Origin of the sequence: Acinetobacter sp. YH12227, assembly GCF_013417785.1 — a bacterium.
In the GTDB taxonomy this organism is placed as follows: Bacteria; Pseudomonadota; Gammaproteobacteria; order Pseudomonadales; family Moraxellaceae; genus Acinetobacter; species Acinetobacter gandensis.
This window is the reverse complement of sequence record NZ_VPDH01000015.1, coordinates 1-54088: the sequence shown is the minus strand read 5'-3', so window position 1 is coordinate 54088 and position 54088 is coordinate 1. Positions and strand designations below refer to the sequence as shown.

General features: G+C 39.1%; 55 protein-coding genes and 2 pseudogenes. 44 read left to right on the top strand and 13 right to left on the bottom strand.

All coding sequences use genetic code 11. The features are described 5' to 3' along the window. Nucleotides 1-712, bottom strand: a 712-nt coding sequence (locus FTV09_RS05165) for a thioredoxin family protein (RefSeq protein WP_180057086.1), incomplete at its 3' end; no start/stop codon positions are given. A gap of 284 nt (nt 713-996) precedes the next feature. Here FTV09_RS05165 and FTV09_RS05160 point away from each other — a divergent pair. Beyond that, on the top strand, nt 997-1215 hold the full coding sequence (locus FTV09_RS05160; protein WP_180057084.1) for a DUF1653 domain-containing protein: 219 nt from the start codon (nt 997-999) through the stop codon (nt 1213-1215). Between the two features lie 63 nt (nt 1216-1278). After that, nucleotides 1279-1872 (top strand): O-methyltransferase, encoded by a 594-nt coding sequence (locus tag FTV09_RS05155; RefSeq protein WP_180057081.1) that lies wholly within the window; start codon nt 1279-1281, stop codon nt 1870-1872. A 77-nt stretch (nt 1873-1949) separates the two neighbouring features. Here the strand turns inward: FTV09_RS05155 and FTV09_RS05150 are convergent, their stop codons facing one another. The 3 genes from FTV09_RS05150 to ahpC all read right to left on the bottom strand — a co-directional run bounded on the left by FTV09_RS05150 (nt 1950) and on the right by ahpC (nt 3702). Continuing rightward, a complete protein-coding gene (locus FTV09_RS05150) occupies nt 1950-2156 on the bottom strand; it encodes a KTSC domain-containing protein (RefSeq protein WP_081410344.1) in 207 nt (68 codons plus the stop codon). 223 nt (nt 2157-2379) lie between these two features. Next, entirely contained in the window at nt 2380-2856 is a 477-nt protein-coding gene (locus FTV09_RS05145) for a hypothetical protein (RefSeq protein ID WP_180057079.1), read from the bottom strand. A 282-nt stretch (nt 2857-3138) separates the two neighbouring features. After that, complete coding sequence (gene ahpC / locus FTV09_RS05140; RefSeq protein WP_067767636.1) at nt 3139-3702, bottom strand: alkyl hydroperoxide reductase subunit C; 564 nt, start codon at nt 3700-3702, stop codon at nt 3139-3141. A gap of 544 nt (nt 3703-4246) precedes the next feature. Between ahpC and hrpA the strand changes: the two genes are divergently transcribed. From hrpA to FTV09_RS05095, 9 genes are all read left to right on the top strand, one after another. Next, nucleotides 4247-8167, top strand: a complete 3921-nt coding sequence (gene hrpA / locus FTV09_RS05135; RefSeq protein WP_180057077.1) for an ATP-dependent RNA helicase HrpA — start codon at nt 4247-4249, stop codon at nt 8165-8167. Between the two features lie 30 nt (nt 8168-8197). Next, nucleotides 8198-9313, top strand: a complete 1116-nt coding sequence (locus FTV09_RS05130; RefSeq protein WP_067767582.1) for a beta-ketoacyl-ACP synthase III — start codon at nt 8198-8200, stop codon at nt 9311-9313. Between the two features lie 9 nt (nt 9314-9322). After that, nucleotides 9323-10087 (top strand): 1-acyl-sn-glycerol-3-phosphate acyltransferase, encoded by a 765-nt coding sequence (locus tag FTV09_RS05125; RefSeq protein WP_180057075.1) that lies wholly within the window; start codon nt 9323-9325, stop codon nt 10085-10087. Between the two features lie 134 nt (nt 10088-10221). Further along, the gene (locus tag FTV09_RS05120; RefSeq protein WP_180057073.1) at nt 10222-12252 is read left to right on the top strand and encodes a hypothetical protein; all 2031 of its coding nucleotides are present in this window, start codon (nt 10222-10224) and stop codon (nt 12250-12252) included. A gap of 90 nt (nt 12253-12342) precedes the next feature. After that, complete coding sequence (locus tag FTV09_RS05115; RefSeq protein ID WP_180057071.1) at nt 12343-14058, top strand: AAA family ATPase; 1716 nt, start codon at nt 12343-12345, stop codon at nt 14056-14058. A 231-nt stretch (nt 14059-14289) separates the two neighbouring features. Then, nucleotides 14290-15210, top strand: coding sequence for a LysR family transcriptional regulator (locus FTV09_RS05110; RefSeq protein WP_067767570.1), 921 nt, complete (start codon nt 14290-14292; stop codon nt 15208-15210). Between the two features lie 15 nt (nt 15211-15225). After that, nucleotides 15226-15549, top strand: a complete 324-nt coding sequence (locus FTV09_RS05105; RefSeq protein ID WP_373687693.1) for a gamma-glutamylcyclotransferase — start codon at nt 15226-15228, stop codon at nt 15547-15549. Nucleotides 15550-15785: 236 nt separating this feature from the next. After that, the gene (locus FTV09_RS05100; protein ID WP_180057069.1) at nt 15786-16805 is read left to right on the top strand and encodes a sensor domain-containing diguanylate cyclase; all 1020 of its coding nucleotides are present in this window, start codon (nt 15786-15788) and stop codon (nt 16803-16805) included. 90 nt (nt 16806-16895) lie between these two features. Further along, on the top strand, nt 16896-18059 hold the full coding sequence (locus tag FTV09_RS05095) for a CynX/NimT family MFS transporter (protein WP_180057067.1): 1164 nt from the start codon (nt 16896-16898) through the stop codon (nt 18057-18059). A 58-nt stretch (nt 18060-18117) separates the two neighbouring features. Here FTV09_RS05095 and FTV09_RS05090 read toward each other — a convergent pair whose 3' ends face one another. After that, entirely contained in the window at nt 18118-18573 is a 456-nt protein-coding gene (locus tag FTV09_RS05090) for a DUF441 domain-containing protein (protein ID WP_067767565.1), read from the bottom strand. Nucleotides 18574-18724: 151 nt separating this feature from the next. On the opposite strand from FTV09_RS05090, the gene FTV09_RS05085 reads away from it, so the two are divergent. Next, nucleotides 18725-19432, top strand: a complete 708-nt coding sequence (locus FTV09_RS05085; RefSeq protein WP_180057065.1) for a pseudouridine synthase — start codon at nt 18725-18727, stop codon at nt 19430-19432. 168 nt (nt 19433-19600) lie between these two features. Here FTV09_RS05085 and FTV09_RS05080 read toward each other — a convergent pair whose 3' ends face one another. The 3 genes from FTV09_RS05080 to FTV09_RS05070 form a co-directional block, all read right to left on the bottom strand. Further along, on the bottom strand, nt 19601-20044 hold the full coding sequence (locus FTV09_RS05080) for a GNAT family N-acetyltransferase (RefSeq protein WP_067767559.1): 444 nt from the start codon (nt 20042-20044) through the stop codon (nt 19601-19603). 96 nt (nt 20045-20140) lie between these two features. Continuing rightward, nucleotides 20141-20488, bottom strand: a complete 348-nt coding sequence (locus FTV09_RS05075; protein ID WP_067767557.1) for a type II toxin-antitoxin system RelB/DinJ family antitoxin — start codon at nt 20486-20488, stop codon at nt 20141-20143. Between the two features lie 112 nt (nt 20489-20600). After that, nucleotides 20601-21509 carry an RluA family pseudouridine synthase gene (locus tag FTV09_RS05070; protein WP_373687692.1) on the bottom strand — a complete coding sequence of 303 codons (909 nt, stop codon included), beginning with the start codon at nt 21507-21509 and terminating at the stop codon, nt 20601-20603. Between the two features lie 129 nt (nt 21510-21638). Between FTV09_RS05070 and tsaE the strand changes: the two genes are divergently transcribed. The 4 genes from tsaE to hfq all read left to right on the top strand — a co-directional run bounded on the left by tsaE (nt 21639) and on the right by hfq (nt 25673). After that, nucleotides 21639-22118 carry a tRNA (adenosine(37)-N6)-threonylcarbamoyltransferase complex ATPase subunit type 1 TsaE gene (gene tsaE, locus FTV09_RS05065; RefSeq protein ID WP_067767630.1) on the top strand — a complete coding sequence of 160 codons (480 nt, stop codon included), beginning with the start codon at nt 21639-21641 and terminating at the stop codon, nt 22116-22118. Then, complete coding sequence (gene mutL, locus FTV09_RS05060) at nt 22108-24129, top strand: DNA mismatch repair endonuclease MutL (RefSeq protein ID WP_180057088.1); 2022 nt, start codon at nt 22108-22110, stop codon at nt 24127-24129. The genes tsaE and mutL overlap by 11 nt, the downstream gene beginning before the upstream one ends. A 6-nt stretch (nt 24130-24135) precedes the next feature. Beyond that, the gene (miaA, locus tag FTV09_RS05055) at nt 24136-25080 is read left to right on the top strand and encodes a tRNA (adenosine(37)-N6)-dimethylallyltransferase MiaA (protein WP_067767548.1); all 945 of its coding nucleotides are present in this window, start codon (nt 24136-24138) and stop codon (nt 25078-25080) included. Nucleotides 25081-25172: 92 nt separating this feature from the next. Beyond that, nucleotides 25173-25673 carry an RNA chaperone Hfq gene (hfq, locus tag FTV09_RS05050; protein WP_180057061.1) on the top strand — a complete coding sequence of 167 codons (501 nt, stop codon included), beginning with the start codon at nt 25173-25175 and terminating at the stop codon, nt 25671-25673. Nucleotides 25674-25800: 127 nt separating this feature from the next. Here the strand turns inward: hfq and FTV09_RS05045 are convergent, their stop codons facing one another. Together FTV09_RS05045 and FTV09_RS05040 are read right to left on the bottom strand one after the other, a co-directional pair. Next, nucleotides 25801-27108 (bottom strand): peptidylprolyl isomerase, encoded by a 1308-nt coding sequence (locus tag FTV09_RS05045; protein ID WP_067767542.1) that lies wholly within the window; start codon nt 27106-27108, stop codon nt 25801-25803. Continuing rightward, entirely contained in the window at nt 27108-29588 is a 2481-nt protein-coding gene (locus FTV09_RS05040; RefSeq protein WP_180057058.1) for an LPS-assembly protein LptD, read from the bottom strand. Before FTV09_RS05040 ends, FTV09_RS05045 begins: the two co-directional genes overlap by 1 nt. A gap of 120 nt (nt 29589-29708) precedes the next feature. On the opposite strand from FTV09_RS05040, the gene FTV09_RS05035 reads away from it, so the two are divergent. The 28 genes and pseudogenes from FTV09_RS05035 to pyrF all read left to right on the top strand — a co-directional run bounded on the left by FTV09_RS05035 (nt 29709) and on the right by pyrF (nt 51734). After that, nucleotides 29709-30722, top strand: coding sequence for an aminoglycoside phosphotransferase family protein (locus tag FTV09_RS05035; protein ID WP_180057056.1), 1014 nt, complete (start codon nt 29709-29711; stop codon nt 30720-30722). Continuing rightward, nucleotides 30722-31411: an N-acetylmuramate alpha-1-phosphate uridylyltransferase MurU gene (gene murU / locus FTV09_RS05030; RefSeq protein ID WP_067767536.1), complete on the top strand. Its 690-nt coding sequence runs from the start codon at nt 30722-30724 to the stop codon at nt 31409-31411. Before FTV09_RS05035 ends, murU begins: the two co-directional genes overlap by 1 nt. 84 nt (nt 31412-31495) lie before the next feature. Next, nucleotides 31496-32128, top strand: coding sequence for a 16S rRNA (guanine(527)-N(7))-methyltransferase RsmG (gene rsmG, locus FTV09_RS05025; protein ID WP_180057054.1), 633 nt, complete (start codon nt 31496-31498; stop codon nt 32126-32128). 24 nt (nt 32129-32152) lie between these two features. Next, nucleotides 32153-32935: a ParA family protein gene (locus tag FTV09_RS05020; RefSeq protein WP_180057052.1), complete on the top strand. Its 783-nt coding sequence runs from the start codon at nt 32153-32155 to the stop codon at nt 32933-32935. After that, nucleotides 32932-33819 (top strand): ParB/RepB/Spo0J family partition protein, encoded by an 888-nt coding sequence (locus FTV09_RS05015; protein WP_067767528.1) that lies wholly within the window; start codon nt 32932-32934, stop codon nt 33817-33819. Before FTV09_RS05020 ends, FTV09_RS05015 begins: the two co-directional genes overlap by 4 nt. A 31-nt stretch (nt 33820-33850) precedes the next feature. Beyond that, a pseudogene (locus FTV09_RS05010) lies at nt 33851-34491 on the top strand (MotA/TolQ/ExbB proton channel family protein). 14 nt (nt 34492-34505) lie between these two features. After that, on the top strand, nt 34506-34928 hold the full coding sequence (locus FTV09_RS05005) for a biopolymer transporter ExbD (RefSeq protein WP_067767521.1): 423 nt from the start codon (nt 34506-34508) through the stop codon (nt 34926-34928). After that, nucleotides 34928-36655: a lipid A export permease/ATP-binding protein MsbA gene (msbA, locus tag FTV09_RS05000; protein ID WP_180057049.1), complete on the top strand. Its 1728-nt coding sequence runs from the start codon at nt 34928-34930 to the stop codon at nt 36653-36655. Before FTV09_RS05005 ends, msbA begins: the two co-directional genes overlap by 1 nt. 3 nt (nt 36656-36658) lie before the next feature. After that, nucleotides 36659-37672 carry a tetraacyldisaccharide 4'-kinase gene (gene lpxK, locus FTV09_RS04995; protein ID WP_180057047.1) on the top strand — a complete coding sequence of 338 codons (1014 nt, stop codon included), beginning with the start codon at nt 36659-36661 and terminating at the stop codon, nt 37670-37672. A gap of 3 nt (nt 37673-37675) precedes the next feature. After that, nucleotides 37676-38437, top strand: a complete 762-nt coding sequence (kdsB, locus tag FTV09_RS04990; protein WP_067767511.1) for a 3-deoxy-manno-octulosonate cytidylyltransferase — start codon at nt 37676-37678, stop codon at nt 38435-38437. Between the two features lie 12 nt (nt 38438-38449). Beyond that, nucleotides 38450-39433, top strand: a complete 984-nt coding sequence (locus tag FTV09_RS04985) for a DNA polymerase III subunit delta' (protein ID WP_067767508.1) — start codon at nt 38450-38452, stop codon at nt 39431-39433. Between the two features lie 15 nt (nt 39434-39448). Then, nucleotides 39449-39790, top strand: a complete 342-nt coding sequence (locus FTV09_RS04980; protein WP_067767505.1) for a PilZ domain-containing protein — start codon at nt 39449-39451, stop codon at nt 39788-39790. Nucleotides 39791-39821: 31 nt separating this feature from the next. Then, nucleotides 39822-40595 carry a TatD family hydrolase gene (locus FTV09_RS04975; RefSeq protein WP_067767502.1) on the top strand — a complete coding sequence of 258 codons (774 nt, stop codon included), beginning with the start codon at nt 39822-39824 and terminating at the stop codon, nt 40593-40595. 44 nt (nt 40596-40639) lie between these two features. After that, nucleotides 40640-41254: a TetR/AcrR family transcriptional regulator gene (locus tag FTV09_RS04970; RefSeq protein WP_067767499.1), complete on the top strand. Its 615-nt coding sequence runs from the start codon at nt 40640-40642 to the stop codon at nt 41252-41254. Nucleotides 41255-41263: 9 nt separating this feature from the next. Beyond that, on the top strand, nt 41264-41821 hold the full coding sequence (locus FTV09_RS04965) for a type II secretion system protein (protein ID WP_180057045.1): 558 nt from the start codon (nt 41264-41266) through the stop codon (nt 41819-41821). Continuing rightward, the gene (gene gspI / locus FTV09_RS04960) at nt 41811-42191 is read left to right on the top strand and encodes a type II secretion system minor pseudopilin GspI (RefSeq protein ID WP_180057043.1); all 381 of its coding nucleotides are present in this window, start codon (nt 41811-41813) and stop codon (nt 42189-42191) included. The genes FTV09_RS04965 and gspI overlap by 11 nt, the downstream gene beginning before the upstream one ends. Next, complete coding sequence (gene gspJ / locus FTV09_RS04955; protein WP_180057041.1) at nt 42188-42817, top strand: type II secretion system minor pseudopilin GspJ; 630 nt, start codon at nt 42188-42190, stop codon at nt 42815-42817. Before gspI ends, gspJ begins: the two co-directional genes overlap by 4 nt. Before the next feature lie 36 nt (nt 42818-42853). Beyond that, nucleotides 42854-43801: a type II secretion system minor pseudopilin GspK gene (gene gspK / locus FTV09_RS04950; protein ID WP_180057039.1), complete on the top strand. Its 948-nt coding sequence runs from the start codon at nt 42854-42856 to the stop codon at nt 43799-43801. A 173-nt stretch (nt 43802-43974) separates the two neighbouring features. After that, nucleotides 43975-44571, top strand: coding sequence for a 6-carboxytetrahydropterin synthase (locus FTV09_RS04945; protein ID WP_180057037.1), 597 nt, complete (start codon nt 43975-43977; stop codon nt 44569-44571). Nucleotides 44572-44609: 38 nt separating this feature from the next. Next, the gene (ung, locus tag FTV09_RS04940; protein ID WP_180057035.1) at nt 44610-45323 is read left to right on the top strand and encodes a uracil-DNA glycosylase; all 714 of its coding nucleotides are present in this window, start codon (nt 44610-44612) and stop codon (nt 45321-45323) included. After that, on the top strand, nt 45320-46444 hold the full coding sequence (locus FTV09_RS04935) for an enoyl-CoA hydratase/isomerase family protein (RefSeq protein WP_180057034.1): 1125 nt from the start codon (nt 45320-45322) through the stop codon (nt 46442-46444). The genes ung and FTV09_RS04935 overlap by 4 nt, the downstream gene beginning before the upstream one ends. Before the next feature lie 3 nt (nt 46445-46447). After that, a complete protein-coding gene (gene tadA, locus FTV09_RS04930) occupies nt 46448-46999 on the top strand; it encodes a tRNA adenosine(34) deaminase TadA (protein WP_180057031.1) in 552 nt (183 codons plus the stop codon). A 27-nt stretch (nt 47000-47026) separates the two neighbouring features. Continuing rightward, nucleotides 47027-47458: an SRPBCC family protein gene (locus FTV09_RS04925; RefSeq protein WP_067767473.1), complete on the top strand. Its 432-nt coding sequence runs from the start codon at nt 47027-47029 to the stop codon at nt 47456-47458. Between the two features lie 15 nt (nt 47459-47473). After that, a complete protein-coding gene (gene cmk / locus FTV09_RS04920; RefSeq protein WP_180057029.1) occupies nt 47474-48157 on the top strand; it encodes a (d)CMP kinase in 684 nt (227 codons plus the stop codon). Nucleotides 48158-48264: 107 nt separating this feature from the next. Next, nucleotides 48265-49944, top strand: coding sequence for a 30S ribosomal protein S1 (rpsA, locus tag FTV09_RS04915; RefSeq protein ID WP_067767467.1), 1680 nt, complete (start codon nt 48265-48267; stop codon nt 49942-49944). Between the two features lie 162 nt (nt 49945-50106). Next, nucleotides 50107-50409: an integration host factor subunit beta gene (locus FTV09_RS04910; protein ID WP_067767464.1), complete on the top strand. Its 303-nt coding sequence runs from the start codon at nt 50107-50109 to the stop codon at nt 50407-50409. 26 nt (nt 50410-50435) lie between these two features. Next, nucleotides 50436-50801 carry a lipopolysaccharide assembly protein LapA domain-containing protein gene (locus FTV09_RS04905; protein ID WP_180057027.1) on the top strand — a complete coding sequence of 122 codons (366 nt, stop codon included), beginning with the start codon at nt 50436-50438 and terminating at the stop codon, nt 50799-50801. A gap of 252 nt (nt 50802-51053) precedes the next feature. Continuing rightward, entirely contained in the window at nt 51054-51734 is a 681-nt protein-coding gene (gene pyrF / locus FTV09_RS04900) for an orotidine-5'-phosphate decarboxylase (RefSeq protein ID WP_180057025.1), read from the top strand. A gap of 76 nt (nt 51735-51810) precedes the next feature. Here pyrF and FTV09_RS04895 read toward each other — a convergent pair whose 3' ends face one another. The 3 genes and pseudogenes from FTV09_RS04895 to FTV09_RS04885 form a co-directional block, all read right to left on the bottom strand. Then, the gene (locus FTV09_RS04895) at nt 51811-52719 is read right to left on the bottom strand and encodes a lysine exporter LysO family protein (protein ID WP_180057023.1); all 909 of its coding nucleotides are present in this window, start codon (nt 52717-52719) and stop codon (nt 51811-51813) included. A 50-nt stretch (nt 52720-52769) separates the two neighbouring features. Beyond that, nucleotides 52770-53894, bottom strand: a pseudogene (locus tag FTV09_RS04890) (flavin-containing monooxygenase); the annotation flags it as partial. Between the two features lie 27 nt (nt 53895-53921). Next, a partial coding sequence (locus FTV09_RS04885; RefSeq protein WP_257222822.1) for an IS1 family transposase occupies nt 53922-54088 on the bottom strand: 167 nt, incomplete at its 5' end.

The window sequence follows — 54088 nt, the reverse complement described above, 5'->3', positions numbered from 1 at the left end:
CCGTCTTGATCCCTTTACGTGCAGCATAGATTGCTGAGGTATTACCCGCAGGGCCACCACCAATCACCAACACATCAAAGGCATCTTTCGCATTGAGTTTTTCAGCATCTTTTGCAGCAGAGTTGGTATCTAATTTGGCAATGATTTCTTCCAAAGTCATACGACCTTGACCAATGTGTTCACCGTCTTGGAATACCATTGGTACAGCCATGATTTTGCGTTCTTCGACTTCGTCTTGGAAGAAAGCACCGTCAATCATGGTTGCAGTTGTGCCAGGGTTGTAAATTGCGATCAAGTTTAGTGCTTGAACTACGTCAGGACAGTTATGGCAACTGAGTGATACAAATACATCAAAATCAGCTTTAAGACCTAAGCCTTTAATAGAAGCAAGAACTTCATCAGACACTTTTGGTGCATAACCTGAAGTTTGTAGCAAAGCTAGAATCAAAGACGTGAACTCGTGGCCCATCGGTAGACCTGCGAAGAATACACGTGGTGTTTCACCTGCTTTTGCAATACCAAAACTTGGTGCACGGCTGTTGTTGCCATCGAAACGAGCAGTAACAAGGTTAGATAAAGCAGCAACTTCAGTTACCAGTTCTTTAATTTTGTCAGACTTGTCTGTACCGTTTAAAGTTGCGACGATTTCAATCGGGCCTTCAAGGCGTTCAAGTAAGGTTTTTAATTGAGCAGAAGTATTTTGATCTAACATTGCTAACGTCTCCAAAGGAGTAAATTTATTTGATAAGAGAATCATAGAACAAACCATTAAATAGATGAAACGGTTTGTTTTTATAAAAATGATCGGTTTTACTAATCAATAGCAGAAATATCTTTCTAAATCAGAAAAGTAGATTTCTAAGATGTGACTTAATATGGAGTTTTATTTAAAAACTACAAGTTAAATAAGAGAAAAAGAAACTAATTTATCGCGACAAAGGGCAGACAATGCTACAGTCGAAGCTAAATGATTTTTATCAAATTTTAGAGAAAAACATGCAAGTAAAGCAAGGCATTTATCAACACTATAAAGGCAAACTATATCAGGTGTTTCATGTGGCGACACATAGTGAAACAGAAGAAAAATTAGTGGTTTATCAGTGTTTATATGGTGATTATTCAATGTGGGTGCGACCATTAAGCATGTTTACTGAAACAGTTGAGATAGAAGGTGAAGTGATTCCTCGTTTTAAGCTGATTCAAGAAACACATTAAAGTCAAGCTAGCTTTTTTGGAATTTATGAGTAGTTGTAAGTAATAGAAAAAAAGGATATTGCTATGAGCATGGATGCTAATTTCAAAAATTATATGCAGCAGTTGTATGTTGCATTTACCGCGCATGATGCTGCACAAGATCATCGTTTATCGCGCTATCGCAATATTGAACCAGATTCAGCATTATTTTTAGCGATACAAATTCGCCTTAAGCAGGCAAAGCAGATTTTAGAAATAGGAACATCAACAGGGTATTCAACGCTATGGTTGGCTGATGCAGCGAAAGCTACACAAGGACATGTGGATACCATAGAAATAGATGATTCTCGTATTATTCAAGCCAAACAGCACGCACAGCATTTGCAATTGATTAATTATATTCATTTTTATCAAGGGGATGCACTGATCTTTTTGCAAAATTTAAAGCAAAGTTATGATTTGATTTTGTTGGACGCAGAACGTGATGCTTATGTGCAATATTGGCAATATCTATCCCAAATTATGCATAAACAAGGTGGTGTATTGATTGTGGATAATGTTCTGTCACATGCGAATGATGTGGCTGACTTTATAAAAATGGTTGAGCAAGATAATCGCTTTGTGAGTACGACTTTAAACATTGGGGCAGGGTTGTTTATGGTGACTTTCCGAGATTAATCTAGAAAGACTTAAATCATTACGTTAAGTAAAATCAGGGTATTTAGCCCTGATTTTTATTAGAAAACTGTGAAAAACTATCCTTGTAAAGAAACCCTAGAAAAATGTAGATCGTATTCTAAGTATTTGTGTACAAATGCTGTTTTGTCGCTACATCGTAGTAAATTATCATAAATAAATGGTGAAACTGGATAAAATAAATCGCCAGCACCATTGGCATAAAAAATTTTTAAGTATCGTGAAGAAGAACTATATTTCCAAGAAGTTACAGCAGTTGTAGTCATAAACATCCCCCTTAATGCATCGTTATCGTTGTGTTGCAGATGAAGGTCTTTATATTTTGAAATTAAGCTATATCGGTATGTTGAAGTATTGCAGATTTGTTAAAAATTAAAGTTTTATCTGAATAAGCATAGCTTAAAAAATAGTAAAACTTTCCATAAAAATAGCATGCTTTATTGTGGAATAAGTAAAATATTTTCGCGCATGATTCTAAAATTCGAGTCCTTAGAACGTTCGGCATTGCTCGCTTTTGTTGCCTTTGACTTGATTGTTACTGCCATTCATTGTGAAGGTGTTTTCTGCGCAAATTAAATTGCCTGCGATTTCATTATCCGTAATCGCGATAGTACCACTGTTTTTATTTAGCTTTAGGTCGCCAGAAATTTGATTATGACGTAATTGAATGTTTTTCCCTTGGATAAAATTGACATCTCCACTGATGTGATTGTGCTGAGCGATAATTTTTGAAAAGTTGTTTGCTGCTTCAATATTACCGTTCAAGTGATTATCTTTGAGTTCTAGGCTAGATCCATTTTGTAAAATCACGTCACCATGAATAATTAAACCTTCTAATAAGCAATTTTTTTTAATTTTTATATCATAACGGATCGTTTGATGTTTGATTTGACCATCACAATAGATGGCTGCAAAGCTAGGAATTGAACAACTGACTAAGCAGGCAAATAGCATGATACATTTCATTGATTAACTTCTCCCAACCTAAAGCGAAATGAATAAAATATCATGTTAAAAATACTGAAGTTTGTGGGTTGGTATAAGTAGCTAAAAAAGTAGTTTTCAAGTTTTTTATAGTGCGTGTGTAAATTTGGATTTGTCCAAATTCAATAAAATTATTAAAAGATCAGCATGCAGCAGATTTTTGGCTTATTGTGTGATGTCGCTGCATGTAAAATCACAAACGATAAGAATAAAAAAACCACGCAAAACGCGTGGTTTTTTTGAATCAGTTCAATCTAATACAGATTAGATTTTACCAACTAGGTCGATTGAAGGAGCAAGAGTTGCGTCGCCTTCTTTCCATTTAGCTGGGCAAACTTCGCCTGGGTGAGCGTGTACGTATTGAGCTGCTTTAACTTTACGAAGAAGTTCAGAAGCGTCACGGCCAATACCACCAGCGTTGATTTCAACGATTTGGATTTTACCTTCTGGATCGATAACGAAAGTACCACGATCTGCAAGACCGTCAGCTTCGATTAATACGTCAAAGTTTTTAGCAAGAGTCCAGTTCGCATCACCAACCATTACGTATTGGATTTTTTTGATTTCTTCTGAAGAATCGTGCCAAGCTTTGTGAGTGAAGTGAGTGTCAGTAGAAACTGAGTAGATTTCAACACCTAGTTTTTTAAATTCTTCGTAGTTGTCAGCAAGGTCGCCAAGTTCAGTTGGGCAAACAAAAGTGAAGTCAGCTGGGTAGAAGAATACTACAGACCATTTACCTTTAAGATCAGCTTCAGTTACTTCGATGAACTGACCGTTTTGGAAAGCTGTTGTTTTAAATGGTTTAACTTCAGTATTAATTAAGCTCATCATTGTCTCCATGATTGAGGTTTGTATTTGATTTCCAATAGGGTACAGAAATTTTTCTTATTGCTGAAATAGTATTTTTACATAACTAATATCGGAAAACCGAATTAACCTATGTTTAGCTATTTCCCAACAGACAAGTATTTCTTCTCATTTAACCGAACATATATGTGGATTAGATGACAACAAAGACTTGAATTATGCCCTGTACAGATATGGAGATGTTTAGTGCTTAATTCAAGGGGGGCTTTTTAATTTTTTTCAAAAAATGGCCTAAATTCTCCGATGAATCTTTGAATCCATTCAATATATAAAAGCTGTTTAAGGTTTACTTTTATATCGTGTGTTGATTTATATCTATATTGGTTAAAAATTTTGTGTCGCTCAGTGGTGTTGTGATTTGATTATCTAAAACGTTGAAGCTTGCAGGCCTGGGAATAGTGCAAAAAAGATTTGAATGCAAAGACTTTAATGAAAGCTACATTGGGAATCGTTATAAAACCGAGTAGAATATCGTGTTTTAAGATAGTGATAGGGCGTTCTCTTGGTGGCGAAAGATTTAAATGTAGAAAAAATGGTGATGGTTCGTGATGCACACCGTTTAAATCGATTGCGTAAGGGGAAAGACGCCAACGAAAAACAGTATGAAGAGCTGTTTGAAAAATCCAATGCCAAAGTGCGTGAGCGTATTGCACGTATTCCAAATATAAAACTCAATCAAGATCTACCCGTTACTCAATATGCTGACAAGTTAATTGAAGCGATTCAGCAGCATCAGGTGATTATTGTTGCGGGTGAAACTGGTTCGGGTAAAACAACACAATTACCGCAAATTGCCATGCTTGCTGGGCGAGGTTTAACAGGCTTAATTGGTCATACCCAACCACGTCGATTGGCTGCACGTAGTGTTTCACAGCGTATTGCTGAAGAGGTTGGTGAGAAGCTCGGTGAGTCAATATCTTTTAAAGTCCGTTTTAACGAGCAAGGTTCGCAAGATTCGATTGTTCGTTTAATGACGGATGGTATTTTGCTCGCTGAACTCTCTAATGACCGTTTTTTAAATAAATACGACACGATTATTATCGATGAAGCGCATGAACGTTCGCTGAATATCGACTTCATTATGGGGTATCTAAAGCAGCTCTTGCCACGTCGTAAAGATTTAAAAGTCATCATTACCTCGGCGACTTTAGATGTAAATCGTTTTTCAAATTACTTTAATGGTGCGCCTATCTTTGAAGTGGAAGGTCGTAGCTTTCCGGTAGAACTCCGTTATCGTCCAATTTCAGAGCTGAGCATTGTTGGCAGTGATGACGATGAGTTTGATGATTTTGAAGAAAATTTACCGCGTGCCGTGGTTTCAGCGGTAGAAGAATGTTTTCAAGATGCACAGGAAAAAGGCCATCCTGAACATGCGGATATTTTGATTTTCGCCAGTACTGAACAAGAAATTCGTGAATTACAAGAAACCCTGCAGAAATTTGGCCCACGCCATACTGAAGTATTGCCTTTGTATGCACGACTGGCTTTAGCTGAGCAACAACGAATTTTTAATCCATCTGGTGGTGGACGACGCATTATTATTGCCACGAACGTGGCGGAAACGGCATTAACCGTACCTAATATTCGCTATGTGATTGATAGCGGCTTTGCACGTATATCGCGTTATAACTATCGTTCACGTGTGCAGCGCTTACCGATTGAAGCAGTATCACAGGCGGCTGCCAATCAACGTAAAGGGCGTTGTGGTCGTATTGCACCAGGTGTGTGTATTCGTCTGTATTCAGAAGAAGACTTTATGAGTCGCCCTGAATTTACCGAACCTGAGATTAAACGCACCAACTTGGCATCGGTGATTTTACAGATGCAAAGTTTAGGTTTTGGCGAATTAGAAGATTTTGACTTCATTGAACCGCCTGATCATCGCTTAGTGAATGATGGTCGTAAACTGTTAATTGAGCTTGGCGCATTAAAAGATAAATCGGCCAAAGAGGATCAAGCGAAATTAGAAACGACAGCAAACAATACGAAGCACAAAAAACAGAACAATGAGGGTGCTTTAACTAAAATCGGTCAACAAATGGCAAAAATGCCGATTGACCCACGACTTGCCCGAATGATTTTGGGTGGTGCACATTTTGGTGTCCTAAATGAAGTTTTGATTATTGTTGCGGCTTTAGCAGTGCAAGATCCGCGTGAGCGTCCTGCCGATAAACAAATGCAAGCGGATCAAAAACATGCTTTATTCCGCGAAGCGGATTCGGACTTTTTATTTTATATCAAGCTCTGGGAAGCCTTGGTGGCTAACCGTGAGATGAGTGAGAACAAACGTCGTACCTTTGCACGCAATCATTTCCTGAGTTGGCTGCGTTTACGTGAGTGGAAAAAGACTCACGAGCAATTGGTCGATTTAGCGCAAGGCTTAAAACTTTCTTTTAATGAAAAGAAAGCCAGTTATGAAAATCTGCATCGCGCGCTGCTGACAGGTTTACTTTCGTTTATTGCTAATAAGACTGATGAACGCAACGTATTTATGGCAGTGCGTCAGCAAAAAGCACGTATTTTCCCCGCATCGACTTTGCATAAAACCAATACGCCGTGGGTGATGGCTTTTGAGATGGTGGAAACCTCTCAAGTTTATATTCGTACTTTAGCGAAAATTGAACCTGAATGGATTTTATTGGCTGCGGGGGATTTACTGAAACATCATTACTTTGAGCCGCATTGGTCGAAAAAAGCCGGTGTGGTGAATGCTTATGATCAAATTTCTTTATTTGGTTTGATCATTGAGCCGCGTTGTCCAATCAACTATGAAAAAGTTGATCAGCCTGCCGCACATGAAATTTTCTTAAGAGATGCCTTAACCACAGGTCATTTAGGTATTACACCGCCATTTTTAAAACACAATTTGCTGAAGCTTGAAGAAGTTGAACGTGTAGAAGATAAATTACGTCGTCGTGATTTGGTGGTGGATGAAGAAACCATTTACCAGTTCTATGCGTCTAAAGTGCCGGAAGATGTTGCTAGCCGCCGTTCATTTGAAGACTGGCGTGCGACTGTCGAACCACAGAATCCGCGTTATTTATTTGTAGATGATGATGCACTTTGGATGAATGACCGTCCAACGACGCAGCAATTCCCAGACTATTTGCGCAATGGTGAGCTGCGTTTAGCAGCAAGTTATCGCTTTGACCCAAGTCATGATGAAGATGGTGCAACTGTTAAAATACCTGTGCAAGCTTTACCGCAAGTGGATGAAAATATTTGGTCATGGGGCATTCCTGGTTGGCGTCAAGATTTAATCGAAGCCTTGCTCAAAGCCTTGCCAAAAGATAAACGTCGTCATTTGGTGCCCATTCCTGACACAGCGAAAAAGTTAATGAATCGTGTGGATGCGGTACATTTACGGGAGCATATTTTTAGTTTCTTGGCATTCCAATTACGTGGTGAGCAAATCACGGAAAAAGATTTTTCGTGGGAACGAGTTGAGCAATATTTATTACCGCTAATTAAAGTCATTGATGAAAAAGGTCGTGTGATTGAGCAAGGTCGTGATCTGGATGAATTAAAAGCCCGTTGTCGTACAGAAACTCATAGTCCAGTAAAACAGCTGAAAGGCGAGTTTAAAACGTTCCCAGAAAGTTTTGTGTTTGAGGCATCGCAAAAAGTCACAGGCGTTGTGGTGAAACAATACCAAGCCTTGGTGCCATCGAAAGATTTTGCTGCATTAACCGCAAAAGACGAATCAGGTGTAGTAATTCAAACCTTCAATGATCAAGCTGAAGCGGTAAAACAGCATCGTGAAGGGATCATTCATCTTGTACATATGCAACTGGGCGATTTGGTTCGACAGTTAAAAAAGCAAATTTCTAAACCATTGGCATTGGCTTATTCGCCGTTGGGGGATAAGGCAAAACTTGAACAAATGTTAGTTTATGCCACACTGCAGCTTTCAATAAATGAGCTTCCTGTCAATGTGCAGGAGTATCAAAACCTCATTTTAAATGTAAAAAAATCTTTCTTAACTCATGGGCAACAGGCATTGGCTGTTTTGAGTGAAACTTACATTCAATGGCAGGAAATTCGCCGGAAATTGTTGGTTTTAGATGATTCTGTGTTCGGAAAGAACATCGATGACATCGAAGATCAGTTGGATTTGATGCAACTTGCGGACTTTGTTTATGGCAAAACTTCCGATGTGTGGCTTGAATTTCCACGTTATTTGAAAGCATTGATCTTGCGTTTAGACCGCTTGCCAAATAATCTACAAAGGGACAATTCTGCCATTGATCAAGTTGACCCATGGATGGAAAAATTATTTAAGTTTAAAAACGACACTCGCCTTAAAGAATTGTATTTCATGGTAGAGGAGTTACGCATATCTTTATTCTCTCAACCGATGAAGACAAAGATGCCAATTTCTCCGTCTCGCTTACAAAAAGTATGGGATAAGCTTGGAATCAGTTAAGATATAGGTAATCTGAACAAGGAGTTTTACATGGGCATCCGCATTACGGGTACAGGTCTTTATCATCCAGAAGACGTAATTACTAACGAAGAGTTAGTTGAAGCTTTAAATGCTTATGTGGAACAGTATAACAGCGATAACGCTGAAAAAATTGAAGCAGGCGAGTTAGAAGCACGTCGTGGTTCAAGTGCAGAATTTATTGAAAAAGCATCTGGCGTAAAAGCACGTTATGTTGCTGAAAAAAGCGGTATTTTAGATCCAAAACGTTTACGTCCAGTATTGCATGAACGTTCAAATGATGAATTGTCTATTCAAGCGGAATGGGGCGTAGCTGCTGCAAAGCAAGCGATGGAAAATGCGGGTGTGACTGCTGAAGACATCGATGTTGTGATCTTGTCATGCTCTAACATACAACGTGCATATCCAGCCGTTTCAATCGAAATTCAAACTGCGTTGGGTATCCAAGGTTATGCTTACGATATGAACGTGGCATGTTCTGCGGCAACGTTTGGTATTAAACAAGCCTACGATGCGATCAAAGCAGGCGCACGTCGTGTTTTATTGGTGAATGTAGAGATTACTTCTGGTCATACGGATTTCCGTCTACGTGACTGCCATTTCATCTTTGGTGATGTTGCAACTGCATCAATCATTGAAGAAACTGAAACCAAAGCAGGCTTTGAAGTTTTAGATATCGATCTGTTCACTCAATTTTCAAACAACATTCGCAACAACTTCGGTTACTTAAACCTAAGCGAAGTAGATGCTGACATTGACAATAACCGTTTCCGTCAAGACGGTCGTAAAGTGTTTAAAGAAGTTTGTCCATTGGTTGCGAAAATGATCACTAAGCAACTTGAAGACAATAAGATTGCTGCGACAGATGTGAAACGCTTCTGGTTACACCAAGCCAATGCCAGCATGAATGAATTGATTCTAAAATTGGTTGTGGGCAAAGAACATGCGCAACCAGATCTAGTCCCAATCATTCTTGATGAATTTGCCAATACTTCATCTGCTGGGGTAATCATTGCATTACACCGTACAGCAAACGAAGTAAACGATGGTGAATACGGTGTTCTTTGCTCATTCGGTGCAGGCTACTCAGTCGGTTCTGTACTTGTGCAAAAGCACGACGCTGCATAAGGAATAACGTTGCAGGTTGAGCACGATGCAAAGTGGATAAAGCGTTTAAGTGCTTTATCCCGTATGTATTTCACACCGACATTTTTAGGCGCGGAATATATTGATGCATCTAAACCTGCAATGTATGTAGGAAATCACACGATTTATGGGGTTCTAGATTCACCATTAATTATTGATTATCTCTACAATGAACATAAAGTGGCTGTGGTCAGTATTGCTGATCATAGCCACTTTTATTTGCCTGGATGGCGTGGCATGGTGAAAAAGTTTGGTGCCGTGCGAGGTATTCAAGACTATGTACGATCCGTGATGCAACAAGGTTATTCAATCTTGGTTTTTCCTGGCGGTGGTCGTGAAGTATTAAAACGTAAAGGTGAAGCTTATCAATTGATTTGGAAGCAGCGTTACGGTTTTTTAAAACTGGCCCAAGAGTTTAATTATGACATCGTACCTTTTGCTGCATTAGGCGGAGATGAAGTTTTTGAATTGGGTTTTGATGCCAGTGCCATTGTTGAAAATCGTTGGTTTAAGCAACTTTTAAAAATAGAAAAACTTGATCAATTATTACGCCATGGTGATGTGATTCCATCTTTGCCAAAACGAATCATTCCGAAAAGAATTCCTTTCTATTTTCAATTTATGCCTAGACAGAGTCTGAAGCATATTCAAAGTATTGATGAATTAAAACTGTACCGTGAACAACTACAACTCGATATATATGCCGCATTAGCCAATTTGAAACAGGTTCGCGCGCAACATCATTCTTCCAAATAATATTAAAAACTTTTCTTCTGCGTCATGTTGAGTTTTCAAGCATTTTAATACCATTGATCTAAATCACTGGCTCAATCTATTTCAGCAGCATATATTATGAGCTTGAAAAATAATCAAGGTCATTGGGTGCGGAAATGAAGGGGAACAGTGCAAAGCCGCAACGAGAACAACATTTACAAGAAACTGCTCTGCAGATTATTCGTATTTCACCTGTTTTAGAACAACTTTATCAAGAGCAGTTGGCGATTGTGGGTGCCATTAATGCACAAAATCTTTTTAAAATTGATTCCACTGCACATAAAGTAAGTGTGTTAAATGGTTGTTGCGAGATTCAATTTCAAAGCACAAAATCTTTGAGTGCTCAATTTCCTCGAAGTCCAATTAAACCCATAAAAATAGCTTCTTTTTATAGTCAATATCCGCAGTTTGAAGCGCTTGAAGACTTTTTTTTACATGATATTTATTTTCTAACAGGTGATTTAAAGCCGCAGCATTCACTTTTTTTACGTAATAAAGCTCAGCAATTACGGACTTTAATTTTTGAGCATGTATATGTGTGGCTAGATGGGGCTGAGCGCATATCGAATTTCATATCGCAGATGAGTTTGGTGCAAGCAGAGATTATTGATCAATTGATGATGAGGCAGAACTGCTATCAACATGATGTGATGCGTGATTATGTTCAAACGCAACAACCTATTCCAAAACAAGTAGTGACACTATTTCAGCAGATGTTTTGCTTGAGTTATTTAGATGATCCGACATTATTAAGCATTCAATCCTTAATGGATAGTTATGATGAGTTTTGCTTTTCAGCAGCGCAATTTTTAGATGCTGATATCTATCGTATTATGACACTGGCTTATCCAGAGCGATTTAATTTAAATGAATTGAATGAACATGTAGATGACATTATTTTATTAATGGATCATGTACACGAGCGACCTAATCTATTGGGATTTATACGGTTAATGCAACGCGATGCTTGGCATAAGCAGGATTTACTTTCGCAAGCGCATTTTTTAAATCACAATTCAGTATGGCAAAAGAAAGTTGGAAAATTACCGATACTTGACAGTAAGCGGGCAGTGAAATGGTTATTCAAACAGCCTGCTTTAGTTTCTGATTGGCTCAGTCAACATTTTCAACATAGTAGTGTACGTGTTGCGATGACAGCCTTGAGTTTTGTGGATACCAGTCGCATTCATCCCACAGTTATTTTGTCGACTTTGCAATATTTTCAATTCATAGCTGTTAAGCTGTTTATCCAGCGTTGTTTTGCACAAGCTTTAGATCAAGGCTGGTTCGAAGCTAAAGAAAATACGCAATTTATTTTAAAAGATAGACAAAATAAGACAGATGATCATCGTATTGCTATTAGCCCGTCTATTTTATATCTAGATGAATGGTTGTTATTCATGCGGCAAAGTGTTGGTTTGAACGATTTAGCGATTAAAAAAGTCTATCAGCCACTTAGTCGTATGATGCAAGCGTATATGCTCTATTTAAATGAATGTATAGTTACACTTCCTACAGCACTTGTTCCTTATATACGTGTAGAATTGCAAGAAAATCGGGATTTTATAAACCAATTACATCATCATAAAATTCAATTGCATGATTTTCGACAATTGTTTTATTTAAAATCCAATCATACGCGTGTCACAGTATTTGATGCCTATGTCCGCGACTATATAAGTGCGGTCTTTACAGGGCAATATATAGCAAAAAATATTAGTTGGAAGGGATTGTTTCATCAAGCAGTACGATGGCATGACACTATTCAAAAACAAGAAATTATCAATAAATTAAAAAAAGAATATGACACAATCATTTGGCCATCTTTGAGTCCACAGTCGATTTTGGTTTTTGAAGGGTGGGCGTTTGAAGAGCTGAGCTCTATCACCCGTATTATTGAGGAGTCAAAACGCTGTCGACATTGTTTAGCTATGAGTTATAGCAACAAAATTGTAGAGGGGGAATATGTTGCTTTTCATGTAAGCCAACTTGAAACACAGCAACATATGACACTCGGATGTGCCATTCAGCAGCATGAATTGATCTTTGATCAGTTGGAATATCCTGATAACACACCAGCATCTCCTGAAGTGATTGAAGTCGCAAAGAAATTTATTCAGTGGTTCAATAGTATTAAACAAAAATAAGAAGCCTTAGCAAAGCATTTAGCCAAGTGAGCTTAACTTTTGTGGCAAAAATCGTTAGGCTATAGCCGTTCTTTTATGGTTATAGGTCTTATGAAACAGGAAACTGCACTCAAGCTACTCAAAGCAGGCGAAAATGTATTCTTAACAGGTTCGGCTGGTGCAGGTAAGACTTATACGCTTAATCAATATATTAACTATCTTAAAGCACGCAAAGTCACCGTGGCTATTACCGCTTCGACAGGCATTGCTGCGACACATATGAATGGTATGACTATTCACACATGGGCAGGGATTGGCATTAAAGATGCAATCTCTGAAGATGAACTAAAACGCCTAAAAGAACGCAAGTACTTAAAAGAACATTTAGAAAATGCGCAAGTTTTGATTATTGATGAAATTTCGATGTTGCATGCGAAGCAACTTAATTTGGTCAATAAAGTCCTAAAATTTTTTAAAGAAAGTGACGATGCCTTTGGTGGTATTCAAGTGATTGTGGCAGGGGATTTCTTTCAGTTACCGCCTGTTGGTCGCAATGGAGAGCGTAACCGCGATAAGTTTTGCTTTATGTCAGAAGCTTGGGTTGAAGCAAAATTTCGTGTTTGCTACTTAACTGAGCAGCATCGACAAGGTAATGATTATCTCAATGATATTCTAAATGCGATTCGTGCCCAGCAAATTAACGACAATCATATACAAGCCTTACAACAAACGCGCAGTCAAGATATTGGTGAAACCTTTACGCGTTTATATACCCATAACATGGACGTCGACAGTATTAACTTTAAGCATCTTAATGAAATTGACCAAGAATCAAAACAGTTTGATGCGCAGTGCGATGGGAATGATAAGCTAATAGAAACTTTAAAATCATCTGTCCGTGCACCCGAAACCTTAACGCTTAAGAAAAATGCCAAAGTCATGTTTGTTAAAAACAACTTTGATGTGGGCTATATCAACGGCAGTTTGGGGGAAGTGGTTGGCTTTGAGGAAGATGATGAATATGGCATTTTACCGAAAGTAAAACTAACGGATGGTACAACCTTAGTGGTTGAGCCTGAAATTTGGTCGGTAGATAATGATGATGGTAAAACGATTGCGAGTTTTCAGCAAATTCCACTGCGTTTGGCCTGGGCAATCACCATTCATAAATCTCAAGGTATGACATTAGAAGCAGCTGAAATTAACCTGAGTCATACTTTTGAAAATGGTCAGGGCTATGTAGCTTTATCACGTTTAAAAACACTCGAAGGCTTACGTTTACTTGGTTTTAATGAGCAGGCATTAGAGTTAGATAGTCTCGCGATTAAGGCAGATAGGCGTTTTCAGGAATTGTCAGATGAAGCTGAAAGTAATTTCATTGATACGGATTTGACTGTTCAACACAAAGCCTTTATTCGCCATTGTGGTGGTACGTTGAATGAAACGGAAATTGAGCGCAATGAAAAGAAATTAGCCAAATCTGGTACAAAGCAAAGTTTTGCTACAGCTACCCTTGATCAAACGCGAGAATTGTTTGAAGACGGTTATGAAATTCAAGATATTGCTGTGGAACGTGGCTTAACACCTGCGACGATTATTAATCATTTAGCTCGTTTGCAAAAAGAACAAGGTTTGGATATTTCAATTGCGCATCCTGGTGAGGATGTGGTTGAACAAGTTCGCAAAATTTATAAACGCTTGAATAAGCGTCAAGATCCAGCACACTACAATGATGATGGCACAATTAAATTGCGTCCAATTGTGGAATTAACCAGTCCTCGTATGGGATATGATCAGGTGCGATTGGCGCTCTTATTTGTCGAATAAATGCTTTTGTCATCAATAAACTTAAAGCTAAAAAGCCAGATGAAAGATATCTGGCTTTTTTAATTTAAAAGAAAATTTATGCAAAAGAAGTTGAAGTGATGATTTAACTCTCACTTAATTTAAATATTGAATAAAATTGATTTAAAAAATGATAAAATGAGATAAATTCATTTATGCTTTGCTGAATATATAAAATTTTAAAGCATTGCTGCTATATACGAGATTATCTTCATGTTGGAACTACGTCATCTCAAAACCATGCTTGCCCTAAGAGAACACGGCTCATTAGTGGCGGCTTCCAATGATTTGTGTTTAACACCTTCTGCTATTTCACATCAATTGAAAGAATTAGATCATTGGTATGGTGTTGAAGTGGTGAACCGTCGTACACGCCCAGTGACATTTTCAAATGTTGGGCAACGTTTGTTGCGCTTAGCAGATGATATTTTGCCGCAAGTACAAATTGCTCAATCAGACATTACACGTATTGTGCATGGTCAAACGGGGCGGATTATTTTTTCTTCGGAATGTCACAGTTGTTTTGATTGGTTAATGCCATTACTGAATGTCTATCGTCAGCAATATCCGGATGTTGATCTAGATTTTGCATCAGGTTTTGAATCTAATCCGCATGAGCTTTTACAAACAGGCGAATTTGATTTACTGATTACAGCCGATCCAATCAGTTTGAAAGGAATCGAATATTTCCCAATTTTTGAATATGAATCACGTTTGGTTCTTTCTAATACTCATCCACTGGTTCGAGTACCACATATCACGGTACAAGAGTTAGCAGAAGAAACACTGATCACTTATCCAGTCGATAAGCATCGTTTGGATATTATGGCAAAACTATTTATTCCAGCGAATATTTTACCTAAACAAGTGCGAACCACAGATTTAACACAGATGTTGATTCAATTGGTTGCGAGTGGACGTGGTATTGCGGCATTGCCAGATTGGGTAGTTAATGAATATGAACAAAAAGGTTGGGTGACTTCGCGTCGTTTAGACTGCGTATCTCCACAAGGGTTACGTCGAACGCTTTATGCTGGCTATCGCACTGAAGAAACTGAAAAAAGTTATTTTGAAGGTTTCTTAAAGCAGCTCGCGAAGTTTTCGCAAAAGCGCAATCATTACTATACGTCATAAGAGTAGAAGGTCAGTATGATGCAGCATCTCTTTGTTTATGGCACGTTACGTTTAGGGCAACCAAATGCACATGTGATGGAAGCGATTGGTGGGACATGGCAAAAAGGCTATGTGCTTGGTGAATTGATAAATGAAGGCTGGGGTGCAGCGATGGGAAGCCCAGGAATCCGCTTATCATCACAGAAAGATCAAGTACATGGATACGTATTTAGTTCCGTGCATCTAGAACAACATTGGGCTGCATTAGATGAATTTGAAGGTGCTGAATATGAGCGTGTGAATGTCATGGTGATGCTAGAAAATGGAGAGAGAGCATGCACAGCCAAATCTATGCTTTAAAATCAAACTAGGGCCAATTTATTTCTATGCCTATCGTTCATATTGATCATAGATCCACGCAGTCTCTAAAGCGCTAAATCTATATTTTATACTTATGAGTTGACGCTTTTTTATGTAACGGCTGTAAAGTAATGTGCTCTTGGCTATACAAGTGAAAGAATATGGCTATACAAGTGAAAGAATAGTTTTTAAAATTTGCTACCCCCCATTCATCTGCTGTTTGTCTGAGCAATATAATGTCTAAACCAATTGAACCCACTCCAAGTCAACTGATGTCTGTAATTCAGACGCAGACTGCCATAGCAAAGTTAGGTTTAGATTTAAATGCAGTTATGACAGTTGTTGCTGAACAAGCGCAGGCCATTACTCATGCAAAAGGGGCAGTTGTTGAGCTGGCTGAAGATGGTGATATGGTTTATCGTGCTGTATCGAATGGTGCGAGCCATTTACTGGGACTACGCTTACATATTCAGAATAGCTTGTCTGGTATGTGTATTGAGCAAAAGCAAACTTTATACTGTAAAGATTCTGAGAATGATACACGGGTTGATCGTGAAGCATGTCGCCGCGTAGGCTTGCGTTCTATGGCGGTTGTACCTTTGCTGCACTGTGATGAGGCTGTCGGTGTACTTAAAATCTATTCTGAGCAGGAAGATGCATTTAAAGAAGAAGATTTGCATATACTCAGTTTAATGTCTGAACTGATTGCTGCTGCCATGTATCATGCTACTCGTTTTGGTGCTAAAGAATTATATAAACTCGCAACCCAAGACAGTTTAACCGGTTTGGCAAATCGTGCGTTGTTTGTCGACTTTTTACGTCAAGGTGTTGTGAAAGCACGCCAAGAAAATAAAGTCCTAGGTATCTTGATGATTGACATGGATGGTCTTAAACCGATTAATGATCAATTTGGACATCGTATTGGTGATGCAGCATTAAAAGAAATTGCGCAGGGAATACTCAGTGAAACGCGCCAAGATGATTTGGTGGCACGTTTAGGTGGTGATGAGTTTGCGGTAATTTTAACCAATATTGCCAATCACGAACGTGCTCAAGCAGCGATGAATCGTATCGCAGAGCATTGTGGTTTACCTTTTATCTTTGAAAAAATCAGTTTGAAAATTGGTGCCAGTGTCGGCCTGGCTTTGTTCCCAGAAGATGCACAGTCTATAGATCAATTGGTTGAATTTGCAGATTTGAAAATGTATGCGAATAAGCGCGTGCGTAAACAAATTAACGATCATTCAAATATTTGATTTTAATATTAGCTTATTGATTTTACGACTAAAATAATTTTATTGTCTTGTTAAGCTGATTGGTAAGTTTACCGTGTTTGTTTGCTTACCATGAAATGGCTGTCTAAAGATCTCCTCATAATCATTGCTGGATTTGTTGCGGCAATGCATATTGGAAAATTACCACCTGCAATTCCAGTGCTCCAGCAACAGTTGGGGATCAGTCTGATTCAATCAGGTTTATTGCTGTCCTTGGTACAAGGCGCTGGAATGTGCTTTGCCTTGCTCATTGGCAGCTATACCCAAAGATTGGGTTTTAAGCGCTGTATTATGATGGGTTTGGCATTATTAGTAGCTGCGAGTGCAATGGGTAGTTTTACGCAAAGTGTAAGCCTGTTACTGATTTTACGGGTCATTGAAGGTTTTGGCTTTTTACTTGTGACTTTGACTGGCCCAGCATTTATTCGTCAGTTAGTTCCTTTAGAGCAAATCAGTAGCAAGATGGGGCTGTGGAGTTCTTACATGGGCGGCGGAATGGGGATTGCTTTATTGGTTGCACCATTTGTTATCGCGCAATTTGGTTGGCAAGCTGTATGGCTTAGTTTCGCAGGATTAACTTTTGTATTGATGCTGATTATTGCATGGCTCGTACCAAATCCAAGTCAGCAATTGGCCTCAGTTTCAGTCCTTACATTAATCAAGCATACACTCAAGCATCCTTCGGCCTGGTTGTTAGCACTTATTTTTGGTACTTATGCAGGGCAATGGTTTGCACTTGTTGGATTTTTACCGACAATTTATGTACAGAATAATATTTCTGCACAGTTGGCTGGAGCTTTAACAGCGAGTGTTGCTATTGCAAATGCCGTTGGCACATTTGGCTGTGGGTTGATGTTACATCGAGGTTTTCAGGCTAAAACTTTAGTCCAAGTTGGATTTGGTGTTCTCATTTTATGTTCACTAAGTTTCTATCTTTTTAAAGATCAGTTGCCATTTATTCTGCAATATTTGAGCGTGTTTAGCTTTTCTTTATTCGGTGGATTGGTTGCAGCGATTGTCTTTGCACAGGCGATCCATTTTGCACCATATCAAGCTGCAATCAGTACGACAGTTGGTTTGGTTTTACAATGTTCAGCAATTTCTCAGTTCTTGTTACCTCCCGTGATAGCATTGACTGTAGATCAAACTCAGACTTGGGTTTGGGCGGGTGTCATTATGGCAAGTTTATCTGGGGTCGGTATTTTATTAAGTCGACGTTTATTTAAATCGTTATAAGGTCATTGCGGCAGATTGTAATTCTGCTGCATATCTATTCAGTGTGCTTTATTTAAAATTAAGGTTTAATCCCGATCAATAGGGACAAAATCCCAGCTGCAATCAATGGGCCAACAGGTACGCCACGCAGCATTGCGACACCTGCTACAGTTCCGATTAAAAGGCCAGCAACGATATCAGGTGAGTTTGACATAAGTTTAACACCACGGCCACCGAGCCATGCAACAAAGACACCAATTGCAATGGCCAAAATTGATTTCCAACTGAGAAAAGATTTTAGAATTGAATCCCCTGGAATTTTTCCGCTGGCGATAGGCGTTAAAACGCCAATGGTTAAAATAATAATGCCGATGTTTAGACCGTATTGCTGTAAGTACGGGAAAAATTCACTCAACGGTGTAATACGAAATACGATAAGTACACCAGCAGCGATAGTAATGGCTGTGTTGTGACTGAAAATACCGCATGCCAATAATACGATAAGCACGATTAAGTTTAAGTCTAATTGGGACATGTTGATTGGGGAGAGAAATTAAATTTGATCATTATTTTACCCCAATTTTATCGCTAGAAAGTTAAAGCATTCAACAATCGGTTCAAACAGCAACTTATCTAAGCTGAAACAAGGTAAAATGTCAGTCTGAAATTTCAATTGAGTTCCGTTTATGTTTTTGGAAAAAATGCTGCAGTCACAAGGTTTTGGTTCTCGTAAATATTGTCAGCAAATAATTAAAAACGGTGCGATTGAAATTAATTCGGAAGTGATAACCAATCCAAAACAAAAACTTGATTTAAAAGACTTAGTTTTTTCAGTGTATGGGCATGAATATACTTATCGGGAACATGTGTACATTGCTTTAAATAAACCAAAAGGCTATGAGTGTTCGCATCAGGCTACACATCATTTTAGTGTATTTGAGTTTTTTGATGAGGTATTGCTAAATCGTGGCTTGCAATGTGTTGGGCGTCTTGATCAGGATACGACAGGGCTATTGCTATTAACAGATGATGGTCAATATTTGCAGGCACTTACACATCCCAAAAAGCATGTGCCAAAGGTTTATCAAATGCACACGGAGGATGCGGTGACGACGGCTCAAGTTGAGCAGTTAGAACACGGGGTAGAACTGCGGAATGAAAGCGGTGTGTTTGCTGCCACAGGTGTAAAAATATTGGCTGAACATCAATTGGAAATGACGGTACACCAAGGTGTATATCATCAGGTAAAACGTATGCTCGCCGCTGTTGGCAATAAAGTTGAACAGCTACATCGGGCGAAAGTAGGACAACTAAGCTTGGAAGGCTTAGATGAAGGTGAATGGATGTATTTAACCGCCGAGCAAATTGAACAGTCCAAGTTTCGTGCTCTGTAATTTCAAAGTATCTGTCAATTTGAAAAGGGCTTTCTTATACAAATCTGATTTTTGGAATCATTTAAATAAGAAAGCCGATGCGGTATAAGGTTGATTTTATTTGGTAATTAGCCTACTAAAAGTAACTATAAGTCGTGTTTAAGAATTAAAAAATGTTGGTGAAAGAATTTAGCGAATAAAATAATGATAGGTTTGAAATTCATCATCTTTAACAAAGCCCATGGATTCATAAAGCTGATGTGAGTGATAATTATTTTTTTGTGTTTCAAGACTAATTCTTAATGCATTTTCATGCTGGGCAAATAATACTGCGGTATCGATGAGTTGGCGCGCAGAGCCTTGGCGACGAAAAACTGGGCTGACATAGACATCATCTAAAATATAATAAGTCGAGCAAGCAGCGGAAGAAAAACCTAAATACAGCAGAACAAAACCGGTAATCGTTTCATCTTTTAAACAAATAAAAATAACACTTTGATTATTTTCAAAACGTTGCTTTAAAAAATGCGAAGATAAATCGAGATTTGAAGATGAGCCATAAAATTGTCGATATTCATCGAAAAGAACAGCAAGGGGAATGAGATCTGCATCAGTGGCACGTCGAACAATCATTATTTATATACTCCATGCTATTTTTATAGTCTTGCATGAAGCATATCGAAATTTTGGAATTGGTTGATTTATAAATTGTTTATAAATGCGACAGTGTTAAGTTTTGTCACTTTCACCCAAAATGGCATTTAATTCTTCAAATAAATCTAAATGATCATCATCAAGCAAAGGATCATTTTTTAGAATTTCTAATTCAGCATGGCTAATCTCAGTGGTCGATAACGCCAGTGATTCTTGCTGTTTTAATTTACGTAATTTAATCAGCTGTTCAATATTGATATTTTGATTTTCAATAGAGAAGGGGATGGATTTAGTTAAAACCACCTGTTTGAAAAATAGGCGTACGGCTTGGGCAGGTGTAATCCCCAATTGTTTAAATACTGCAAATGCTTGCTTCTTTTCCTGAGAATCGAGGCGGATTTGGTAGACTTCAGTTTTTCTCATATTTTTAGAAAGCTTTAAATTACTTAACTTTTCGCATTTATTCTAATCAAAAATACTATAAATTCAATATTCTTTGGAAGTATTTTATCAATAAAATGTAATGACAACCAGATTACAGTGTCAATTCACGCGAAGAGCAGAAATGAAATGATTGCTGTGTCACAGGATCTATAAACTGTATTTCTTTCGCGAGCAGTTGCAAAGGGTGGCTGAAATCATCATCTGCTTTATGTGCAACCTGTGGATAAAATGGATCATTTTTAATTGGAATATTCAACGCGTTGAGATGTACCCGAAGTTGATGTTGTTTACCTGTGTGTGGCTTTAATCTGTATTTTGCCCATTGCCCATGATATTTAATTAGTTCAATGTGGGTTTCGCTATTGGCTTCACCCGCCATGACTTGCATGGTATAGAAGGGTTTTCCTTTTTCCATCCGTAGCTTGGTTGTCATTGGAAATGTAAGTTCACTTTGATAAGCCGCAATCGCATGATAGTTTTTTTGCACTTCACGGCTGGCAAACATTTGTTGATAGGCGCCACGGGTTTCTACCCGCTTTGAAAAAAGAACCACGCCTGCTGTTTCACGATCCAAGCGATGAATAGGGGTTAAATCTTCATTTTGTGTTTGATTTTTAAGGCGAACCAATAAGGTTTCTTGTACATATTGACCTGTTGGACTCATTGTTAAAAAATGAGGTTTATCTACCACTAATAGGTGTTCATTTTCAAAGATGATTTGATGTTCAAAAGGAACATGGATTTCATGCGCTAAAAAACGATAGTAAAACACATGTGTATTTGCCATATATGGACTCTGAATATGCAGTTTTTCACCTGCAGCATCATAGACCAAACCATCTGCAAAGCGTTGTGTCCATTCATCAGCTGAAATGTGTTGAAATTGCTGACATAAATATTCAAAAACAGTTGCTGTAATTGCTTTGTTTGTGTCTAGAAAAACTTTGCTGGCACTAACGCCATTCATCATAGGTGGTGTGAAATTGTTGCTTTGCATCAAGAGCTTTTAGATTATCTGAGTGATGGTGGTTAGTTGTAGTGAAAAATGTCCAAAGCAAAGTGAGGACATATGATTTTCATGCAACGCGATGCTATCATATTTAATTCTTATGTACATGTTGTGAGTAATATGCAGTATTCATTCAGTTTGGACTTAAATAGTGAAGTCGATACCCAAAACTTAGCTACCGTACTGTCGACGCATTTTACCACGGGCGTGATTTACCTTATTGGTGACTTGGGGGCTGGTAAGACCACTTTAAGCCGTTATTTTTTACAGCAAATGGGTCATCAAGGCGCAGTCAAAAGTCCAACCTATACATTGGTTGAGCCTTACAATATTCAAGGTAAAGATATTTTTCATTTTGACTTGTATCGTTTAAATGACCCTTATGAACTTGAATTGATGGGTATTCGTGATTACTTAGAAACACCGAATGCACTTTTCTTATTTGAATGGCCTTCAAAAGGTGGAGACGAAATTCCAGCTGCCGATTTAGTGATAAATATTGAAAAATCAGAAGATGAAATGTCGCGTAGGGCGACATTAACATCATCATCTGAAACCTTGCAAAATGCTTTGGAGCAAAAATTCAACCATGCTGAATGACATCAGTGCCCGCCGAATTCGTACCCTTGATCCTGCTCTAGCCAACCAAATTGCTGCGGGTGAAGTGATTGAACGCCCTGCATCTGTGGTCAAAGAATTACTTGAAAATGCCATTGATGCAGGATCAACAGAATTAATTATTCGTGTTGAGCAAGGCGGTAGCACACTGATTGAAATTATTGACAATGGTCGGGGGATTCATCATGAAGACCTCCCTTTGGCCGTTATGCGTCATGCGACCAGTAAAATCCAAAGTGCAGAAGACTTACATGCGATTGTGAGTTTAGGCTTTCGTGGTGAAGCCTTGGCATCCATTGCTGCGGTATCACGGTTGACGTTGACTAGTAGTCAAAATGAAGATGGTGTTGGCTATCAGGTTGAAGTTAATGGTACTGCTTTTGATCATCAAGAGATTCAACCTGTTGCTGCACAAAGAGGCACAACGATTCGGGTACAGGATTTATTTTTTAATGTACCAGCACGTCGTAAATTTCTCAAAAAACAGGGCACTGAATTTGGACATATTGAAGAAATTGTCCGTCGTTTAGCGCTGACACACTTTGATATTCGTTTTGTTTTAGAGCACAACAATAGCATTAAATTAAATCTGCCTGTAGCAGATAGTGGGGCGTTACGTTTTCAGCGTGTACAACAGTTGTTAGGTCGTCAGTTTACCGAAAATGCGTACTGGATTGATGCAGATAGCGTCAACATGCGCTTAAGCGGTTGGCTAGGCCATCCCTCGGATGCACGCGCACAAGCCGATATGCAATATGTTTATGTGAATGGTCGTATTGTGAAAGATAAGACGGTTTCACATGCGCTACGCATGGCGTATGACGGTATTTTACATGGACATCAACATGCAGCGTACTTGCTGTTTATGGAGGTTGATCCTGAAAATATTGATGTAAACGTGCATCCAACCAAGCATGAAATTCGCTTTTTAAACCAACGTGAAGTCCATGAATTTGTGCGTCATTATGCTAAATCGACTTTAGCGCAATTCCAAACTGCGACAGCTGAACTTTCTAGTGCCATGAAGCTTGAACCCCAAGCTCAAGAAAATTTGATTGCGCAACCAAGGCATCAAGAACAATTTCAATTACATCAAAATATTGAAGCTGTAACACAAACTGCTGCAAATTTTGTTAATCCTGATAGTGCGGGTGGATTAACCGATTTTAGCTCACCCACTGGGGTGAATTATGCTGAATCGGCTGAACAAGTGGCTGCGTATAGTTATTCTGCTGCGCAACACCCATCTAAAGGTTCAACAAATACAAATAGCTATGTTGGATATGATGGATCAAAACAGCTAAATAACGCATTACAGAGCTATTTAGCGCCGTTACGTCAAACATCAGTTACGGCTGTTGATGTCGAGCAGTCCATGCAAGCCCATATTCAACAGAAAGTGGATGAGCATCCGCTTGGTATTGCGATTGCGCAGCTGCACGGCATTTATATTCTGGCGCAGAATACTGAAGGTTTGATTATTGTTGATATGCATGCTGCACATGAGCGTATTGTATTGCAACAAATGAAAACAGCGTGGGATAAACCAGAATTTTGGACTTCACAACAACTACTTATTCCTAAAGTGGTCAGCATTAGTCGTATGCAAGCTATGCGTGTAGATGAGCTGAAAGATCAATTAGCACGCTTAGGACTTGAAATTGATCAATATGGCGATGAGCAGGTGATCGTTCGTGGTGTACCTGCTATTTTACATAAGGCTGATTTTGATGCGTTGATTCCAGAATTATTAAATGATTTAGATCCAACTGATCAAGTGGCAGGATTGCTACAAAAACGTGACCAAATTTTAGCGGGTATGGCCTGTCATGGTGCTGTACGAGCACACCGTATTTTAAGCCTGTCTGAAATGAATGCATTATTACGTCAGATGGAACAAACCGAATTTGCCAGTCAATGTAACCATGGACGCCCAACTTGGCGTGCTTTCCCATTGGCTCAGCTTGATAAACTTTTTGCTCGAGGAGAGTAGTTGTACATGTCAAATCAATTGCCGGTCATCAATCTTATGGGACCAACTGCAAGTGGGAAAACCGCGCTGGCATGTGAACTCTTTGAGCGTGGAAATTTTGAATTAATATCCGTTGATTCAGCACTCGTTTATCAAGATATGGATATTGGTACAGCCAAGCCTACTAAAGCCGAGCTGGAGCAATATCCGCATCATTTAATTGATATTATTAGTCCTTTAGAAGTGTATTCGGCAGCCAATTTTGTTGAGGATGCATGTGTATTAATTGATGATATGCATGCTCGCGGTAAAACCCCAATTTTAGTTGGTGGGACGATGTTGTATTACAAGGCTTTACTTGAGGGATTGTCATCCAACTTACCCAGTGCTGATTACGCTGTGCGTGCAGAAATTGAAGAGAAAGGTGAGTGTGAGGGGTGGGATGCTGTTTATGCTGAATTGTGTAGTGTAGATCCCTTAGCAGGTGAAAAGTTTAAAGTCAGTGATAAGCAGCGTATTATTCGTGCGTTGGAAGTTTATAAATTGACCGGACAACCTATTACAAAATTACAAGCTGAACAGCCTAAAAATTTACCTTACCGTTACAATTTTCATAATTACGCTTTACTGCCTGACCGTTTAGAATTACACGGGCGGATAGCACAACGTTTAAAAATAATGTGGGAAATTGGATTTTTAAATGAAGTGAAAGGGCTAATTGAAAAATACGATTTAGATGAAAATTTGCCCGCTATGCGATCAGTTGGTTACCGTCAAGCATTAGATTTTTTAAGAAATAGTGATCTAAGTAGCGAAAAACAGCGTGAAATGGAGGATAAGGCTCTATTTGCGACACGACAACTTGCAAAACGTCAATATACTTGGTTAAGATCTTTGCAAGAAACGCATAAATTTACTACATATTTAACAGCGAAGCAGGCTCAAGAAGACTTGCGAAACTGCTACGGATAAAGCAAAATTTAGGGACTACCTTTTTGATAATTTTTAATTGAAAAATAAAGGTAGTTTTTGCGCTGATTTTTATTATTTTTTGGAGTTATAACATGTCTAAAGGTCAAACTTTACAAGATCCGTTCTTAAATTCTCTCCGTAAAGAACGTATTCCAGTTTCTATCTTTCTTGTAAATGGTATTAAATTGCAAGGTCATATTGAGTCATTTGACCAATATGTAGTTCTTTTGAAAAATACAGTAAGCCAAATGGTTTACAAACATGCGATTTCAACTGTAGTTCCTGCACGTAACCCACGTCCAGCTGGCGCTCCTGCTGGTGCACAAGGTGCAGCTGGCTTCGGTGGTCAACAAGGCGGCTTCGGTGGTCAACAAGGCGGCTTCGGTGGTCAACAAGGCGGCTTCGGTGGTCAACAAGGTGGCTTCGGTGGTCAACAAGGTGGCTTCGGTGGTCAAGGTGGTTTCGGTGGCCAAGGTGGCTTTGGTGGTCAAGGTGGCTTCGGTGCTCAAGGTGGCTTCGGTGGTCAAAATGCTGGTTTTGAAAGCGAAACTAAATTTGATGATGCTCAAGACGACGAAAACAACAATCGTTAATTGAGTCATTAAGAGCCTCCCGATCGGGAGGCTTTTTTTATTGTTAGAAATAATGACTAAAAATATTTTAAATTTTAGTAAAAATGAGACGTAATAAAACCAGCCTAGGCTGGTTTTATTTTATGTATTATTTCGATTTACGTTGTAGAGCAGGGTCTTTAATATCTACAAAAGCATTGTTTCGAATTTCACGTAACCAGCTGTCAAGCTCGGTATCAAATTGACGCTCACCTAAGAGTTGGCGCGCCATACGCTCTTGAACCTCTTGTGTCATGTCTTGTTGGCGTGTGTCAGTCACTTGTAGGATATGCCAACCAAACTGCGATTGAAATGGTTTGCTGATTTCGCCTTTAGGTGTTTCTTTCATTTTTGCTTCGAATTCAGGAACCATAACCCCAGGGCTCACCCAACCTAAGCTACCACCATTTGCCGCAGAACCAGGGTCATTTGAGAAAGTTGAGGCAATAACAGCAAAATCTTCACCTTTTTGTAGACGTGTGTATAAGCTGTCAATCATTTGCTTCGCATTTTCAGGGCTAACAACCTCTGATGGTTGAATTAAAATATGACGCGTTTGAAATTGCGGAACAATGGCTTTTTGATCTGATGCTTTGCGTTCAATTAATTTTAGAACATGAACACCATCGCGTACAGAAATCAATTCTGTCGTTTGTCCAACTTGTAATGGTGAAACACGCGCTGCAAGCTCGTCTGGAATATCAGATAAGCTACGGAAGCCCATATCTGCTGCATCTACTTTAGTATCTTTGGTGCTGAATTTAGTACTAATTGCTTTAGCATCATTGCTAGTTGCAAGTTCTTTACGTACATCCTCAGCAATTTTTACAGCATTTTCACCACCAGAAATACGAACGTGTAAGACGTGAACTTGATTGCCAAGCGCAGCTTGGCCTTGTGGTGAGCTTAAAAAGTTTTTAACGTCTTGATCACTAATTTGAATACGTGATGTCACAAGTTGTTGGCGTAGACGTTGCAGTGCAATATCTTCAGCAATACGAGCGCGTAACGAAGAGTAGGTGTTTGGTGCTATTGCATCTAGTTTTTGTTGAAATGCTTCAAGGCTTGCAGAACCTGAATCTTTTGCAACTTTTAAAACTGCTTCATTGAGAGATTTTTCATCTGCTTTTACGTTATAGCGTTTTACTTGTTCAAGTTGAGCTTGACGTGTAATAAGTTGTTCAAGTGCTTGTTGCTGTAAATATTCAATCGGAGGAACAGTCTGTTTTTTTGATTGAAGTTGATGTGTAATCTCTGCAATGCTTTGATCTAAATCACTACGTAAAATAACGCTATTATCTACAACAGCTACAATTTCATCTTTAGGTTGTGCATCAGCGAAAGTCGGCATTGAAGCAGAAAGACAAAGTGCTAATGCTGTTGCTTTAAAAATTTGTTTTAACTGTTCTGTCTTCATTAACGTTCTGTCCAAGATTGATTAATATTGTTAAAACCTAAAACACGGTTTTCAAGTAAAGAGGTTAATTTATTGTTGAATCCACCTAAACCTTTAAGTGTGAATTCAGCCATAATGGCACGTTTAGGTTTTACATCAGAAGATGTTACATCATCCAAATCATTAAAATATGAACGTCCGTATACTGAAACACCCCAACAGCATGATTCATAGTTCACACCCAATAGATATTCGCGCGCAATGCTATTGTCTAAATCGTATTGTGCATGCCCGATAATACGCCAGTTGTTATGGATGGGTTGAATAAATGAAGCAACTGCTTGGTCATAACTATCTTGACGGTTTGGAATGTCTTTGCGATAGAAATAACCGACGTTATAAAGATTACCTTTATCACCTGCATAATACATTTGGATATCGCGCTGAGCATTATCGCCATTTGCCATCCAAGCTGAATTCGCATTGACACTGATGCGATCAGATAACTGGCTCGATAAGCTCACAACAGGGCCAGTGTGACGTTCGCTATCAAACTTGTCGGTGACATTGTTCAAAGTGACACGACGATCTTCAAAATAGAAGCTTTGACCTACGCTGGCTTTTAAGCGCTCCAAACCAACATCATCAAATATGCTGTAACTTAGGCCTAATGATGCAAAATTGTTGTCTTCTAAGCGGTCATTTCCATAGAAACGACGTGGGCTAAACAACTGATCATAGTTAATAGATGCAGTAGTTGAATCAAAGTTAGGGTTAGTTTCTTGGTTCTTATATGGTGAATAAGCATAGAAGAATCGTGGTGTTAAGGTTTGTAGATAACGACCTTCGCGCTCCATCACAAGACCCGCATCTAAAGTGAATTGCGGTACAACGATCGATTTACTTTCACTACTAGAGTGATTGTTATTTGTATTGGCACGATCAACAGTATCTTGATCATAAATCGTGTTGACGTTACGAATAGACACTTCTGGTATTACAAAAGACCATGGGTTACGATAGTTATAACGCACACTAAAGTCGTTATAAATACGTGCACCACTTGGCTCATACATTGTCGCATCACTATTGTTTTGCGGAATATTATCGCCACGCAGATTCTTTTTAAAATATGCTGTATCGTTATTGAATTCGTACTGTAAGCCGAGCGGATTACCAGTCTTGTAGTTCAGTAGGAATTGCGGCAAGCGCGCATACGGACGGTCTTCATCACTGACAGTTTTATCCAGTGTTTGGAAGTCCTCAACTTTAAGCTGTGCTTTTAAGCCGGGAATACCATTTTTATAATTAAGCTCCCAAGCACGACGTAAATTAAGGTCTGTCTTAGAGTTTGGGTTATTGTTTAAGTCTGAAAAATAATCTTTGTCGGATGCATAGTTATATTCGAGATTTGTGCTGAATTGATCGTTAATTTTCCAGTTATGTAGAAAGTGTAAATCTTTACGATCTTGGTCGTCATATTTTTGGTCACCAGCTAAATAGCCACCAAAAATCATCCCCGAGCCAAAGTTTTTGGTGAGATAGCGGAATTCACCTTCAAGCATTGGGCCACGATCTGCGATATAGCGCGGTGTAACTGTGGCATCATAATTTGGTGCTAAGTTTAAATAAACTGGAACTGCAAGTTCAAAACCACCATCATTGGTAAAGCCAAAACTTGGGGTTAAAATACCTGTGGTTCGGCGATCATCAATCGGGAAATTGAAATATGGCACGGCCATCACAGGTACATCTTTTACGTATAAAGTTGTACCTTTGGTTTCACCGCGGCCAGTTTCTTGATTAAGTTTGATTTTATCCGCTTGGATTTTCCAAGTTGGCTTCTCATCCGGCGGGCAAGTTGTATATTCTGCGTTTTCTAATTCAAGTGTATTTGTTGAAGTGCGTGCGATTTTTTCTGCGCGACCATGTGCATGTTGTTGTTCTGCGATGAAGAAACTGTTATTTAAGTCGCCTTGTTGCGTTTTTAAGTTGTAGTCAATCGAATCGCTTTGTGAAATTAAACCAGACTGAGCCATTTGCACGCGGCCAGAAGCATTGGCATATGTTTGGGTTTTATCAATTTTAATTTGATCGGCACGAATTTGACGACCTTCTTGGTCAATCAGAACATTACCTTCAAGAATGGAATCGCCATTCGGGTCAAAGTGACCATAATCTGCAGTAATGGTAGAGGTTGCATCTTCTGGGGCAACAGCTTTGGTGGTTGGAGCTACAGGTGTAATCCATGTTCCAGTACAAAATGCTGAGCTAAGTTGATTGGTATTTCGGATTTGGGCTTCTGGAGCAGATTTATCAACATAATATTGTTCAAAGAACTGCTGACCCGGGTAGGCTTCAGCAATTGTCTGCTTCAACTGTTCAGTATCATCTTCCGTGGAAGCGGTAGAAACAGACGCTGCATAGCTTGGTAAAGAGCTACCACAAAGAAGGGTTAAGATCGCAGTCGCTAAAGGATTGAATTTAAACTGTTGCTTCATTTGTCTCATTAACCAAGTATGCTTAATCGCAATTAATTATTGTCGCATCATAGAGAAAAAGTTGATAAGTAGCTACACTTAGCACTTTAAAAACTCAGCCTGTATTAGAATTTATCGCAAATGAATACACAACGTGAACAATTGATACAAACATGGATTTCATCTGTACTTGGTTCAGATCAATTTGAAATTAACTTTCTAGCAGGCGATGCAAGTTTCCGTCGTTATGCACGAATCAAATTGAATAATAAAACATTTATGCTGATGGATGCACCACCAGAAAAAGAAGATTGTGTGCCTTTTGTGACGATTGATGAATTTTTTGATGCGAATGGCGTTCGTGTACCCCATATTGTGGCAAAAGATCTAGAGCAAGGCTTTTTATTGCTGGAAGATTTTGGTGATGTTTTACTGTCGACATTGCTCAATGATCAAACAGTAGACGCACATTACGCACAAAGTTTTAAACAGTTGATTCAATTACAGTCAATTGATGGTGTAAACCACTTTCCAGAATATGCCTATGAAAAGCTGATTTCTGAAATGGAGCTTTTAACTGATTGGTTATTGCCTTCATTACAAATTCAACTAACTATCGAAGAGTCGGCTTTAATTAAGCGTACATTTGCGATTTTAGCCAATGCTGCCTTGGCACAACCACAAGTCATCGTGCATCGTGATTTCCATAGTCGTAATTTAATGATGCTCGATGGTGAGCAAGATCAAGGTGTCATTGATTTTCAAGATGCAGTGATTGGTGCGGATACTTATGACCTTATTTCAATCACTCGAGACGCTTATGTGCAGTGGAATGCTGAGCGTGTATATGGTTGGTTTAAAGTGTTTTATGACTTGTTACCTGCGTCGGCAAAAGAAGGTCGTGACTTTGAACAATTTAAACAAGATGCTGACCTGATGGCGATTCAACGTCATATCAAGATTTTGGGTATTTTTGTTCGTTTGTTTGAGCGTGATGGTAAATCAGGCTACTTGAAAGATTTACCTCGTGTGATGTGGTATTTACTTGAAGAAAGTAAGCCGTATGCAGAACTAAAACCATTTATGCAGTTTATTCAAGCTAAAGTATTGCCGAAATTTGAAGCCAAATACGGTAGTTACGAGGTTGTTGCATAATGAAAGCCATGATTTTAGCGGCGGGTCTTGGCAACCGGATGCGTCCTTTAACATTATATAAGCCAAAGCCTTTGCTTGAAGTGGGTGGAAAACCACTGATTGTTTGGCATATTGAAAAACTCAAAAAAATTGGTGTGACTGAAATCATTATCAATTCTGCTTGGTTAGCCGATGTGTTGATTGGCGCCTTAGGTGATGGTTCTCAATTTGGCGTAACTATTCGCTGGACACGTGAAGCAGAAGGTTTGGAAACAGCAGGTGGCATTATTAATGCTTTACCTTTGCTTGGGACAGAGCCATTTATTTTGGTGAATGGTGATGTTTGGACAACTTTTGATTTTTCATCCTTACTGAATGTGAACTTAGGTGCAGATCTTGCACATCTTGTTTTTGTGACTAATCCTGCTCAACATCCCAAAGGCGATTTTATCTTGGCAAATGGGCGTAGTTATACCTTTGAGCAAGGACAACAAGGTGAGGCACTGACTTATAGTGGCGTAGCGGTCATTAACCCAAAAATGTTTGATGGTTTGGATGCAGGAAAACGACCTTTAGCTCCATTATTAAAAGATGCGATGCTAGATGGAAAAATTTCTGCAGAAAAAATGCAAGCAGCTTGGGTAGATGTTGGTACACCTGAGCGATTAAGTGATCTAGATCTACAGATTCGTCAGGGCATGTACGCTTAAGTGCATATTCGCTAAGCGTTAGCTACTGTTCCACGGCTTAGAAATCGGTATACTTCAGTTAATTTTTATTGAGATGTCTTCTTTATGCATCCTTTTTTTCAAGACTTAAAGCAAGGTAGTCAAAAGCTTGGCTTAGATTTGAGTGAAGAAGCATTAAATCTATTGCTGAAATATCAAGATGCCCTAGTGCTGTGGAACAAAGCCTATAACTTGACCGCAATTCGTGATCCAAAAGAAATGTTGGTGAAGCATTTGCTGGATAGTTTGAGTATTTTGAACGACTTGCCAACAGGCCGCTTACTCGATATTGGTACAGGCGGTGGTATGCCAGGCATGATCATTGCACTGTGTCAGCCAGATCGTGAATGTGTATTATTAGATGCAAACGGTAAAAAAATTCGATTCTTAAAGCAATTTATTGCAGACCTAAAACTAAAAAATGTCATTGCAGTTCAAACACGTGTTGAGAATGAAGACAGCATCAATGAACTAGGGCAATTTGATGTGATTACCAGTCGTGCTTTTGCTTCATTGACTGATTTTGTAGATGCATCTAAACCGTATATGCATGAGCAAAGTATTATTGCTTCAATGAAAGGTTTAATCCCAGAAGAAGAAGTTGAAACACTGAAAAGTGAGTTCAAAATTGATATCGTTGCGTTAAAAGTTCCACGATTGGATGAACAACGCCATTTAATTTTCTTAAAACGTATTTAAATTTTTCAAAGGACTGGGGTTACCATGGCTCAAATTATTGCGATTGCAAACCAAAAGGGTGGCGTAGGTAAAACCACAACTGCAGTGAATTTGGCTGCGTCATTGGCCGTATTAAAAAAACGCGTATTACTTATAGATATGGATTCGCAAGGTAATGCCACGATGGGGTCGGGCATTCAAAAGAACGACTTGTTGTACTCAGTGACGGATGTACTTTTGGGTGAAGTACCCATTGAAACAGCAATTCATAAAGCTGAAGTGGGTTATAAAGTTCTAGGTGCAAACCGTGATTTAGCAGGTGTGGAACTTGCGATTGCTGACCAAGATGGACGTGAGTTTATTTTACGTGAGGCCTTGGCAACGGTAGAAAAAGATTTTGACTACATTATTGTAGATTGTGCGCCAAGTTTAAGTTTAATTACGGTCAATGCTTTAGCAGCGGTACGCAGTGTGCTTATTCCAATGCAATGTGAATATTATGCATTGGAAGGTTTAGCAGATTTGACGCAAACCATTGATCGTATTCAACAAGCATTGAATCCAGATCTAGAGATCGTGGGTGTATTACGTACGATGTATGATGCGCGTAATGCTTTGACTCGTGATGTTTCTGCAGAATTAGAACAATATTTTGGAAAAAAACTTTATGAAACTGTAGTGCCACGTAATATCCGTCTAGCGGAAGCGCCTGCACACGGTTTGCCTGTAATTTATTTTGAAAAAAGCTCAAAGGGTGCAGTTGCTTACTTGAACTTGGCAGCTGAAATGTTAAAAAAAACCAAAGTGAAAAAAGGAAGTAAAGCATGACCGTAAAAAAACGTGGACTGGCTAAAGGTCGTGGTTTAGATGCCTTACTTGGTTCGATCCAAAAAGAAAAACTACAGTTAGAAGCGAAAGCATTAGATCATGGTCAGTTGAAGCAAATTGATGTTCACTTATTAAAGCGCGGTGAATATCAACCACGCCGCTTTATTAAAGAACAAGATCTTCAAGAACTTGCGGCTTCAATTGAAAAGCATGGAGTCATGCAGCCGATCGTGATTCGTCCTGTTGAAGACGAAAAACATCCCTATGAAATTATTGCAGGTGAACGTCGCTGGCGTGCTGCGCAACTTGCTGGACTAACAGAAGTTCCTGCAATTGTGCGTGATCTTTCAGATCAAGTTGCAATTGCATTAGCACTGATTGAGAACATTCAACGTCAAGACCTGAACCCAATTGATCAAGCCATGGCATTACAACGTTTCCATGATGAGTTTGGTTTAAGTCATCAAGAAATTGCGGATACAGTAGGTAAAGCTCGTACCACAATCAGTAACTTATTGCGTTTACTTTCATTGGCAGAACCAGTGAAAGATTTTATGCAGCAAGGCTTACTTGATATGGGGCATGCACGTGCAATTTTGACCTTGAAAGCCAAAGACCAATTAAAAGTCGCTGAAATGGTCATTGAAAAAAGCATGTCCGTGCGTCAAACTGAACAGTATGTTCGTGACTTGAATGCACCGAAACAACCTAAAGCAAAAGTAAATGTTTCGTCAGACATACAGCAACTTACACAACGACTTTCAGATCGTTTTAGTGCTGAAGTAAAAATTGATCATAATAAACAAGGTAAGGGTAAGCTTGTGATTAGCTACCATAATCTTGAAGAACTCGACGGCATTCTAAATATTTGTTTGGCTGAATAATTTTACAGTCTATTTACTTGGGGAAAATCAAATGTGGGAATTAGTCAAAGCGGGTGGGTGGTTAATGATCCCACTCGTGATTTGTTCAATCTTTACTGTTGCCATTACCATTGAGCGTTTTATTCGCTTAAAAAATCAATGGTTTTACCATCATCTTTATATATGAAGGCTAATTCTTCTGTGAAAGATGTGGTTCAACACATGGAGCAAAGTAAAGACTTGCAACAGAGTACGTTAGGTCGTGTTTTGACTGCAGGTTATGCAAGTAAAAATCAATCTGAGCAATACGCACGTGCGCAAATGGAAGTGACCGCATCTCAAGAAATTGGTTATCTTGAAAAAAACATTAACTTTTTGGGAACTTTAAGTGCGGTTGCTCCGTTGTTGGGTTTACTGGGTACTGTCATTGGTATTATTGAAGCGTTTTTGATGATTGATATTGGAACCAATAGTGATCCAGTATTGATGATGCCGGGTATTTCTAAAGCATTAATTACCACAGCTGCAGGTATGTTGATTGCCGTGCCTGCATTATTTGCACATCGTTATTTCCAGCGTTTGGTTCAAGAATATGTTGCTGAACTTGAGCAGCAATCGACTTTGTTTCATGCCGCTTTATTCTATAAAAAAGCCCCTGAAGTTGAAAGTCAGGACATTCAGAAAGCCAGCTGAATGGAGGCAGAATAATGAAATTTAAACGCCGTCAGGTTGAAGATATTCATATCAACCTCACTCCGATGATTGACTGCTTGATGTTTATTTTGGTGTTTTTATTACTTTCGACAACCTTTAATCAGATGAGTCGAATGAATTTAACACTTCCGGACGCACAAGGTGTTCCACCAAAACAATATGATCAAAAAGTTGAAGTGGTGGTGGATTCTACAGGGCATTACTCGGTCAACGGGCAATCCTTGGCGAGTAAGGAAGTTTCAGATTTAAATACGGCAATTAAACAGATATCGAATGATCGCCGTGATTTAATGTTTGTGATTGCTGCTGATGCGAAAGCCACGCATCAGGATGTGATTCGCGTGATGGATGTTGCGGGGCAGTTAGGCTTTGTAAATATTAACATCAGTACCAAAGTACCAACTCGAGGTTATTAGTGAAGAACGATTTTAAGGTCTACCTACGCCTATTAAGTTATTTAAAACCTTTTTGGGCAATAGGCTTACTAGTTTTGCTTGGTTTCAGTATTAATGCTGCGACGGAAGTTTCTGTCGCAAAATTATTGGAACGCATTATTGAAGCCATACAAAACAAAGATCAAAGCTTTACAACCTTATTTCCACTCTTGGTGGTTTTATTGATGTTCTTCCGTGGACTCGGTTTGTTCATGGGTGGATATTTTACCGCAGTGATTTCTCGAAACTTAATCTTTAATATACGTCAGCAAGTGTTCGCAAAACTTATGCGTTTGCCTTCACAATATTATTTAGACAATTCGAGCGGTCATATCACTGCAAAAATTATGTATAACGTTGAACAATTGACGGCAGCATCGTCTGAGTCGCTAAAAACCATTGTACAACAGGGTCTTATTACCATCGCACTGTTGGGCTATTTGCTATATACCAACTGGCGACTAACTTTATGTATTTTAATTTTTGGCCCAATCATTGGTTTAATTATACGTAAAGCCTCGAAACGCATGCGTAAATTATCTATGCAAGTGCAAAGTACTATGGGGGATGTGAACCATGTGGTACAGGAAACAGTTCAAGGTAATTTGGTGGTGAAAGGCTTTGCAGGCCAAGATTATGAGCAAAAACGTTTTCACGAAAGCTCGATGGAAAATTTACGCCGTGGCCTGAAAATGGTGGTAGTACAGCAGCTCAATAGTCCAATTGTTCAGCTGATCATGTCTATTGCGCTCAGTATTGTCATGTATATCGCTTTACGCCCAGAAATTTTGCAGGACACTTCAGCTGGTGAGTTTGTTGCCTATATTACAGCGGCAGGTATGTTGAGCAAGCCGATTAAAACATTGACGGATGTTAACGAAAAGCTTCAACGTGGTATGGCTGCAGCATATTCGGTATTTGAATTGCTGGATATGCCAGAAGAAGCCAATAACGGCACATTAAAACCAGTGTTGAAAGGTGATGTTGAATTTAAGAATGTAAATTTAATCTATGCAGATGGTCATCATGCAATTCATGATTTTAACCTAAAGGTGAATGCAGGTGAAACTGTTGCATTGGTTGGGCGTTCTGGTGCAGGTAAAACTTCACTGGTGAACTTATTAGTGCGCTACCAAGATGTTACTTCTGGTCAGTTGTTGTTAGATCAACATGATATTAATGATCTCGAATTAAATAGCCTGCGCACCCAAATTTCGATGGTGAATCAGCAAGTTGTCTTATTTAACCGCACAGTTCGTGAAAATATTGCCTATGGCCAGTTAGAGCATGCGACAGATGAACAGGTCATCGCCGCAGCGAAAGCTGCTTTTGCCCATGATTTTATTATGGATCTACCACAAGGTTATGACACGCCATTAGGTGCGCAAGGCCTGAATTTATCAGGTGGTCAGCGACAACGTATTGCGATTGCACGCGCAATTTTGAAAAATGCACCAATTCTAATTTTGGATGAGGCAACAAGTGCCCTGGATAACGAGTCAGAATATTATATTCAGCAAGCATTTGATGCGGCGATGCAAGATCGAACAACAATCGTGATTGCTCATCGCTTATCTACTATTGAAAATGCTGATCGTATTGTGGTGATGGATAAAGGGCGTATTATTGAACAAGGTACGCATGCTGAATTAATCGCGCAGCAAGGTGCCTACTTTCAACTTCATCAGCGTAATTTTGAGGAAAACTAAGCCATGTCACTTGCACAAATGATTCAGGATGCTTGGAATGAACAGGCAAAGTGGCTCATTGTGTTTAGACCTTTGTCATGGATTTATCGTGGTGGTTTTTTACTCAATAAAAAACTTTATAAAATAGGTGCAAAATCTAGTTATACCGCACCTATTCCAGTTATGGTTATTGGAAATATTACTGTTGGTGGTAGTGGTAAAACACCATTACTTATTCATTTGGTGAGTTATCTAAATAGCTTAGACATCAAAGTTGGTGTGATCAGCCGCGGTTATGGTGGTAAAGGGCCTTTTCCAGCTTATGTGGATCTAAATGCTACAGCTGAAACAGTAGGTGATGAACCTGCATTGATAGTCCAGTCCACAGGTGTACCGATGGCGGTTGGTTCAAATCGTCAGCAAAGTATTGAGTTGTTACTGTCTAAACATCAGCTTGATCTAATTATTTGTGATGATGGGCTTCAACATTGGGCCTTAGCACGACAGTTAGAATGGATTGTTCTAGATAATAACCGTGGTTTAGGCAATGAAAAGCTATTGCCTGAAGGTTATTTACGCGAACCTAAAAAGCGCCTAGAAACGGGTACGGTGATTGAGCATTCCTCAAATCCTCAAACAGATTTAAATATGCATTTAGAGTCTTCACAGCCATATTTATTGAATAAAGATCTAGATACTGTATTCGATCCAAATAAAGATTTTTATGCGGTAGTTGGAATAGGATTTCCCCAGCGTTTTTATAATACTTTAGAAAAGATGGGGATACAGCATTTCCAATGTCATGAGTTTCCTGATCATTACGAATATGAATTAGACGACCTGCAATTTGAAGATGCAAATCCAATCATTACCACTGAAAAAGATGCTGTCAAACTATTGGCAATATTGAAAAAAAATCCAAATTTTAAACGAGAAATATGGGTTGTCCCAGTGGATGCGGTACTTTCACCTGCATGCTATGAAACTCTACATCAGCAGTTAAAGCAACTGGGTTTAAAACTTCCTGAAGGCATTTGATTTATGAAACATATTGTTATTCCTGCACGCTTTTCAAGTTCACGTTTACCAGGTAAGCCTTTACTTGAAATTCATGGTCGTCCAATGATTCTACGGGTAGTCGATCAAGCGAAGAAAGTAGCAGGATTTGATGATCTTTGTGTGGCAACAGATGATGAGCGTATTGCTACTGTTTGTCGTGCGGAAGGCGTAGATGTTGTGATGACATCGGCTGAGCATCCATCGGGTACCGATCGTTTAAGTGAAGTTGCTCGAATTAAAGGTTGGGCAAATGAAGACATCATTGTTAATGTGCAAGGTGATGAGCCACTACTTCCAGCGTTGTTGGTAAAACAGGTTGCGCAATTACTTGAAGATCAACCTGAATCTTCAATGTCTACATTGTGTGAGCCTATTCATAGCTTGGATGAGTTTCAGCGTGACAGCATTGTAAAAGTGGTAATGTCTAAACATAATCAAGCTTTGTACTTCAGTCGTGCGACTATCCCTTATGATCGTGATGGTGCTAAACAAGCTGAACAGCAATTGCATAATCAAGCTTATCGCCATTTAGGTTTATATGCATATCGTGTGAAACTCTTACAAGAGTATGTGACATGGGATATGGGTGTATTAGAAAAATTAGAAAGTCTTGAACAACTACGTGTACTTGAAAATGGTCATCGTATTGCCATTGCAATAGCAGAAGCAAATTTACCACCGGGTGTGGATACACAAGCTGATCTTGATCGTTTGAATCAGATGGATGTTTCAAACTTCGAATAGGGTTGGTCGTTGATGCAAAATGAAATTGTGGCGCAAGTATATCCTTGGCAGCAAAATACGTGGGAAACACTGACGGGACGTTTTCCGCAGTTAGGGCATGGTATCTTGCTATATGGAAAAAAAGGCTGTGGTAAGGAAGCATTTGCAAAACAATTTCTTGCATGGGTGCTGTGTCAAAAGCGTGATGAACAAAAGCAGCCTTGTGGCGAGTGTGGAAGTTGTCAGTGGTTAAAGTCGGATACACATCCCAATTTTGTCCATATTAGTACTGATGAAGACAATAAAAAGCAAAATGCAAAAATTAAAATTGAAAAAATACGAGATCTCTTACCATTTGTTCAGCAAACGGTAGACGGTTGGCGCGTAGTTTTAATTGAGCCTGCGGAGGCATTAAATATTGCATCATCTAATGCGTTGCTTAAAACACTCGAAGAACCGGGTGAACGCATTGTCATTATTTTATTGGCTGAACATTACTTAAAATTGCCTGCAACCATACGTAGTCGTATGCAGCATTATGCACTTGATCGAATTGAGCCGACACTGTCGCAGGATTATCTCTTGCAACATTTGCCTGACAGTGGTGAGACGCAACGCCAAGTTTTAATGAATTTAGCGAGTCAGATGCCGTTACAAGCCATTCAAGTTGCAAATAGTGAGTGGTTGAATTTACGACAAGAATTTATACACGATTGGCTAAAATTGGTCATGCAAAAAAATATGCCCATGGCAATTGCGACCAAGTGGAATAAAGCACTGAGTTTTAGTGATTTTAGTCAAATGTTTGAATACTTGTTGTCCGATATAATTTGTGTCAAGCTGAATCAATCCATTAAAAATATTGATTTGGATTTTGGTGTGCTTGCGGAGCAGTATACGCTTGAAACACTTTTTAATATTTATACTGAATTACAGCAGTCTAAGCGGTTCATTGAGCAGAACGTACAGGGGAATCTGGTCGTAGATGAGCTTTGCATTAAACTGATGAATATTTAAAAAAGGGGAAGAAAGATGCAACCACGTATGGGCGGGATTATCCATGCAAATATTCCAGATGTGGAAACATTATTTGCGAGTTATATGCCATATGTTGTTGGTGGTGGATTATTTGTACCATCCAAGCAAACAGTCAAATTAGGTGAAGAAGTTTTTTTATTGGCGACCTTGCCAGAGCAAAGTATAAAAATTCCACTGACAGGTAAAGTTATTTGGGTTTCGCAAAAGCAAAATGGTATTAAACCACAAGGTTTTGGTATTCAACTTGGTGGCGAAAAAGGCGTTTATTTCAAAACTGAAGCAGAACGACTACTTGCAGGACTTAAATCTGAAGGACGTAGAAGTTACACTATGTAGTCATAACCGTGATAACTAGTAGGTACATATTGTGTTTGTAGATACCCATTGCCATTTAACCATGCTTGACCTAACACCCTATGATGGTAATTTAGATCTAGCATTGGAGCAGGCTCGAGCTGCTGGGGTCTCAAAATTTATGAGTATCTCAGTTGACCTTGATGATCATATTGAACTTTCAAAAATTGCTGCTCGCCATACGGATGTCGGATATTCAGTTGGTGTTCATCCATGTGAAGATCCGGCCACAATGGCGCGAGCTACTGTCGATACTCTGGTTGAATTGGCTCAATCAGAAAAAGTGTGGGCGATAGGTGAAACTGGACTCGACTATTTTCACAGCACCGATTTTATTGCGGAACAAAAAGACTGTTTTGCACGTCATATTCATGCTTCTCAAACAGTAAAGAAACCTGTTGTAGTACATACGCGTTCTGCGAAACATGATACGGTAGATATCATACGTGCTGAGAAATCAACACATGGTATTTTGCACTGTTTTACTGAAGACTGGGAAACAGCAAAAGCAGTTTTAGATTGTGGTTACTATGTTTCATTCTCAGGCATAGTTTCGTTTAAAAATGCTCAAGATTTACGTGATGTTGCCAAGCAGGTACCGCTTGATCGCGTGCTGATTGAAACCGATAGTCCTTACCTTGCGCCGATGCCCTATAGAGGAAAGTCTAATGAACCTAAATACGTTCCCTATGTAGCCAAAGCTTTAAGTGATGTATATGATAAGTCAGTTGAAGAGATGGCTTTCATAACAATGCAAAACTTTGAAAATCTCCTCAATCTTAAGTAAATAATTTGAATTGATATAAGAGTAAAAGAGAGTATAGGGTGAAGATGGATCGTCAGGCTCAATTTCGAGCAAGAGAAGCATTAATTTTCCAAGTAGCAGAACAATTGCTCTTAGAAAATGGTGAAGCAGGTATGACGCTTGATGCATTAGCAGCAGAGCTCGACCTTGCAAAAGGGACACTATACAAACACTTTCAAAGTAAAGATGAACTTTATATGCTGCTCATTATTCGTAATGAGCGCATGTTGCTCGAAATGATTAAGGATACCGACAAGGCTTTTCCTGAGCATCTCGCATTCTTTATGTTGCATCATTTACATCATCCAGAACGTACAGTTTTATTTCACCAAATTGAAGAGCGCTTATCGACTACAGGTGTTGGTATTCAGCACTTATTTAGTGAGCTTTACCAAGTGCGTAAGCAACGTTTACGTTTAATCATTCGCATGACTGAACGTTACTTAGAATCCATTGAAAGCAAAATGCCTGTACGTGATTATTTGGCTTCGATTTGGTCATTAACGCATGGCGCAGCAGCAATTTTAAATTCTAGCTTCTACCAGCGCTATTTAGGTTCACGTGATACTTTGCGTGTAGCTTATATTGATCAAGCCTTGGCATTGCCGAAACAAACACATGCGGTTGCACAGTTTGCGTAAAGGCTGCTTATGAAAATAACATCACCATCATTGGTTCGTGGATTCACCCTCGTAGAATTGATGGTGGTGATAGTGATCATGGGTATCATGGCTTCATTGGTATTGTTGAATATTGGTGGGACTGATCAGCGAAAAGCCATGCAAGCGCGTGAAGTATTTGTATTAGATCTGAAGAGAATTTTACGTGAATCCAATGATCAATCTCGTATTTTAGCCCTTGAGCAAAAAACTGCGACAGATGTGAATCAAGCAATTTATGCGGTACAAGAATATATTCCAGAAGCACAAAGACAGCAAAATGGCCTATTGGACCAAAATAATAAATGGCAAACTTATAAAGATTTTGAGGCAAAAAAATTACCAGAACATGTTTCATTTTCAATTCAGTCATTAGATCGGCAATATGAAAAGGCCAATAATTCAGACTTACTAAATCATGATGTACCTCAGTTAATATGGTTGGGTAATGGAGAAGTCAAACCTGTACGCATTCAATTCTATTTCGAAGAACGTCCCATTGGTGAAGAAATAGAAATAGACCATTTAGGTAAAATAAATGCGGGCTAAAGGATTTACCTTGCTAGAAGTGATGGTTGCGCTTGCAATATTTGCAACCGCAGCCATGGCGTTGTCCAATGTTGCAATGCAGTATACTCAAGCTACTGCAAATGCAGTTTTACGTTCTAAAGCACAATTTGTTGCTTTAAATGAAATTGCCTACATGGAAATAAATCGTGAATGGATGAGTGGGACAGCATCCAAGCAAGTTACGCAGCAAGACGAACGCTGGCAGATTGATAAAAAAGCTCAAGCGACGATTAGTCCAAATGTTCAACGCGTTGATGTGCAAGTCAGTTTATTGAATGCTGACACTGGCGATGTGGCGGCTGGAATTACCAGTTTGGTTTTCTTTAATTATCGTGTGGCTGAATCATGAAAAAGTCATATGGATTCACATTAGTTGAATTGTTAGTTGCGATCGCTATTTTCGCAGTACTATCTGCCTTGGGATGGAAAGTATTTGATTATGTAGTGAAAGTGAAAGAGCGAAATGCTGAGCACGAGGCCAAATTGAGTCAGTTGCAAGAGGCGTATCAGCAGATATTAAGAGATACCGTGCAAGCGGTTCCCTTGACAGCCAATATTAATGGTGAAATACAGCCAGCGCTAGTATTACAAAATGGTCGATTTAATTTTAGTAAAACCGGTGTAACTGATCCACTTAATCAGGGGCTTGCACCAGACGAACGAATAGAATATCAGTATCGTGCAGATGAGAAAAAACTCTATCGACTAAAATTTAGAAATTTAAATCAAACAGGGAATGATCAACCGGATTCTAGTGTGCTACTAGATAATGTTGAGCAGTTTAAAATTGTCGTGTTAAATCCCAGTGAATCGGACAGTTGGCCTGATCGTGCTGCGGATACAAACAATAAAGATTCTTTTGCAATGTTGCCACGCGGCATAAAAATAAATTTGGCAGTTAGTGGCACGGAGTATGAATGGCTATTTAGTTTGTTAAATACAGATTATTTACAGGATAAAAAAGATGGCCGTTAAAATAAACAACAAGAATAACGATGCTGGATTAAAATAATGAAACATCAGCAGGGGATCGCTTTACTCACCATATTGGTCATGGTTGCTTTAGCAACGATTGTGGCGGCAGGTATTGCCCAACAACAAGCAAGTACGGCGGAAAATACTGCATATCTAATGCGTCAAAATCAGTCTCTACTTTATGCGAAAAGTGCGGAAGCTTTTTTTTCTGAAATGCTAGTGAATGATGCAGAAAATGCTGGTGATGTCGATCATTTACAGGAAAATTGGGCGAAACCGATGCCCGCATTTCCTGTTGAAGATGGGACTGTTTCTGGCATGCTGCATGATGACTCAGGAAAATTTAATCTAAATAGCTTGGTAACCGCTGACGATGCTGTAAATGAAAAGGCAAAGCTGTGGTTTGAAAAGATATTACAGCGTGTAGGTTTGCCTGCTGAAATCAGCCAGGCGGTCATTGATTGGCAAGATGAGAATGATGAAAATGCTGGGCCAATGGGCGCGGAACTATCTTATTACCGTAGTTTGAATGATTCGCCTTTGCCACCCAATACTAAATTTCACAATATAGCCGAGCTCAAATCAATACGCGGTTTCGAAAATGGAAAATACAGATTAATTGAAAAATATGTCAGTGCTTTACCTACACATGAAAGTACTGTGAATATTAATACGGCTTCGGCTTTCTTATTGTCGACTATTGATGAGCGCTTGGATGCAGTGACGATTGAGCAAGTTTTGCAACAACGCTCGGCTAAACTTGAACACTTTTCAAATGTTACGGATTTGTGGGCTATAGAACCGTTTTCACAAGTGAGTCAGGAAAATCGTGATTTGGTGAGTAGCCAGCTTGGGGTGAAATCAAATTATTTCAAAGCACAAATTGAAGTGATGCTTAGCGATCGTAAGAAGCAATTTACCAGTGACTTGGTGCGTCAAGAAAAGCAGGTTTATGTGGCTTATCGCAATATGGCGCCATTTTAATCAAGACTCTGAGTAAAATCTTTGGAAGACTATGCGTATTCAAAACAAGGAATAATCAAAAAAATCATGATAAGTTTTGCCAATCTAGCTGAACAGCAAAATTAATGCTCATTGTTTTACTTTTGCTTTATAATCGATGAGAACCCACAGATTATTTGATTGCATTACGGCATATGTTAATTCGTAAGTTATTTAAGTTTGAAAATGCGCATATCGTGCGTAATTGCACGTCAGATCGTTGCAAACGCTCAATTCATGGGCATAGCTATAAAGTTGAATTGTTGCTGAAAGCATCAAGATTAGATCATGGTCAAATGGTGTATGATTTTGGACTGCTTAAAGGTGTGATTAAAGACTTATTCGATAGTTTTGATCATGCCATTTGTTTTTGGCAGCATGACGACACTGAATATATTAAAGCTTGTAAACAATTTAGTGCACGTTGGGTGGCTTTACCAGTTTCACCTTCGGCAGAACAGTTTTCTCGTATTTTCTTCTATTTGGCACAGCAGGTTTTAAAATCGACTGAAACCCAAAATGGTGAAGGGGATGTTGAAGTTTATTCTGTTATTGTGCATGAAACTGACACCGGCTACGCGCAAAGCTTTTTAGAAGATATTGAAAATAGTCAAATGGGACTGTTATCGCTTGAACAAATTGTCTTTTCAGAACAAGTGCAAGCGGAATGGAATGATACCCAAATGTATGAAAAATTAAAGCAAGGTCAAACTTTCCTAAATCCAACTGTGGATTTGCAAGTGAAGCTTTAATTTATATTTAAAATTGTAATTAGGATTAGGTAACAGTGATGTCTTTAACAGAACAGCAGCAAGCAAAACTCGCAAAAGTTCAGCTTGATGCCGGCTGGAAATTAGGTTTGAGTGATTTTTTACTTAGCCCACGCATGGATGAGTTAAAAGACTTTCTGCTACAAGAAATGAAACAGGATAAAGTGATTTATCCGCCCAATGCTTTGATTTTTAATGCGCTGAATACAACACCATTAGATAATGTAAAAGTGGTGATTTTAGGGCAAGACCCTTATCATGGTCCAAATCAGGCACATGGTTTAAGTTTTTCAGTACAGAAGGGGCTTGCTTTGCCTCCTTCTTTGCGTAATATTTTCCATGAATTAAATACAGACCTTGGGGTTCCTGTGTCTAAGCATGGTGATTTAACACGCTGGGCAGAGCAAGGTGTACTTTTACTGAACAGCGTATTAACTGTTGAAGCTGGGCAACCGACTTCACATCAAAAACGTGGATGGGAAGATTTTACAGACCATGTTATTGATGTTTTAAATGAACAACGTGAACATATCGTCTTTATACTTTGGGGCGCATATGCACAACGTAAGGGACAACGTATCGACCAAAATAAACACTTGGTTCTAAAGGCAGCTCATCCATCTCCATTGGCTGCAAACCGTGGTGGTTTCTTCGGTTGTAAAGTGTTCTCAAAATCTAATAATTATCTTAAACAAAATGGCATTGAGCCGATCGACTGGCAGCTGGACGCATGACATATTCTCCCGTTTCAAAAAATTATCACCCAGATCTGATTGTAGAAGAAGCGAAAAACGGTTGGCGCATTGTGCGCTTGAACCGTCCAAAATCGCTTCATGCTTTAGATGAATCTATCTGTAGCGCGCTACTCGAAGTATTTCAGGACTTTGAACATGACGCATCTGTAAAAGCGGTTTGGTTGGATTCCACAACGCCTAAAGCGTTTTGTGCGGGTGGTGATGTTCGTAAGCTTCGTCAGTTGGTCGTAAATGATGAAGTTGATACGGCGAATCAATTTTTTGAACAAGAATATGCGCTTGACCTTCTATTGCATAACTATGCTAAACCTGTATTGGTTTGGGGTGAGGGTTATGTGATGGGCGGTGGTCTCGGCTTGTTTATGGCCGCACCTTTTCGTTTAGTAACGCCTTATTCGCGTTTGGCTATGCCTGAAATTAATATTGGCTTATATCCTGACGTAGGTGCTACACGTTTCCTTGCTGATCGTGGTGCAATTGGCCTGTTTACTGGTTTGACAGGTTCAATTATGACGGCGGCAGGTGCCTATGGTATTGGTTGGGCGACACATATTTGTGATGCACAGCGTGATAATGTGCTTGAAACTGTAGTTAATATTGATTGGGGTCATTATCCAGCAGGTGATTTTCGCGCGATTGATGACACGCTTAATAGTATGCATCGTCCAGTTGGGCCAGGGCCATTACAAAATTCATTAGATGTGATCCAAAGTGTGTGTCGTGGTCATAACTTTGAGCATGATTATGAGTCGATTATTGGTCTGAGTGATGCACGTAGTGATTGGTTGCGCCAAGCAAGTGAAAACTTGCAAAAGGGTTCTCCTGCAACAGCTGCTTTAACTTGGCTATTGTGGCAATGGGGCAAGCAAGTACATTCATGGAGTGAAGTATTTGAGCTTGAAACTCAAATTTCAGACTGGAAAATTCGTCACGCAGACTTTATTGAAGGTGTTCGTGCACGTTTGGTTGATAAAGACCTTTCTCCTGAGTGGAAGAAAGGTGCTGACTTATCACTTAAAGGTATTTTGTCAGACGAGCCACCTGTGACAAATATTGAAAGCTGGAACGCTTTATTGAAACACTATGGTGTTATTAGTTAATACATGTCTGAACAAATACAATTTAGTGACGAGTATTGGATGCAGCTTGCCTATGAGCAGGCTGCAAAAGCTGCAGAACTTCAAGAAATTCCAGTTGGTGCAGTCATTGTGAGTCAAAACAAGGTGATAGGCGCAGGTTTTAATGCGCCTATTTCTATGCAAGATCCGACTGCACATGCGGAAATCGTGGCGATTCGCGAAGCGTGTAAAAATTTAGAAAATTATCGATTACCCGATGATGCGACTATATATGTGACATTGGAGCCTTGCACCATGTGCGTGGGGGCATTGGTACATTCACGTATTCAGCGTGTGGTATTTGGTGCAATTGAGCCTAAAGCAGGCTCTTTGGTCAGTGCGCGTCAGTTATTAAGTGCAGGTTATTACAATCATATTTTTTCCTTCGAGCAAGGATGTCTACAAGAGCAATGCTCGGCACAGTTGAGTGCTTTTTTTAAAATGCGTCGGGCTCAAAAGCGTGAATTAAAATTACAGGAAAAAATAAACAACACTGAACAGTTACAGCAAAATCAGGTAATATCGAATGACAATTAAAATTGTCAAATAAACATAGGTTCAACCATGAAGTCGATTCAAGTAAAAAAAGAATTCAATGCACCGATTGAGAAAGTTTTCGAATTGCTATCTAAACATGCAACATACAATGTTGCATTTGCTCCGATACAAGTCGTGCGTGTCAAAGACTCAGCAGACCCTGAGCGTCCTGATGGAGTGGGTTCTGTACGCCGTATGGGCTTTGGTCCAATCAAACCACTACAAGAACAAATTACGTTATTAGAACCGAATCAACGAATTGAATATAAAATTATTAAAAACCCATTGGTGAAACACCATTTGGGTATTATTCAGTTTGAAAGACTTGATGCTAACCGTACTTTGGTCACTTATACGATTGAATTACAAGCACGAGCACCATTTGTTAGCCAATTAATCCTTGCACAACTACAGTCAGCGATTAAAATTGGTTTTTCAAAACTTGCAAAAACCGTTTAACGAAGTGGAAAAGCAATGACAGTTCAAATTATCACAATTGATGGCCCAAGTGGTTCGGGTAAGGGTACTTTAGCAGCAAAGATTGCTGCCCATTATCAGTATCATTTGCTTGATTCAGGTGCATTGTATCGTCTATTAGGATTGTCATTGCACAAGCAAGATTTGATTGATTCATTAGACACTCAACTTGAAACATGCGTAAAAATTGCAACAAATTTAGACATAAAATTTGTCACAAATGAAAGTGGCATTAGCGTTCTGTTGGACGGCGAAGATGTGTCTAAAATTATTCGTACAGAACGTGTTGGTGAATTTGCATCAAAAGTAGCTGCAATTCCAGCACTTAGAACAGCACTGTTAGAGCGTCAGCACGCATTTGCGCAATCACCTGGATTGGTTGCAGATGGTCGCGACATGGCTACAACTATTTTTCCAAATGCTCAAGCCAAGATTTATTTAACCGCTTCTGCGCAGTCTCGTGCCGAGCGTCGAGTAAATCAGTTGCAGGCTATGGGTGTGGATGTTAAAATAAGCGACATTTTAGCTAATATCGAAGCGCGCGATAAACGAGATATGGAACGCACAGTCGCTCCACTCAAGCCTGCTCCTGATGCTTATTTCATTGATAGTTCAAATTTAACCATTGATGAAGTATTCGCGCTGATGACGAATTACATCGATCAGCAATTAGCAAACTAAAGAATTTTCAGCAGAAGCATAGCTTGATCAGTCTTATACGGACTATGTAGACGCTTAATTAAACCGGCCTTGTCTGATCCAAGACCGCTGACTTTATCAGGTATATCATGACCGAATCTTTTGCAGCCCTCTTTGAAGAAAGCGAATTAAACCTCAACGTTGAAAAGGGTGCTGTCATCCAAGGCGTTGTAGTAAACATCGATTCTGACTGGGTAACAGTTGACACTGGCCTTAAATCAGAAGGTATTGTTGACCGCGCTGAATTCTTAAATGAACAACGTGAACTTGAAGTTCAAGTTGGCGACACTGTAGACGTTGTTGTTGAAGCTCTTGACAACGGTATGGGTCAAACAGTTCTTTCTCGCGAAAAAGCTAAGCGCGCTGAAACTTGGACTAAACTTGAAAAAATCTTTGAAGACGGCGAAATCGTTACTGGTGTTATCTCTGGTAAGGTTAAAGGCGGTTTCACTGTTGACATCGGTCCAGTTCGTGCGTTCCTTCCTGGTTCTTTAGTTGATACTCGTCCTATTCGTGATACTACTCACTTAGAAGGCAAAGAGTTAGAATTCAAAGTAATCAAACTTGATGCTAAACGTAACAACGTTGTTGTTTCACGTCGTGCTGTTATGGAAGCTGAATCTTCAGCTGACCGTGAAGCTCTTCTTGCTCAGCTTGAAGAAGGTCAAACAGTTACTGGTACAATCAAAAACCTTACTGACTACGGCGCATTCGTTGACCTTGGCGGTATTGATGGTCTTCTTCACATCACTGATATGGCTTGGAAACGCATCAAGCACCCTTCAGAAGTTGTTGAAGTTGGCCAAGAAGTTACTGTTAAAGTACTTAAATTTGACCGTGAACGTAACCGCGTATCTTTAGGTCTTAAACAATTAGGCGAAGATCCATGGTTAGCGATCATGAACCGTTACCCTAAAGGTTCTATCGTTAAAGCACGCGTTACTAACTTAACTGACTACGGCTGTTTCGCAGAAATCGCTGAAGGTGTTGAAGGTTTAGTACACGTTTCAGAAATGGATCACACTAACAAAAACATCCACCCATCTAAAGTAGTTCAGATCGGTGACGAAGTTGATGTTATGGTTCTTGAAGTTGATGAAGAACGTCGTCGTATTTCTCTTGGTATCAAACAAACTCGTGCTAACCCATGGGAAGAGTTTGCTAAAGACCACGACAAAGGCGAAAAAGTTTCTGGTACGATCAAATCTATCACTGACTTTGGTATCTTCATTGGTTTACCAGGCGGCATCGATGGCCTAGTTCACTTGTCAGACATCTCTTGGAACGAACAAGGCGAAGAAGCTATCCGTCGTTACAAGAAAGGCGACACTGTTGAAGCGGTTATCCTTTCAGTTGACGCTGAAGGCAACCGTATCAGCCTTGGTATCAAACAAATGAACAACGATCCGTTCAATGATTTCCTTGCGAACAACGAACGTGGTGCATTGGTTAAGGGTACTGTAACTGCAGTTGACGCTAAAGGCGCTACTGTTAAGTTAGCTGACGAAGTTGAAGCGACTCTTAAAGCATCTGAAATCAACCGCGATCGCGTTGAAGATGCAACTAAGTTCCTTGAAGTTGGTCAAGAAGTTGAAGCGAAAATCATCAACGTAGACCGCAAATCACGTTCTATCAACTTGTCTATCAAAGCGAAAGACGAAGCTGAAGAAAAAGAAGCAGTAGCTAACCTTAACAAGACAGCTACAGCAACTTCAGACAATGGTCCTAAGACTATTGGTGATTTGATCAAAGCTCAAATGAACCACTAAGTAAGCGTTTGAATTGTATTGTTAATGTAAGTTAATTAATACTTTTTACACAATTACTGTAACGGTAGCGTAGTAAGTGATTATTACGCTACCGTTTTGTATTTAAACAGGTTATTATCGGCGAATAGATCCTAAATAGCTTGATAATTAAAGAGGTCGCAGATGACTACTGAAGCACTTAATAAGTCTGACTTAATAGAGCGTATTTCTCTTAAAAATCCACACCTAGCTGAACCATTAGTGGAAGAAGCTGTTAAGATTATGATTGATCAGATGATTGAAGCATTATCAACTGATAATCGAATCGAGATTCGTGGTTTTGGTAGTTTTGCCTTGCACCACCGTGAACCACGTGTAGGTCGTAACCCGAAGACTGGTAAGTCTGTAGAAGTTGCTGCTAAAGCTGTACCTCACTTTAAACCAGGTAAGGCTTTACGTGATGCGGTAAACGAATCAGCAAACTAATACTATAAAGAAAGTTAGGGGTATTTATGCGTTATGTATTGGTCGTTATATTAGTCGTACTTTTTGGTTACTCATTGGCGATGGTTCTACAAAATGGAACTGAGCTTTCAGTAGACTTGTTGTTTACACAAGTACCTGCAATGCGATTGGGGCTTTTACTACTCTTAACACTTACTTTAGGTATAGTTTTAGGTCTTTTAATTGCTGTTCAAGTGTTCCGAGTATTTCAGAACAATTGGGAAATTAAGCGTTTACGTAAAGATATTGACCGTCTACGTAAGGAGCAGATTCAAACTGCTCAACTGGCTGCTGCTGAAGCTGCAGCTCATACTCGTCATGAAAAGACAGTATTAGATATTGATGCGAATGAGCGTCCTTCAAATCCGTTATAAAGCAATATTTGCTGATTAGGTATACTGTTAATTTTCTAACAGTCACTTAAATTTATTATTTTGAACACTCTAGTGAATACTAGGGTGTTTTTTTATGGGATTTCATTTTCTCAAACTCACATATTCTATATAAAATAATTACATAGCTTGGTTTAAATTAAATGATTCAATTAACTTGAATTTTATGACTATCTGCGCACGTGGAATGTATTTATAATGCTTTTTATTTTGTCAGAATGAAGGGTAGATCTCTTGAGTATCATTGTTGCATTAGATGCTAAAAGCCAATATGACGCACTTACAATTGCAGAGCAGTTAGATCCTGCATTATGTCGGGTAAAAGTTGGTAAAGAGCTATTTACTCACGAAGGACCATCTGTTGTTAAAGCATTACATGACAAAGGTTTCGAAGTCTTTTTGGATTTAAAATTCCACGATATTCCGAATACCACAGCACAAGCGGTATGTGCAGCGGCAGATATGGGTGTTTGGATGGTGAATGTTCACGCGTCTGGCGGCCGTAAAATGATGGAAACTTGTGTAGAGCGTTTAAAAGCGGGTAGTTATAATACACAGTTAATTGCCGTAACTGTTTTGACGTCAATGGGTCGCGAAGACTTAAAAGATTTGGGTCTAGATATAGAGCCGTTTGAGCATGTGAAGCGTCTTGCAACACTGACAAAAGAAAGCGGTCTGGATGGCGTAGTATGTTCAGCACAAGAAGCAAAAATGTTGCGTGATACATTGGGAAATGATTTTGCTTTGGTTACACCTGGTATTCGTCCTGAAGGCTCAGCAGCAGATGATCAGAAACGTATTGTGACACCGAAACAAGCGATGCTTGATGGTTCTACCCATTTGGTGATTGGTCGTCCGATTACCAAGTCGGAAAATATGCGTCAGACAATGAAAGATATTTTAGCGACACTTTAATATTTACCCTCTCTCTAACTCTCTGCCATGGGAAGGAGGAGCTCCTCTCCCTTTGGGAGAGGATTTAGGTGAGGGGTTAGATAGCTGCCAATATACTCACAAATATTGGTGCGAGTACTGATAAGATAAAACCACTTACCATTGCATGTGGAATAAAATCATTACCACAGGCTTGTTTCACCATTGGTAATGTAACGTCCATTGCTGTTGCACCTGCAGATGAAATAGCTGATCGCGGATAACGCCAGCCAATAATATACATAAATACGATTGCAAAGATTTCTCTAAATAAATCATTCATCAGTGCAATACTGCCTAAATGTGCATTCTTTAATTCTGTAACCACAATACCCGTCATGGAATAGAAACCATAACCCTGAGACAGCATAATTAAATCTTTTAAATTTATATTAGGTAAAAAATATGCAGCAATAAATGCTCCAATTAATGACCCAACAATACAACCTAAAGGCACGAGGAAAATTTTCCAATTTAACCAAGAACGGTCGAGTGGAGAATAAGCAAGGTCAAGTCCAATCAGGAACATAAAAACTAAAAGTAAATTCCATGTACTGATGTGTGGGTTAATATGGAAATTTGCGACGATTTCAGCGAAAGCATAGCCAGCACCTAGGGCGATAAATGCGTAGCTGATATTAATCAGTGAGCTCGTGACCAATTGCATGGATACTTTGCCATGACTGGGTTGATAGCCCAATGATTTAAATAAAATATAACAACAAATAAAAGCACCAACCGATGTGCTTAGAGCAATGAGCATAGCTGATGAAAGGATTTGCCAAGGCGCAGTAATGGTATGAATTGTTTCAGAAAATTCGATTGCAATCGCAAATAGTAAAACATAGGTGAAATAGGGAAGTATTTTGAAAGCTAGTTTTTCTAACCAGCTTGGAAGTCTTTTAGCAAAAAGAAAACCTAATCCTAGGCATGCTAAGAGTTGAAAAATTAACCAAAAAGATTGCATAAAATCAATAAGCAGATAATCAATATCTGCTTATTATGAACTGTTATTGCTTAAGCTGCATGACTTGCTTTGCTTTTACTTAAAAGTCTGAAGTCTGCCGGGTTAACTTTGCGTGTAGCAAGCCAGTATTTCCATGTATACGTTGGCCATAATGCAAAGTTTTTACCACCATTTTGTTGATACCAACTGACGCAACCTGACTGCCAAACTGTACCTTCCAGCATGTGTTGCACATAATCATTGTATTGGTTTTGAGTTTCATCTTTAACCACAATGGCATTGGATTTACTCTTTGAAACCAGTTTCATCATTTGTAAAATATACTCGACTTGCGCTTCGATCATAAAGACCACAGAGTTATGTGCAAGTACAGTATTTGGCCCTAATAGTTGAAACAAATTTGGAAAGCCTTTAGTACTAATGCCGTAATAACTCTCTGCGCCATCTTGCCACTGCTGCTTCAGTTCTTTACCTTCTTCACCAATACATTCAAAGGACTTGAGATAAATACGTGGGTCAGTAATAAAACCAGTCCCGTAGATTAAGCAGTCAATTTCACGGGATTTTCCATCTTTGGTAATAATGCTATTTTCAGTGATCTCTTGAATGGCATCTGTTACCAATTCCACATTTTTACGGTTAAAGGTTGGAAAATATTTATTAGAGATAAGAATACGCTTACAGCCCATAATGTAGTTGGGTATCAACTTTTGCGCCAAAGAAGGATCTTTTACTTGATATTTAATATATAACTCAGCAAGTTTTTGTGCGTATTTCATGGTCATAGGCTTAACAATTGGAACGACACGTGATTCGTTGGTCCAATACAGGCGAGCACGGTGAATTTTTCGAAACCAATTATATTTTTTAAATAATGATTTTTCTAAACCATGATAACTACGCTCATCACGTGGAATGACCCAAGCAGCAGTCCGTTGAAAAACATAAAGTTGCTTAGTTTGAGGGGCAATCTCAGGAATGTACTGAATGGCACTGCCACCAGTGCCAATCGAAGCAACTGTTTTACCTTCAAGTGAGTAGTCATGTTCCCATTGTGAGGAGTGAAAAACCTTGCCTTTAAATTTTTCAATACCCGGAATATGTGGAATTTGCGGTACATGCAGTGGGCCTGAAGCAAAAATGACATATTGAGCAATCAGTGTAGATTGATCTTTGGTGGTGTTTCAAAAAGTATGCTGACATTAAATGAAACCATTATTGATGTAAAAAAAGGTTAAGTCAAAGGCTTTAAAATGGTTTTCAATCTTTTTGGAGAAATTACAACTCTTTCTAAAACCGCGCCTAATTCTATGCCTTATTTTACAATTATTACCTTCAATACCTACGGTAAAAAACTTACCAATACTTT

Excerpts from the sequence above, each read along its gene's own strand:
- FTV09_RS05160 (WP_180057084.1), top strand. The coding sequence starts at position 997 with ATGCAAGTAAAGCAAGGCATTTATCAACACTATAAAGGCAAACTATAT.
- FTV09_RS05155 (WP_180057081.1), top strand. The coding sequence starts at position 1,279 with ATGAGCATGGATGCTAATTTCAAAAATTATATGCAGCAGTTGTATGTT.
- FTV09_RS05150 (WP_081410344.1), bottom strand. The coding sequence starts at position 2,156 with ATGACTACAACTGCTGTAACTTCTTGGAAATATAGTTCTTCTTCACGA.
- FTV09_RS05145 (WP_180057079.1), bottom strand. The coding sequence starts at position 2,856 with ATGAAATGTATCATGCTATTTGCCTGCTTAGTCAGTTGTTCAATTCCT.
- ahpC (WP_067767636.1), bottom strand. The coding sequence starts at position 3,702 with ATGAGCTTAATTAATACTGAAGTTAAACCATTTAAAACAACAGCTTTC.
- FTV09_RS05130 (WP_067767582.1), top strand. The coding sequence starts at position 8,198 with ATGGGCATCCGCATTACGGGTACAGGTCTTTATCATCCAGAAGACGTA.
- FTV09_RS05120 (WP_180057073.1), top strand. The coding sequence starts at position 10,222 with ATGAAGGGGAACAGTGCAAAGCCGCAACGAGAACAACATTTACAAGAA.
- FTV09_RS05115 (WP_180057071.1), top strand. The coding sequence starts at position 12,343 with ATGAAACAGGAAACTGCACTCAAGCTACTCAAAGCAGGCGAAAATGTA.
- FTV09_RS05110 (WP_067767570.1), top strand. The coding sequence starts at position 14,290 with ATGTTGGAACTACGTCATCTCAAAACCATGCTTGCCCTAAGAGAACAC.
- FTV09_RS05105 (WP_373687693.1), top strand. The coding sequence starts at position 15,226 with ATGATGCAGCATCTCTTTGTTTATGGCACGTTACGTTTAGGGCAACCA.
- FTV09_RS05100 (WP_180057069.1), top strand. The coding sequence starts at position 15,786 with ATGTCTAAACCAATTGAACCCACTCCAAGTCAACTGATGTCTGTAATT.
- FTV09_RS05095 (WP_180057067.1), top strand. The coding sequence starts at position 16,896 with ATGAAATGGCTGTCTAAAGATCTCCTCATAATCATTGCTGGATTTGTT.
- FTV09_RS05090 (WP_067767565.1), bottom strand. The coding sequence starts at position 18,573 with ATGTCCCAATTAGACTTAAACTTAATCGTGCTTATCGTATTATTGGCA.
- FTV09_RS05085 (WP_180057065.1), top strand. The coding sequence starts at position 18,725 with ATGTTTTTGGAAAAAATGCTGCAGTCACAAGGTTTTGGTTCTCGTAAA.
- FTV09_RS05080 (WP_067767559.1), bottom strand. The coding sequence starts at position 20,044 with ATGATTGTTCGACGTGCCACTGATGCAGATCTCATTCCCCTTGCTGTT.
- FTV09_RS05075 (WP_067767557.1), bottom strand. The coding sequence starts at position 20,488 with ATGAGAAAAACTGAAGTCTACCAAATCCGCCTCGATTCTCAGGAAAAG.
- tsaE (WP_067767630.1), top strand. The coding sequence starts at position 21,639 with ATGCAGTATTCATTCAGTTTGGACTTAAATAGTGAAGTCGATACCCAA.
- mutL (WP_180057088.1), top strand. The coding sequence starts at position 22,108 with ATGCTGAATGACATCAGTGCCCGCCGAATTCGTACCCTTGATCCTGCT.
- miaA (WP_067767548.1), top strand. The coding sequence starts at position 24,136 with ATGTCAAATCAATTGCCGGTCATCAATCTTATGGGACCAACTGCAAGT.
- hfq (WP_180057061.1), top strand. The coding sequence starts at position 25,173 with ATGTCTAAAGGTCAAACTTTACAAGATCCGTTCTTAAATTCTCTCCGT.
- FTV09_RS05045 (WP_067767542.1), bottom strand. The coding sequence starts at position 27,108 with ATGAAGACAGAACAGTTAAAACAAATTTTTAAAGCAACAGCATTAGCA.
- FTV09_RS05040 (WP_180057058.1), bottom strand. The coding sequence starts at position 29,588 with ATGAAGCAACAGTTTAAATTCAATCCTTTAGCGACTGCGATCTTAACC.
- FTV09_RS05035 (WP_180057056.1), top strand. The coding sequence starts at position 29,709 with ATGAATACACAACGTGAACAATTGATACAAACATGGATTTCATCTGTA.
- murU (WP_067767536.1), top strand. The coding sequence starts at position 30,722 with ATGAAAGCCATGATTTTAGCGGCGGGTCTTGGCAACCGGATGCGTCCT.
- rsmG (WP_180057054.1), top strand. The coding sequence starts at position 31,496 with ATGCATCCTTTTTTTCAAGACTTAAAGCAAGGTAGTCAAAAGCTTGGC.
- FTV09_RS05020 (WP_180057052.1), top strand. The coding sequence starts at position 32,153 with ATGGCTCAAATTATTGCGATTGCAAACCAAAAGGGTGGCGTAGGTAAA.
- FTV09_RS05015 (WP_067767528.1), top strand. The coding sequence starts at position 32,932 with ATGACCGTAAAAAAACGTGGACTGGCTAAAGGTCGTGGTTTAGATGCC.
- FTV09_RS05005 (WP_067767521.1), top strand. The coding sequence starts at position 34,506 with ATGAAATTTAAACGCCGTCAGGTTGAAGATATTCATATCAACCTCACT.
- lpxK (WP_180057047.1), top strand. The coding sequence starts at position 36,659 with ATGTCACTTGCACAAATGATTCAGGATGCTTGGAATGAACAGGCAAAG.
- kdsB (WP_067767511.1), top strand. The coding sequence starts at position 37,676 with ATGAAACATATTGTTATTCCTGCACGCTTTTCAAGTTCACGTTTACCA.
- FTV09_RS04985 (WP_067767508.1), top strand. The coding sequence starts at position 38,450 with ATGCAAAATGAAATTGTGGCGCAAGTATATCCTTGGCAGCAAAATACG.
- FTV09_RS04980 (WP_067767505.1), top strand. The coding sequence starts at position 39,449 with ATGCAACCACGTATGGGCGGGATTATCCATGCAAATATTCCAGATGTG.
- FTV09_RS04970 (WP_067767499.1), top strand. The coding sequence starts at position 40,640 with ATGGATCGTCAGGCTCAATTTCGAGCAAGAGAAGCATTAATTTTCCAA.
- FTV09_RS04965 (WP_180057045.1), top strand. The coding sequence starts at position 41,264 with ATGAAAATAACATCACCATCATTGGTTCGTGGATTCACCCTCGTAGAA.
- gspI (WP_180057043.1), top strand. The coding sequence starts at position 41,811 with ATGCGGGCTAAAGGATTTACCTTGCTAGAAGTGATGGTTGCGCTTGCA.
- gspJ (WP_180057041.1), top strand. The coding sequence starts at position 42,188 with ATGAAAAAGTCATATGGATTCACATTAGTTGAATTGTTAGTTGCGATC.
- gspK (WP_180057039.1), top strand. The coding sequence starts at position 42,854 with ATGAAACATCAGCAGGGGATCGCTTTACTCACCATATTGGTCATGGTT.
- FTV09_RS04945 (WP_180057037.1), top strand. The coding sequence starts at position 43,975 with ATGTTAATTCGTAAGTTATTTAAGTTTGAAAATGCGCATATCGTGCGT.
- ung (WP_180057035.1), top strand. The coding sequence starts at position 44,610 with ATGTCTTTAACAGAACAGCAGCAAGCAAAACTCGCAAAAGTTCAGCTT.
- FTV09_RS04935 (WP_180057034.1), top strand. The coding sequence starts at position 45,320 with ATGACATATTCTCCCGTTTCAAAAAATTATCACCCAGATCTGATTGTA.
- tadA (WP_180057031.1), top strand. The coding sequence starts at position 46,448 with ATGTCTGAACAAATACAATTTAGTGACGAGTATTGGATGCAGCTTGCC.
- FTV09_RS04925 (WP_067767473.1), top strand. The coding sequence starts at position 47,027 with ATGAAGTCGATTCAAGTAAAAAAAGAATTCAATGCACCGATTGAGAAA.
- cmk (WP_180057029.1), top strand. The coding sequence starts at position 47,474 with ATGACAGTTCAAATTATCACAATTGATGGCCCAAGTGGTTCGGGTAAG.
- rpsA (WP_067767467.1), top strand. The coding sequence starts at position 48,265 with ATGACCGAATCTTTTGCAGCCCTCTTTGAAGAAAGCGAATTAAACCTC.
- FTV09_RS04910 (WP_067767464.1), top strand. The coding sequence starts at position 50,107 with ATGACTACTGAAGCACTTAATAAGTCTGACTTAATAGAGCGTATTTCT.
- FTV09_RS04905 (WP_180057027.1), top strand. The coding sequence starts at position 50,436 with ATGCGTTATGTATTGGTCGTTATATTAGTCGTACTTTTTGGTTACTCA.
- FTV09_RS04895 (WP_180057023.1), bottom strand. The coding sequence starts at position 52,719 with ATGCAATCTTTTTGGTTAATTTTTCAACTCTTAGCATGCCTAGGATTA.